50 protein-coding genes, 3 tRNA genes, 2 riboswitches and 1 other annotated feature (1 of these 56 cut by a window edge) are annotated in these 52,960 nt (G+C 48.8%); of the genes, 14 read left to right on the forward strand and 39 right to left on the reverse strand.

From position 1 onward, the window contains the following. A protein-coding gene (locus tag ACZ481_RS25410; protein ID WP_464768124.1) for an ATP-binding protein crosses the window boundary here: on the reverse strand, nucleotides 1-1,087 show its 5' end (the start). It extends 1,406 nt beyond the left edge of the window; only the first 1,087 of its 2,493 coding nucleotides appear in the window; its start codon is at nucleotides 1,085-1,087; its stop codon lies beyond the left edge, outside the window. 516 nt (nucleotides 1,088-1,603) lie between these two features. Between ACZ481_RS25410 and ACZ481_RS25415 the strand changes: the two genes are divergently transcribed. Next, the gene (locus tag ACZ481_RS25415) at nucleotides 1,604-2,065 is read left to right on the forward strand and encodes a CBO0543 family protein (RefSeq protein ID WP_464768125.1); all 462 of its coding nucleotides are present in this window, start codon (nucleotides 1,604-1,606) and stop codon (nucleotides 2,063-2,065) included. 47 nt (nucleotides 2,066-2,112) lie between these two features. On the opposite strand, the gene ACZ481_RS25420 is transcribed toward ACZ481_RS25415, so the two are convergent. The 6 genes from ACZ481_RS25420 to ACZ481_RS25445 form a co-directional block, all read right to left on the reverse strand. Next, entirely contained in the window at nucleotides 2,113-2,289 is a 177-nt protein-coding gene (locus tag ACZ481_RS25420; RefSeq protein ID WP_464768126.1) for an aspartyl-phosphate phosphatase Spo0E family protein, read from the reverse strand. Nucleotides 2,290-2,488: 199 nt separating this feature from the next. Then, nucleotides 2,489-2,564, reverse strand: a tRNA-Met gene (locus ACZ481_RS25425). A gap of 219 nt (nucleotides 2,565-2,783) precedes the next feature. Beyond that, nucleotides 2,784-2,873: transfer RNA gene (locus ACZ481_RS25430), tRNA-Ser, on the reverse strand. Between the two features lie 6 nt (nucleotides 2,874-2,879). Continuing rightward, nucleotides 2,880-3,329: a tRNA adenosine(34) deaminase TadA gene (gene tadA / locus ACZ481_RS25435; protein ID WP_464768127.1), complete on the reverse strand. Its 450-nt coding sequence runs from the start codon at nucleotides 3,327-3,329 to the stop codon at nucleotides 2,880-2,882. Between the two features lie 144 nt (nucleotides 3,330-3,473). Then, nucleotides 3,474-3,875: a fluoride efflux transporter CrcB gene (gene crcB / locus ACZ481_RS25440; protein WP_464768128.1), complete on the reverse strand. Its 402-nt coding sequence runs from the start codon at nucleotides 3,873-3,875 to the stop codon at nucleotides 3,474-3,476. Between the two features lie 143 nt (nucleotides 3,876-4,018). Next, nucleotides 4,019-4,082, reverse strand: a riboswitch (Fluoride riboswitch). A 64-nt stretch (nucleotides 4,083-4,146) separates the two neighbouring features. Further along, a complete protein-coding gene (locus ACZ481_RS25445) occupies nucleotides 4,147-4,590 on the reverse strand; it encodes a YaiI/YqxD family protein (RefSeq protein ID WP_464768129.1) in 444 nt (147 codons plus the stop codon). Nucleotides 4,591-4,818: 228 nt separating this feature from the next. Between ACZ481_RS25445 and ACZ481_RS25450 the strand changes: the two genes are divergently transcribed. Further along, nucleotides 4,819-5,439 (forward strand): GntR family transcriptional regulator, encoded by a 621-nt coding sequence (locus ACZ481_RS25450; protein WP_464768130.1) that lies wholly within the window; start codon nucleotides 4,819-4,821, stop codon nucleotides 5,437-5,439. A gap of 48 nt (nucleotides 5,440-5,487) precedes the next feature. Here ACZ481_RS25450 and dapB read toward each other — a convergent pair whose 3' ends face one another. The 4 genes from dapB to ACZ481_RS25470 all read right to left on the reverse strand — a co-directional run bounded on the left by dapB (nucleotide 5,488) and on the right by ACZ481_RS25470 (nucleotide 9,053). Continuing rightward, on the reverse strand, nucleotides 5,488-6,306 hold the full coding sequence (dapB, locus tag ACZ481_RS25455) for a 4-hydroxy-tetrahydrodipicolinate reductase (RefSeq protein ID WP_464768131.1): 819 nt from the start codon (nucleotides 6,304-6,306) through the stop codon (nucleotides 5,488-5,490). 343 nt (nucleotides 6,307-6,649) lie between these two features. Continuing rightward, complete coding sequence (locus ACZ481_RS25460) at nucleotides 6,650-7,363, reverse strand: 2-phosphosulfolactate phosphatase (protein WP_464768132.1); 714 nt, start codon at nucleotides 7,361-7,363, stop codon at nucleotides 6,650-6,652. Then, nucleotides 7,360-8,277 carry an EamA family transporter gene (locus ACZ481_RS25465; protein WP_464768133.1) on the reverse strand — a complete coding sequence of 306 codons (918 nt, stop codon included), beginning with the start codon at nucleotides 8,275-8,277 and terminating at the stop codon, nucleotides 7,360-7,362. Before ACZ481_RS25465 ends, ACZ481_RS25460 begins: the two co-directional genes overlap by 4 nt. A gap of 77 nt (nucleotides 8,278-8,354) precedes the next feature. Continuing rightward, nucleotides 8,355-9,053: a 4Fe-4S binding protein gene (locus ACZ481_RS25470; protein ID WP_464768134.1), complete on the reverse strand. Its 699-nt coding sequence runs from the start codon at nucleotides 9,051-9,053 to the stop codon at nucleotides 8,355-8,357. 158 nt (nucleotides 9,054-9,211) lie between these two features. Here ACZ481_RS25470 and ACZ481_RS25475 point away from each other — a divergent pair, with 158 nt between their 5' ends. Further along, entirely contained in the window at nucleotides 9,212-10,114 is a 903-nt protein-coding gene (locus ACZ481_RS25475) for a LysR family transcriptional regulator (RefSeq protein WP_464768135.1), read from the forward strand. Nucleotides 10,115-10,186: 72 nt separating this feature from the next. Here ACZ481_RS25475 and ACZ481_RS25480 read toward each other — a convergent pair whose 3' ends face one another. The 7 genes from ACZ481_RS25480 to ACZ481_RS25510 form a co-directional block, all read right to left on the reverse strand. Then, nucleotides 10,187-10,492, reverse strand: a complete 306-nt coding sequence (locus ACZ481_RS25480) for a cation transporter (RefSeq protein WP_464768136.1) — start codon at nucleotides 10,490-10,492, stop codon at nucleotides 10,187-10,189. 133 nt (nucleotides 10,493-10,625) lie between these two features. After that, complete coding sequence (locus ACZ481_RS25485) at nucleotides 10,626-11,072, reverse strand: GNAT family N-acetyltransferase (RefSeq protein ID WP_464768137.1); 447 nt, start codon at nucleotides 11,070-11,072, stop codon at nucleotides 10,626-10,628. Between the two features lie 21 nt (nucleotides 11,073-11,093). Then, nucleotides 11,094-12,098 (reverse strand): nucleoid-associated protein, encoded by a 1,005-nt coding sequence (locus ACZ481_RS25490; protein WP_464768138.1) that lies wholly within the window; start codon nucleotides 12,096-12,098, stop codon nucleotides 11,094-11,096. Between the two features lie 301 nt (nucleotides 12,099-12,399). After that, nucleotides 12,400-13,374 (reverse strand): N-acetylmuramoyl-L-alanine amidase, encoded by a 975-nt coding sequence (locus ACZ481_RS25495; RefSeq protein ID WP_464768139.1) that lies wholly within the window; start codon nucleotides 13,372-13,374, stop codon nucleotides 12,400-12,402. A 218-nt stretch (nucleotides 13,375-13,592) separates the two neighbouring features. Beyond that, nucleotides 13,593-14,717: a DUF362 domain-containing protein gene (locus tag ACZ481_RS25500; protein ID WP_464768140.1), complete on the reverse strand. Its 1,125-nt coding sequence runs from the start codon at nucleotides 14,715-14,717 to the stop codon at nucleotides 13,593-13,595. A gap of 32 nt (nucleotides 14,718-14,749) precedes the next feature. Beyond that, nucleotides 14,750-15,148 carry a MerR family transcriptional regulator gene (locus ACZ481_RS25505; protein ID WP_464768141.1) on the reverse strand — a complete coding sequence of 133 codons (399 nt, stop codon included), beginning with the start codon at nucleotides 15,146-15,148 and terminating at the stop codon, nucleotides 14,750-14,752. Nucleotides 15,149-15,369: 221 nt separating this feature from the next. Then, entirely contained in the window at nucleotides 15,370-16,533 is a 1,164-nt protein-coding gene (locus ACZ481_RS25510) for an ABC transporter substrate-binding protein (protein ID WP_464768142.1), read from the reverse strand. Between the two features lie 429 nt (nucleotides 16,534-16,962). Between ACZ481_RS25510 and ACZ481_RS25515 the strand changes: the two genes are divergently transcribed. The 3 genes from ACZ481_RS25515 to ACZ481_RS25525 are packed head-to-tail and all read left to right on the forward strand — an operon-like array spanning nucleotide 16,963 to nucleotide 21,061. Next, the gene (locus tag ACZ481_RS25515) at nucleotides 16,963-19,164 is read left to right on the forward strand and encodes a TonB-dependent receptor (RefSeq protein WP_464768143.1); all 2,202 of its coding nucleotides are present in this window, start codon (nucleotides 16,963-16,965) and stop codon (nucleotides 19,162-19,164) included. A 14-nt stretch (nucleotides 19,165-19,178) separates the two neighbouring features. Then, entirely contained in the window at nucleotides 19,179-19,505 is a 327-nt protein-coding gene (locus ACZ481_RS25520) for a hypothetical protein (RefSeq protein WP_464768144.1), read from the forward strand. Nucleotides 19,506-19,516: 11 nt separating this feature from the next. Beyond that, the gene (locus tag ACZ481_RS25525) at nucleotides 19,517-21,061 is read left to right on the forward strand and encodes a PepSY-associated TM helix domain-containing protein (protein ID WP_464768145.1); all 1,545 of its coding nucleotides are present in this window, start codon (nucleotides 19,517-19,519) and stop codon (nucleotides 21,059-21,061) included. Between the two features lie 128 nt (nucleotides 21,062-21,189). Here the strand turns inward: ACZ481_RS25525 and ACZ481_RS25530 are convergent, their stop codons facing one another. Together ACZ481_RS25530 and ACZ481_RS25535 are read right to left on the reverse strand one after the other, a co-directional pair. After that, nucleotides 21,190-22,053: a fumarylacetoacetate hydrolase family protein gene (locus ACZ481_RS25530; RefSeq protein ID WP_464768146.1), complete on the reverse strand. Its 864-nt coding sequence runs from the start codon at nucleotides 22,051-22,053 to the stop codon at nucleotides 21,190-21,192. 23 nt (nucleotides 22,054-22,076) lie between these two features. Beyond that, nucleotides 22,077-22,703 carry a LysE family translocator gene (locus tag ACZ481_RS25535; protein WP_464768147.1) on the reverse strand — a complete coding sequence of 209 codons (627 nt, stop codon included), beginning with the start codon at nucleotides 22,701-22,703 and terminating at the stop codon, nucleotides 22,077-22,079. A gap of 356 nt (nucleotides 22,704-23,059) precedes the next feature. Between ACZ481_RS25535 and ACZ481_RS25540 the strand changes: the two genes are divergently transcribed. Continuing rightward, on the forward strand, nucleotides 23,060-24,031 hold the full coding sequence (locus tag ACZ481_RS25540; protein ID WP_464768148.1) for a sensor domain-containing diguanylate cyclase: 972 nt from the start codon (nucleotides 23,060-23,062) through the stop codon (nucleotides 24,029-24,031). A gap of 207 nt (nucleotides 24,032-24,238) precedes the next feature. On the opposite strand, the gene ACZ481_RS25545 is transcribed toward ACZ481_RS25540, so the two are convergent. The 6 genes from ACZ481_RS25545 to ACZ481_RS25570 form a co-directional block, all read right to left on the reverse strand. Further along, nucleotides 24,239-24,430 carry a hypothetical protein gene (locus tag ACZ481_RS25545; RefSeq protein WP_464768149.1) on the reverse strand — a complete coding sequence of 64 codons (192 nt, stop codon included), beginning with the start codon at nucleotides 24,428-24,430 and terminating at the stop codon, nucleotides 24,239-24,241. A gap of 13 nt (nucleotides 24,431-24,443) precedes the next feature. Further along, nucleotides 24,444-24,719, reverse strand: a complete 276-nt coding sequence (locus ACZ481_RS25550; RefSeq protein WP_144352269.1) for a metal-sensing transcriptional repressor — start codon at nucleotides 24,717-24,719, stop codon at nucleotides 24,444-24,446. Nucleotides 24,720-24,801: 82 nt separating this feature from the next. Then, nucleotides 24,802-24,987, reverse strand: a complete 186-nt coding sequence (locus tag ACZ481_RS25555; RefSeq protein WP_464768150.1) for a uracil-DNA glycosylase — start codon at nucleotides 24,985-24,987, stop codon at nucleotides 24,802-24,804. A 22-nt stretch (nucleotides 24,988-25,009) separates the two neighbouring features. Further along, nucleotides 25,010-25,660 (reverse strand): nitroreductase family protein, encoded by a 651-nt coding sequence (locus ACZ481_RS25560; RefSeq protein ID WP_464768151.1) that lies wholly within the window; start codon nucleotides 25,658-25,660, stop codon nucleotides 25,010-25,012. 70 nt (nucleotides 25,661-25,730) lie between these two features. Further along, nucleotides 25,731-26,156 carry a MarR family winged helix-turn-helix transcriptional regulator gene (locus tag ACZ481_RS25565; protein ID WP_464768152.1) on the reverse strand — a complete coding sequence of 142 codons (426 nt, stop codon included), beginning with the start codon at nucleotides 26,154-26,156 and terminating at the stop codon, nucleotides 25,731-25,733. Nucleotides 26,157-26,306: 150 nt separating this feature from the next. Further along, entirely contained in the window at nucleotides 26,307-27,221 is a 915-nt protein-coding gene (locus ACZ481_RS25570) for a branched-chain amino acid transaminase (protein ID WP_464768153.1), read from the reverse strand. 327 nt (nucleotides 27,222-27,548) lie between these two features. On the opposite strand from ACZ481_RS25570, the gene ACZ481_RS25575 reads away from it, so the two are divergent. Continuing rightward, on the forward strand, nucleotides 27,549-28,346 hold the full coding sequence (locus ACZ481_RS25575; protein ID WP_464768154.1) for a TrmB family transcriptional regulator: 798 nt from the start codon (nucleotides 27,549-27,551) through the stop codon (nucleotides 28,344-28,346). Nucleotides 28,347-28,357: 11 nt separating this feature from the next. Continuing rightward, nucleotides 28,358-29,269, forward strand: a complete 912-nt coding sequence (locus ACZ481_RS25580; protein ID WP_464768155.1) for a malate dehydrogenase — start codon at nucleotides 28,358-28,360, stop codon at nucleotides 29,267-29,269. A gap of 69 nt (nucleotides 29,270-29,338) precedes the next feature. Here ACZ481_RS25580 and ACZ481_RS25585 read toward each other — a convergent pair whose 3' ends face one another. Then, nucleotides 29,339-30,790 carry an IS1182 family transposase gene (locus tag ACZ481_RS25585; RefSeq protein WP_464768156.1) on the reverse strand — a complete coding sequence of 484 codons (1,452 nt, stop codon included), beginning with the start codon at nucleotides 30,788-30,790 and terminating at the stop codon, nucleotides 29,339-29,341. Between the two features lie 302 nt (nucleotides 30,791-31,092). Here ACZ481_RS25585 and ACZ481_RS25590 point away from each other — a divergent pair, with 302 nt between their 5' ends. Genes ACZ481_RS25590 through ACZ481_RS25600 form a run of 3 tightly spaced genes read left to right on the forward strand, consistent with a single transcriptional unit; the run spans nucleotide 31,093 to nucleotide 36,023 of the window. After that, entirely contained in the window at nucleotides 31,093-31,722 is a 630-nt protein-coding gene (locus tag ACZ481_RS25590) for a TetR/AcrR family transcriptional regulator (RefSeq protein ID WP_464768157.1), read from the forward strand. Nucleotides 31,723-31,736: 14 nt separating this feature from the next. Beyond that, complete coding sequence (locus ACZ481_RS25595) at nucleotides 31,737-32,876, forward strand: efflux RND transporter periplasmic adaptor subunit (protein WP_464768158.1); 1,140 nt, start codon at nucleotides 31,737-31,739, stop codon at nucleotides 32,874-32,876. Between the two features lie 12 nt (nucleotides 32,877-32,888). Next, entirely contained in the window at nucleotides 32,889-36,023 is a 3,135-nt protein-coding gene (locus ACZ481_RS25600) for an efflux RND transporter permease subunit (protein WP_464768159.1), read from the forward strand. A gap of 55 nt (nucleotides 36,024-36,078) precedes the next feature. On the opposite strand, the gene ribB is transcribed toward ACZ481_RS25600, so the two are convergent. The 9 genes from ribB to ACZ481_RS25645 form a co-directional block, all read right to left on the reverse strand. After that, nucleotides 36,079-36,735, reverse strand: a complete 657-nt coding sequence (gene ribB / locus ACZ481_RS25605) for a 3,4-dihydroxy-2-butanone-4-phosphate synthase (protein WP_464768160.1) — start codon at nucleotides 36,733-36,735, stop codon at nucleotides 36,079-36,081. Between the two features lie 84 nt (nucleotides 36,736-36,819). Continuing rightward, nucleotides 36,820-36,963, reverse strand: a riboswitch (FMN riboswitch). Between the two features lie 61 nt (nucleotides 36,964-37,024). Next, complete coding sequence (locus ACZ481_RS25610) at nucleotides 37,025-40,090, reverse strand: efflux RND transporter permease subunit (RefSeq protein ID WP_464768161.1); 3,066 nt, start codon at nucleotides 40,088-40,090, stop codon at nucleotides 37,025-37,027. After that, entirely contained in the window at nucleotides 40,083-41,153 is a 1,071-nt protein-coding gene (locus ACZ481_RS25615) for an efflux RND transporter periplasmic adaptor subunit (protein WP_464768162.1), read from the reverse strand. Before ACZ481_RS25615 ends, ACZ481_RS25610 begins: the two co-directional genes overlap by 8 nt. A gap of 36 nt (nucleotides 41,154-41,189) precedes the next feature. Next, nucleotides 41,190-41,765: a TetR/AcrR family transcriptional regulator gene (locus ACZ481_RS25620; protein ID WP_464768163.1), complete on the reverse strand. Its 576-nt coding sequence runs from the start codon at nucleotides 41,763-41,765 to the stop codon at nucleotides 41,190-41,192. Between the two features lie 138 nt (nucleotides 41,766-41,903). Further along, entirely contained in the window at nucleotides 41,904-42,839 is a 936-nt protein-coding gene (locus ACZ481_RS25625) for a DMT family transporter (protein WP_464768164.1), read from the reverse strand. 77 nt (nucleotides 42,840-42,916) lie between these two features. Further along, the gene (locus ACZ481_RS25630; protein WP_464768165.1) at nucleotides 42,917-44,098 is read right to left on the reverse strand and encodes an aminotransferase-like domain-containing protein; all 1,182 of its coding nucleotides are present in this window, start codon (nucleotides 44,096-44,098) and stop codon (nucleotides 42,917-42,919) included. Between the two features lie 275 nt (nucleotides 44,099-44,373). Beyond that, entirely contained in the window at nucleotides 44,374-45,513 is a 1,140-nt protein-coding gene (locus ACZ481_RS25635; RefSeq protein WP_464768166.1) for a DNA alkylation repair protein, read from the reverse strand. Nucleotides 45,514-45,557: 44 nt separating this feature from the next. After that, complete coding sequence (locus ACZ481_RS25640) at nucleotides 45,558-46,742, reverse strand: M24 family metallopeptidase (RefSeq protein WP_464768167.1); 1,185 nt, start codon at nucleotides 46,740-46,742, stop codon at nucleotides 45,558-45,560. Between the two features lie 272 nt (nucleotides 46,743-47,014). Further along, nucleotides 47,015-47,236, reverse strand: coding sequence for a hypothetical protein (locus tag ACZ481_RS25645; RefSeq protein ID WP_464768168.1), 222 nt, complete (start codon nucleotides 47,234-47,236; stop codon nucleotides 47,015-47,017). Nucleotides 47,237-47,373: 137 nt separating this feature from the next. Here ACZ481_RS25645 and ACZ481_RS25650 point away from each other — a divergent pair, with 137 nt between their 5' ends. Then, nucleotides 47,374-48,252, forward strand: a complete 879-nt coding sequence (locus ACZ481_RS25650; RefSeq protein WP_464768169.1) for a LysR family transcriptional regulator — start codon at nucleotides 47,374-47,376, stop codon at nucleotides 48,250-48,252. Nucleotides 48,253-48,407: 155 nt separating this feature from the next. After that, nucleotides 48,408-48,640: a binding site (T-box leader), on the forward strand. 59 nt (nucleotides 48,641-48,699) lie between these two features. After that, nucleotides 48,700-49,830 (forward strand): YkvI family membrane protein, encoded by a 1,131-nt coding sequence (locus ACZ481_RS25655; protein WP_464768170.1) that lies wholly within the window; start codon nucleotides 48,700-48,702, stop codon nucleotides 49,828-49,830. 508 nt (nucleotides 49,831-50,338) lie between these two features. Here ACZ481_RS25655 and ACZ481_RS25660 read toward each other — a convergent pair. The 3 genes from ACZ481_RS25660 to ACZ481_RS25670 form a co-directional block, all read right to left on the reverse strand. Then, nucleotides 50,339-50,713: a hypothetical protein gene (locus tag ACZ481_RS25660; protein WP_464768171.1), complete on the reverse strand. Its 375-nt coding sequence runs from the start codon at nucleotides 50,711-50,713 to the stop codon at nucleotides 50,339-50,341. Between the two features lie 108 nt (nucleotides 50,714-50,821). After that, nucleotides 50,822-50,900, reverse strand: a tRNA-Arg gene (locus tag ACZ481_RS25665). Between the two features lie 345 nt (nucleotides 50,901-51,245). After that, nucleotides 51,246-52,550 carry a hemolysin family protein gene (locus tag ACZ481_RS25670; RefSeq protein WP_464768172.1) on the reverse strand — a complete coding sequence of 435 codons (1,305 nt, stop codon included), beginning with the start codon at nucleotides 52,548-52,550 and terminating at the stop codon, nucleotides 51,246-51,248. Nucleotides 52,551-52,960: the final 410 nt, after the last annotated feature.

Consider the following 52,960-nt stretch of genomic DNA (forward strand, 5'->3'; position numbering starts at 1 on the left):
ACTGGCCCAAAGTCCCCTTCCAGGTATGTACAGCCCGAAAAATCGTATTTATTTTTTGGACTGCCTGTTCTTGTCCAGCCAAAAGTTCCGGCAGTTCCTGCCGGCAGAACAGCTCATATTCTTTTATGGCTTTGTTAAATTCCTGGTAGTGTGTTACAGCCCGTACTACCATAGACAAAACATTTTTCTCTTCCTGGATCTTTTTCTCCATTTCCCGGTGCTGAGTAATATCTGTTAAAACCAACAATATTTCCTTACGCTCCGGATCAACAGGGTGATTAATCAGTTTATAATTTATCTGTATATAGCTGTCGGCAAATTGCAGTTCTTCCGGCAGCAGAGAAAAATAATTATCCCGCAGAAATACATTCTCTTCCTGAAAGATCTTCTTAAATAATGCCTCTAAAAAAACCTGCTGCCCTTTATCCTCGGGATACAATAACGCCGGAACTGATGCTGCCTGTATCTCCTGGTTAAAAATCACCACACACTCGGCACTATACTCACCGGCAACTTTTAAATCTTCATCAAAAGAAAGAAAACCCTGGCCCGCATTATCCAATAAATTACGTACTTTTGCCACTGCCTCTGTTAAGGCCAGTGTCCGTCCCCGCAATTCATGCTGCACTACCAGTTGCGCCGCATTTACCTCTTCTAACTCCTTTTTCTGCAATTGGATCTCAGTCTGCGATTGTTCAAGATCACTAACAGCCTGTTTTAGCTCAGACTCATTCACCTTAATGCGGTGAACCATCCAATTCATGTCCCGCATTAAATCAACAAGCTCATTCTCATTGTCTTCTGTGTTGCGCTCTGCCGGAACACTGAGCAGCACATCATAACGGCCTGTTTTTACCTGTTGGCAAAACTCCTTCATTTTTTGTATTTGATTGGAAAAAAACCAATACCGGATAAGTCCCGGCATCATTAGCCCAACAAGCACAGTCACCATCAAGGCTATCGCCATTGTATTTTGAAATTCGCGATTTGTATTTAATCCGGCTTGGTTACCGGCCACAATCATAACGACAATAGGCAACAACCCAAAAAACAGCGAAATCACAAGCAGCCGCGTTTTAATAGTCAATCGCATTCCCACCTTCACCTTGTAGAACGGTAATTCCTGTATTCTTAATTTATATTGATATTGATAATGATTATCATATATTGTATATATTATTACAGACATTAAAATTCCTGTCAATAACTTTTTCCATAACATCCCTTAATTGCTATTTTTATCTTACTAACAGCTAGCAACCGGTTCCCGCAAATTGATTTTAGTAAAGACACATCACGCATTCTTTGCTTGTGCCTTTATAAAGTCATAACGGCCTGTGAGGATACCAAAAGGACTTGGCTTGGGCCAAGTCCTTTTGGTTAGTTGTTCTTATACCCACAGAGTTTATTTAGAAATTCAGTAGACTAAAAACCTTGCAATCAATGCAAAGGCGGGTATTGCTCCGGCATTAATTAGCTGTTAGTGCTGCTGTGAATGCTAAATAAGTCAATTGCCTGAAACGTTAAATACAACTGCTTCGTTCATTAGTAATATATCTATGGAATATATATTGCTATAGGATCTAAAAAAGGGGGGCTACTTTTGATTCTCGCATTTTGGATAGGCCAATTTGTTTTTTCATGGACAATGTGGCTGCTCTTTGCCAAAAAAGGCCGGTGGCATATATACCTTTCCGTATGTATATTTGCCTCCTGGCTTTCACTAGTAGTCGAAGCAATTATGGTTTATTATAATCTTTGGTCTTATTCCGGGCATCCCTTAATCGCATTGTTGGTTAATGGGTTCGGGGTATATATAGTAACCCTTTATCTCTTTACGCAATGGTTGCCAAACGACCATTCTTTTAAAACGTTATTCTGGTATTTCTTTAAATGGACCTTGGCTGCTATTATCTTTGAAATGATTCATGCCTGGCTTGGACACATTACGTATCATAAATGGTGGAACATCGGCTTCTCGTACCTGGCAGACTGGTTTCTTTTCTGGCTGTTTTTCAAGTATCATTTATTCGTATCTACTGAACGGCGCCCTCTAGCCCAGTAAATTATAACAGTTCTTGGTCTTCCTTTTATTCCAATTCAGCTTACCCTTTACTTGCTCTTGTCAATTTTTTCATTTAACATCTTCTGATATTCTATCAATAATACATCAAGCAGTTGACTTGCCCTGACTACCTCCGGATCAGTAAGTGTCTTCCCCAGCGCTATTTCATTCATTTTTGCCCGCAGCTGTTCAATCATTGCCCGGATCTCTATCAACTCCGCCATATTATTCCCCCTTATTTGCCTAAATCTATAATGCCAAATTCAGGGGCAATTATACGATAAGCACACTTTATCAGGTCATGCTAATTCCTGCGCTTGCGGCGGTTCCCCGGACCACCCGTTTCAAGACTGGGGTATAGTGTAGTCGAAAGATGGCTAAAAAATCAAAAACCGTATCCTTAAGGATACGGCAAGATTTTTTTGGTTGCGGGGACAGGACTTGAACCTGTGACCTTCGGGTTATGAGCCCGACGAGCTACCAACTGCTCCACCCCGCGATAATTATTTATCGTTAACTTTTTATTTAAACTATGTAGTTATTATACCACATTTCGCTCGAAATTATTACACCCGGCGGAAACTTTTTTAACATCCTAGCCTCCGGCAGTATACATTCACTACGCTGGACCAAGCGTGGCAGTTCATGCTAGTTCTATTCTTCGCTATTACAAAATGGCTTCCACGAGATTTCGTGGAAGCCATTAAGCCAGTAACTATGGCGGAGAGGGTGGGATTCGAACCCACGGTCCCTTTGACAGGACACTTGATTTCGAGTCAAGCACCATCGACCACTCGGACACCTCTCCGTTATTTTATTTACGCCTTTGGCGGAAAAAGGCTTTCATCAAAGCAGAACACTCATCGGTGCGAACACCGGCAGTTACCTCCAGACGATGATTAAGGGCCGGATTCTGTACAACGTTAAAAAGAGATTCCACGGCTCCGGCCTTATAGTCGGGGCTGCCATAAACCAATCTGTCAATACGGCTCATAACAATAGCACCCGCACACATCGGACACGGTTCTATAGTAACATAAAGAGTAGCTCCCGTCAATCGCCAGCGGTTTAAGGCCTTACAGGCTTCTCTGATGGCGATGACTTCCGCATGGGCCGTAGCATCATGCCAAATCTCGCGCATATTGTGAGCGCTAGCCACAACCTGCCGGTCGACAACCAGCACGGCCCCAATCGGCACCTCGCCCAGATCGTAGGCCTTCCTGGCTTCTGCTAATGCCAGCCCCATATAATAGGTATCATCCATATTTTCTCACCGCCACAGGGACTATCCAAATGCCACTTAGATATTATATCCCGGTCTCGGAAAAAAAGTCAACTCTTTACACACCGGTATATTGTGGATCAGCCTTCATTCTTTGCAGAACCCTGTATAATCCAGCTTTCAGAATTACAGGCTACTCAACAGGAGATATCTTGCAGCCTGCATTCCTGCCCAGGTTGCAAAAAAGCCAATACCACAATTAGCTAAAACATTATACGCCGCCAGCACCGTGTTCCCGTCGTGCAGTAATTTCATTGTCTCATAACTAAATGAGGAGAATGTTGTCAATCCACCCAAAAAACCGGTAGTTACAAACAAGCGCCACTCGGGACTGGCAATAAGCTGTTCCGTCACCAGTACCATAAAAGCACCAATAACCAAACAGCCTGCTATATTGACCAACAAGGTCCCATAGGGGAAACCCGGTCCAAACCGCTCCACTGCCCAACAAGAAACCAAGTATCTTAGCACGGTGCCGATGCCACCGCCAAGCGCCACAACCAACATAGTAAACAGCATTTCATTCATCCCCCGAATTAAAAAATTTGCTAAAACTTACCGTTCTTAGCGGCCATACAGCCATCCCTGCTTTCACCTACAGTTATTGTGTCCTTTAAATCCGACCTTCTTTCTGCCCGCCAGCCATAGAATAAAACAGACTCCTACCAGTTATACTGGTAGGAGTCATCACCGCTTAGCACGGATTTAATGGCGAACTCCATCGCCCATTTATTAACTTATAATAAATTATAGCAGCCTGACGGCACGCAAGTCAACACTAATCTATAAACCATTCTCATTACCCCGGCCTTCCGGCTATAAGCAACTGTTCGATAGCAGCGGCAAAGCGTTGGTCATCCTGTTGCGTTCTTTTTCGGGGACCGCTTGTCCTGCCGCCGCCCCGGCGAAATTTCGCTTTCATTTCCCGCTCTTCCAGCAAAAATTCAATGTTAGCCTTACTAAACACCTTGCCGGCCGGGCTCAGGCAATAGGCAGACTTACCCAGCACCATCGCTGCCAGCCCCCAATCCTGGGTGACAATGATATCGCCTGCTTCTGTCAGATTGATTATTTTTATATCCGCCTCCTGGGACCCACCGCCCACTGTAACATGATAGTCAGATACAATGTTATGATTAAAACTGGCTACTGTCCACACGGGAATACCGTATTTCTGCCCTGCCCGGTTACAGATCTGCAGAACTGGCCTGGGGCAAGCGTCGGCATCGATTAGTATTTTCATAGTAACCTCTTTGGTTTCTTTTTGTACTGCTTTCGACGAAAAAAAATTCTGTTCCTTTAAAATAAATACTAAACAAAGCATGCGACTTACAGCATTGTAAAATAAACTGTAAAGGATCGGTTTACCTTTGTGGGCGTAAAATTGTCCGGCTTCACAACGCCATCTTGTTGACTGCTATGATAACAGTTATAATAATACCAGGAAAATGACAATGGAGGAAAGTTCCTAATGAAATCACCGATGGCCATGTACCGGTCTATTGCCGTAGACCTGGCCCAGCGCATTGTTAATGGGGAATATAGTGTACATGAAAAGATCTCAGGCAGATCCTTACTGGCCAGCCATTATAATGTTTCGCCAGAAACGGTTCGGAAAGCAATCGCCCTCCTGAAGGTTAAAAATGTTGTCAGTGTTTCCCAGGGAAAAGAAGTAACCGTATTATCGGCTGAGAACGCCTACAGCTTTGTCGAACACTACAAAAGCACTGCCTCTGTCGATTCGCTGCATCATGATGTAGAGCAGCTGTTGCAGCAAAAGCGCGAGCTTGACACCCGCCTGGAAAACCTGCTCACTGATATTATTAATTATTCGGATAAACTGCGTAACCTTACCCCCTATAACCCGGTTGAGGTCGAAGTACCGGCAACCTCCCATATCATCGGCCACAAAATTGCCGAAATCAGACTGTGGCAGCACACGGGGGCTACGATTGTTGCCATCCGGCGGGCAGGCAATATTATCATTTCCCCTGGTCCTGATGCCATAATCGAACCGCACGACCGGATTGTGGTTGTCGGCAATCATGAGATCCTGACCAAAACGACCAATTTTGTCAACAGTCCAACGTAAAAAATGAGCCGCCCTGGCAAGGGTAGGCTCATTTTCTCTTCCCTGCCGCTAGGCGTAGCTCCCGGCCAGGGAAACGGCAGCATCACCATGCAACCGTTCTTCTGCGTAACTGGTTTTTCCAAATCCATAGACATCTTTCATTTCATAAAAGCCTTTACGGCCATAGATGAACTGAGCTGCTTTATAGGCCCCTTCGGCATACGCTGTTCGGGAAAAAGCCGTATGTGTAATCTCAATTTGATCATACTTCCCACACGCCAGCACCTTGTGACGCCCGGTAATATCACCCGCCCGGATTGAGTGAACAGGTATCTCGCCGTCCACTTTTTCCAGGCCCCGTTTGATTGCGGCAACAATTTTTTCGGCCGTTCCCGATGGACTGTCTTTTTTATTTCTATGATTCTCATCAATAACCTCAAAATCATAATCGGCTTGCAGAGCCGCCGCAATTTGGGCCATCACCAACAGTACATTGACGCCCCGGGTAATATTGGGGGCAATGACCACGCCGATCTCACTTTTCCGGGCCAATACCTTTACTCTTTTCATATCCATCTGGGTATAACCGGTGACCGCGGTTACCACATTGACTTTGCACCGGACAAGGGTTGACAAATGTTCGCGCAGAAAGGCAGGAGACGAAAAATCGATTATGACATCAGGTTTATACCTGTTTAGTTTTTCGGCAAGGTCTGCGGTCGATTCCACCGCTACCCCCATATAAGGTCTATGTAGCAGTTCGCCTAAGTCTTTACCGGCATCAGGACTGTTTTCCCGGCATAACACCAGTGACAGCACCTGTTCTTTATATAAATATTCAGCAACAATTCTTCCAGTTGTTCCTAAGCCAATTAATGCAATTTTCATCCGAACACCTCCATATTCAACTTACAACCTAATAATATCATTTGGGTTGTAAGTTAGTCAAGCCTATTTTCTTCGGCAAATGTTCATTATCTTGTTATCGGTATATTAAATAATGTAACCCCTGCCGTTTGGCAGGGGTTTGTATATGGTGCTTACGTATGCGCGTTATTCAATTCAATGTTTTCGCAACCCTCATAACTTGGAGGACACCTTGTACATGATTAGTATTGCCGGTTTTTATTCATAGTATACATCTGTCGGAAAATATTTTTTAGCCCTCAATCGGAATGCTATTGCCGGCCTGCTGTCTTCAGCCGGCTACATTCCTGTCAGCTATCCCCGTTCATGTTATTTTTCCGTCTTTATATGCAGGAACTATTGTGAATAAGTCGACCTGCAAACAGTAGTCAATATCCTCCTTGCGTCCCAAAGCCTGCAAACGGCTGCCGTTTCTGCCGGTGGCGCTGCTAGCGGCCAGAGACGCTTTGGCCTGGCCGTACATCAGTAAAGCCCCGCTGGCGGCATCTGTCAACAGGGCGGCCGGCGGCAGCGCTTCCCTGTACAGTATCTCGGTCAGCAAGCCCGCACAAAGAGAATCCTCCAGCGAAAAAAGACCGTCTGTCCCGGCGCAAACAATCAAAACATCCTGTCCGTATTGTTTGGCTGCACGGCAAACCGCGCCGGCATTGACAAAAGCGCCGATTAGAGTCCTGACGGCACCTGCTGTCGCCTTGATCGCCGTTGTCCCGTTGGTTGTGGTCATAATAACCTCTTTTCCCCGCACACTGGTCTCAGAAAAGTCGAATGGGGAATTGCCCAAATCAAACCCTTCTATTTTAATGGACTGACGCTCACCGGCTAGCAGGGCACCTGCCTTTTTCCGGGCCAGCAACAGGGCATCATTAACTGATAATACCGGCATCACACAATTGCACCCGTTGGCCATAGCGGTAACAATACTGGTGGTTGCCCGAAAAACATCCACTACAATACAGGTAGTCCGGGATAAATCAAGCCCCCGGACTTCGGCAGGCAAAAAAGCAACATCAATTCTCATATCTTGTCTCCTTGTCCGCATTCGCTAATTTTTTTATTGCTTGCCAGCCAGCGTCCCCCGAAAACATGGACAATAAGGCCGGCCATAACCAGCAAGGCCCCCAGACCCTGCCCAAGAGTAACCGCTTCTCCCAGAAAAAAAGCAGCGCTGCTTAGTCCCACAACGGGCACCAGCAGGGCTAAGGGCGATACCATGGCGGCCGGGTAGCGGGAAAGCAGCTTGCCCCATAACCCGTAGCCGGCCAAAGTGGCCAACAGCGATAAATAAACGACTGCGCCAAAGCTGGCCCAACTGACGGCGAAGCAGGCAGTCAGCCAGGCATCATAACCCTCTATGATCCAGGATAGTAACAGCAATGGTAAAATCGCCACCGCCCCGGCCCAAACGACTAAAGCCAGCATGGAAGAAGGCGGTATCCCCTGCGTCGCCTGCCGCATAATGACATTGCCAACGCCCCAGCAAGCGGCGGCGGCCAAGGTACAGGCAAAGCCGGCAGCCGTCATTTCCCCTCCCTGTTGCCAACCAATGGTGACCATGCCGCCAGCTGCCAGCGCAAGACCGGCCAGGTGGTTCCAGCCCCAGCGTTCGCCAAGCCAGACAGCCCCCGCCAGCAGCGTAAAAAAAGCCTGGGACTGAAGAACAAGCGAAGCCAGCCCTGCCGGCATACCGACCTTCATGCCGATGAATAAAAAAGAGAACTGACCCACATTAATGGCCAGCCCCAGCGCAATCAACCACCGCCAGTCGACCGGCGGCCTGGGCAGGAAAAAAATAATGGGAAAACAAGCCAGGAGAAAACGCACAGCCCCTAATAACAAGGGTGGTATATCCTGTAAACCAATTTTTATGGCGATAAAATTAAGCCCCCATAGGATAACAACAACCATGCCAATCAAGATATCCCGTTTTTGCATGCTATTACTCCTATAATACACAATAGGTACTGATTTGTCCTAATGTATGCCAAGCTCCTGCAGTACCGGCCGGTCAACTAAGAATAATCCTTAATGCCGCTATGGAGCGGACAGACTTTCCGGCAGAGGTTACAGGCATACACGGCACCGCCGCCTGCAGTATATTTGGCTGCAGTACTGCGGCACTTGTTTTGCTCAATAGTAACGCCGTCCAGCGCTTTCGCCGGGCAAGCCTCTAAGCAGATTCTGCAATTAGGGAGGCAGGTTTGGTAATTGGCCAGGGCATCAGGTTCCAGCTCCAGGTCGGATATAATTGCCCCCAGCCACAGCATATTGCCAAACTGGGCATTAATCAGGAGCGTGTTTTTCCCTATTCTACCTAAACCGGCCCGCACTGCCGCATGTTTTAACGACAATATCCCTTGCCCGTGCTGGCGGTCATCATCCCAGTAATCATATGGATCGGCTGATGGAACAGGAACCGCGCAGCCGCCTAGTTCCTCCAGCTCGGCAGCAACCTGAACTGTAATTGCGTCAATTTTATCTGCCAGTTTATTACGGACAAAGGTATACGCAGCCGGCGATGAGCTTAACAGCGTACTTACCGGGAATTGCCCGGCCACAACAATCACACTCTGGCAATCTTTAATAATATCGTTCGGGTGAAAACCGGCAGGCGCATCGGCAAAGCGTTCTACAGAGGCTATCTGGCATAAATCGGCGCCCAACTCCCGGACTCGTCCCTTGACTTGTTCGGCTGTCATTGTTCTTAGCATTGTCTTTGCCCTCCGGCTCAAGCTTATTTGGGTATTACCAAAGCTTTAGCAGCTTTGTGTAGACCGTTATTAAAAATTATATTATCATAGAGTTATCAATAGGTAAAATTGATAATACCGATAAGCTGTTTCATAAAATCTGATGGGTGGAATATGAGATGGAGCTGCGCGAGTTAAAAACTTTTGTTACAACAGCTAAATTATTAAGTTTTACTAAGGCGGCCAAAGACCTCGGCTATGCCCAGTCAACGATCACCAATCAAATCCAGGCACTTGAGCAGGATTTAGGCACAAAGTTATTTGAGAGATTGGGAAAACAAATAAAACTGACCCCGGATGGCGAGTATTTATATACCTATGCCGATCAAATCCTCAAACTGGCCGACGAAGCCAAAGACCTGATTTCCAATTCACTGACCCCTCGCGGCTCACTGACAATTGGCACAGCAGAATCTCTTTGTACGTACCGATTATCCGAGGTTTTCCACTCATTCCGCTCACTGTATCCCAAGGTAGAGCTTACTATTCGGTTTGATATTTGTTGCGACTATCGGACACATCTGCGTAAAAACACAATTGACCTGGCATTCCTGCCTGACATAACCTGTACCGAAAGCGATCTTGTTAACCATGTTCTGTTTGATGTGCCTATGGCGGTTATTGCGGCTCCCAATCATCCTTTAGCCAAAATGCAGCAAATTCTGCCGGAGCACATGAATGAACAGGCGCTCATCCTGACAGAGCCCGGGTGTAGTTACCGCCGCTTGTTTGAAAGCATATTGACGCAAGCGGGAGCAAAACCGGCGTCGGTATTAGGGGTGAGCAGCAACGAGGTTATCAAGCAGTTTGTTGCCGACGGCTGGGGCATCGGCTTTTTACCCTATGCCACTGTCAGACAGGAGATGGCTGCTAACCGCTTACTCGCGTTACCCTGGCAGGGACCGGCTTTTGCGATTAGAGCCCAATTACTGTACCATAAGGAAAAATGGCTATCACCCGCGCTGCGTGAATTCATTAAAATAACACTAGAGTTACTAAAAAATACTGCCGGCGCCAAATAACTTATTCCGGCTATACATAATAAAAAGCACCAAGATTTCTGCTAATACAAAAACCTTGGCGCAACCGGTCACTTAGCCGGGCCACAAATCAACCGTATAACCTTCTTCACTAATTGCAGCCATTATATCCCGCAAAGTAATGCAGTTCGGATCAAAGGCCACTTGTAGTGTTTGGTTTGCCAGATCAGCCACTGCTGAATCCACACCGTACAAGGTAATAATTTTTGCTTCTACAGCCTTTTTAGCTTGTTCACACGTCATGCCCTCAACAGTTAAGGTAAAATTAATTTTAGAGTTATCGATCTTGTACCTTGTCCCCATAATAATTCCCCCATAACATTGTTGTAGTTTCCCGCTGTTCATTACAATTATTTCCATGCTTATTATACTACAAAATGTTCGCCGCTGCCATACTTGGGCGATTACGGTTACCGGGTATCTGTTTTGCCGGCAACAAACCACAAACCACAGACAAAAACCTGCCGTTGTGATTTGCAAAGTTCGGCATAAACTATAAATATTTTTTAAACCCTTGGACAATATCTTTTGGATAGCCCATAGCTTCATAAAAGCTATGAGCCTCTTGACGGCGGACATGAGACAACAGCATGATACAATAGCAGTTTTGCTCGCGGGCCCATGCTTCCAGATATTCCATGAGTTTTTTTCCTACTCCCTGCCGCCGGCTCTGCGGGCTGACAATCATATTTTCTAGTACCATAAAAGGCCGGCATTCGCCGACTGTGTCGCTGCAGACAATCCCCATAGCCGAACCAAGCAATCTTTGCTGCTCATCTTTGGCACCAATGAAAATATAGCTGGCATCAGCCTGAATCTTGGCAAACACCCTTGCTAATTTCGCCCGGTTGGTTTCAGCGCCAAAAAGTTCCTCCCCCAACAAGGCAAATTGTTCTAAATCAGCCAGTTCAATAGCGGTTATCGTGATGATTGTCTTCAACGCTCCTTTACCGCAACCGTATTATTTATTAATAATACTGCCAATGTTTTTTAAGGCAATCGACAGTGTGCCATCCGCGTGATTGATAAACTCAATAAACTCCTTGTTTTGAAAATAGTCTGCAGGAAAGGTGATCTCAATCCCGGTATCGGTTTTAATTTTATGATTCTTTCCCTTCTGCAGGGCCAGGGTTCGGTCCAGCTTTACCGTTTCGGGGATACCGGCGCTTTTTACCTCTTTAATGTATTCCGCCTGCATTAAGGGTGAAGAGCGAAATACTTCTTTGCCCAACTCGACCGGATTAAGATACTCGGATATCTCAGTGTTTTCGACAATAAAATTTTTTGTTCTAGATACAGCCTCAACACTGCTTTGGCCATGGTTCTCGGCCACCATTCTGGTAATTGCACTGACTAATTTAATGGTCTCTTTGGCCGAGATAAGCGAACTGCATTGCAGAATACGCTCAGCAAAAATATAGCAGTCTTCCCCATTGCTATTGCGCTTTTTATCAATAAATCGAATCGCCAGCGAGTCTGCCTCGATCAGCGCATACTCATCCAGCTTCTGCGTCAGGCCGGGCAATATTGCATAATGGTTAATAATTTCGTTCCTAATTTTCTCCTCCTGCTGCGTAACCTGATGAATGAAGCCAATCCTGTTATTACACTTTAAAAGCGCAATAACGCGATTACTGTCTATCTCACAGTCACAAATAATCAGGTCGGTAGAATCTGCTTCCTCGGACTGAGCAATGGCTGTATACATTAAATCCGCTATATATACGGAAAAATCGGTAAAGTCTGCCCGGCCCTCAATATACGCTGCCAATTGCTGTTTAAAATTGCTGTCAGGCTGAAAAGTGCCGGCCTTGGCATTGGGGTCAGTAAAAGATTTTTCAACATGTTTTGATAAAAATGTGGTCACACTACTGCTTTTTAGGTCCAGTTCCTGCTCGGAAAAGACAGTAATGCCAGAACTAAAATCCAGGATATGGAGAATTGCATGCTTAACTGTTATTAACACAGACATCTTCCTTTGCTATTTCTGCAGTTAGGGGTAGCTATCGTTCCTATTGAGTTGAGTTTCTCCATGGGTAAGCCATTTCCTTTAATATGGGCAGACAAAACTTGCAAAAAGCTAAACGGCCGGTTGATGAACCAGCCGTTTAGCTTTTGGTTAAAAAACCCCGCCAGGCTGTTGAATGCCCGGCGGTACTAACAGCTATGTTTTAGCGATGGAACACTGATTATAATACCTAGTTAAGCAAAAAACTGATTTAGGCCGGGGTCTGACTGAATAACGGCCTAGTGTCAGAATACTAGCTTCAGCCAACACCGTTTTGCTGATACCAGATGCCTTTCCCTCTCAGGATATTGCCGCCGCTCCCCGGTTTGTCCCCTGCTTTCAACACCCACAGGTCCCAGCGTTCCACACTATTTTGCGGACCGTATTTCCCTTGCGGATATCCGTTTTCCGCGTAGCCGGGGTTACACCCATCCATATTGTCGGCAGCCTCTGCATGAGTCATAAAATGCTGTATATCAATCGGTATGCTAAGGGCATTGCTTAACACCGCGATCAACTGGGCCATGGCCTCAACCTGCAGCGCAGTCGGCGGCTCCGGGCCTAGATCATAACTGGAATAGGCGTTGTAAGCACAAGCGGCTGCAATACCGATTGCACCGGTATTGCGAAAATACGTATGGCTCTTTTTCTCACTTAAATCGTTGGTGCTTACAAACACAGAGCCATCTTTACCAATATTAAAATGGTAATCACTAAAAAACTGGTCATAGTGTCCCGCCGTCCAATGCAAATATACCTTGACCGGCCAGCCATACCCCTGGGCAGCCTGCTGCAGGGCCGCTTTAGCCTTAAGGGCCATTTGTTTGATCTCCGCCAAAGTCACTTGCTGCATAAGCCTTTCGTCCTGCCGCTCACTGTTTTCCGCCTGCTGCTCCTGGTCCTCATGTAAATCGGGCGTGCCGGCTTTTTTTTGCATCTCCCGGATAGCGGCGACCTCGGTATCAATTACCCAGCCGATCAGTGCTGTCGGCACCAAAATCCCCCGCCACCCCAGAATTGCATTGACCTGCCCGATGGCGGCTGCCCGTTTTTCACTATTGGCCATGGTGTCAGCAAACTTATCAAGTTGAAATATAACACCGCGAATCAACTCGCGTAAATGTCCGTCCGGCAGTTTGGCAAAAAGAACAAATAATGCCATCGCCAGAATATTGGCCCCAATCAGTATACCGGCGAGATATCCCAGTATCTGGAGTTCATTGGAACTTATCAATGTTAACGACCTCCTTTATTGTAATATATTTATGCAGTATCCTTTCTGACACATAATCCGTCCGGCAGCCTGAATTTTTTTCAGTTACGGCAACGATCCCCAGCCTGCCAGCAAAGGGAAAAATAAAAATCCATAGACCAAAGTCTATGGATTCCTATTTGTAAAACTACCGGCAAGAACCGGCCTTAAAACCAGGGTTACTAATATAATAGTAACGATTAAACTTCAATAAGCTCGTAGGCCTTTCGCCCGAGCCCGATCTGCTCAGCATAATCAACACACACCTGCCAGTCTGTTTCCGGATGGGTAGCTTTAAAATGATCATGGGCAACGGCTTTTGAATTCTTGTTTTTTAGCTGCTCCGCCAAATAGCTGCCGCCAATCATTGGGGCCTGGTTTGACATATCGGCACAGGCCATATCCAGCGCCACCGGATCAAAGGAGGCAAACATGCCGATATCCGGTATAATCGGCAGGTCATTTTCTGCATGGCAGTCACAAAAAGGAGCTACATCTATCACCATGCTGATATGGAAATGCGGCCTGCCGTTCAATACAGCCCAGGTATATTCAGCAATTTTTTTATTAAGAACATCATTAGACTCATCCCAGGCCGCAACAATGGCGTTAAAGGGGCAAACCCCGATACAGCGGCCACAGCCGACACACTGTGTATGGTCAATTGCCGCCTTGCCGCCGGCGACGGTTATGGCCTTATGAGCACAGTTTTTTGCACAGGCCCCGCACCCTACACACACCTTAGTCCGTACAGCCGGTTTCCCGTCACTGTGCATCTCCATTTTCCCTGCCCGCGAGCCGCAGCCCATACCGATGTTTTTCAGCGCGCCGCCAAACCCGGTAAGCTCATGCCCTTTAAAGTGGGTCAGGCTGATTACTATATCGGCATCCATGACCGCCCGCCCAATTTTGGCTTCTTTTATATACTGGCCACAGGGTACCGGCACATAAGCCTCATCTGTGCCTTTCAGACCGTCGCCGATAATAATCTGGCAGCCTGTGGTGAATGGGTTATAGCCATTCTCATAGGCGGCATCCAAATGCTCAAGGGCATCTTTCCGCCTGCCAACATATAACGTATTGCAGTCGGTAAGAAATACCTTGCCGCCTAAATCTTTTATCAGATCAGCAATCACTTTAGCGTAATTGGGCCTGAGGTAAGCAAGGTTGCCCGGCTCACCAAAATGAATTTTAATGGCGGCAAATTTACCTTTAAAATCAATCTGTTCAATCCCCGCCTGCTTTACCAGCCGCTCCAGCTTCTGCAGCAGATTCAGTTTGGCAGTTGCCCGCAAATTCGTGAAATAAACCTTTGATTTCTCCATGTCACAGCCTCCTCTAATAATAGAAGTAAAAATCAGCCTTTATGAGCTGGATTGCAAACATCGCCGCCGGCTCCTGCCGCCAGCTTTTCGTAACAGCCCAGTTTTTTATTAATCTTTGCCAGGCAGCCATTCATCTGTTCAATCCTTTGTTCCACAGCCAGTTTATGGCGTACTATCATTTGCCTGCGGGTTTCCATAGTACTCTCGCCCGCTACACAAAGGTCCACATAGCATTTGATCTCGCCGACAGACATGCCTGTATCCCGCAGGCAGCGGATCAACAGAACCCATTCCAGGTCATTGTCGTCAAATACCCTGTTGCCGCTATGATCGCGTTTAACAAACGGCAGTAAACCCGCCTTTTCATAATAGCGAAGAGTATAGGCGGTCAGATTAAGCTTTGCGGCTACCTCCTTAATTGCATATCCCATAAGTCAACCTCCCGCAGTATTCAGCTAAGCATGTTAAGCCAGGCCGGAAGCACAATAACCATGCCTGCATTTTATCATACACCTTAGAGTATACTCTATGTCAATAGTCACAGATGCAAAAACACCGCTAAAAACCTTCCGCTTCCCGGCTGCAGCCGGAAAACAAACCCGTAAAGCAATAAAGGTCCGCAGACAATAAGCGTCTGCGGACCTTTATTGCTTTACGGCCTTATTGTCTCTTTATAAACCTGCTTGCCTTCTTTCATTTCGATAATAACCACCCCTCTGACCGCATCATGGGTATCGTTTAGATCCATGTCACCGCTTACACTCCTGAAATTCCGGGTTGCGGCCAGGGCCTCGCTAATCTTCGCGGCATCCGTGCTATTGGCCCGTTTAATACCGTCAATCAGCAAATAGGCAGCATCATAGCCCATTGCCGCCATAGAATCCGGCATTTGACCATATTCCTGCTTGTAAGCCTCAACAAAGGCATTAGAAGCGGGATTTTTATCTTCTACTGAATAAAAATTCGTAAAGTATGTATTATTTAACGCGCTGGCGCCGCCGATCTCAACAAGGCGGGGAGAATCCCAGGCGTCGCCGCCAAGAACAGGTATAGTAATGCCTAATTCCCGGGCTTGTTTTACAATCTTGCCCACATCTTCATAATACCCGGGAATGTATAATAAATCCGGATTTTGCGCCTTAATCTTGGTCAGCACCGACTTAAAGTCCTGGTCTTTTTGGAGATAGGCCTCTTCGGCAACAATTTGACCGCTTCCCTGCGTAAAGGCAGTTTTGAATACACGGGCCAGGCCTTTGCTATAGTCACTGGAATTATCAATCATAATCGCCGCATTTTTCGCGTTGAAATTCTGTAAGGCAAAATTAGCCCCCACGGTTCCTTGGAAAGAATCTATAAAACAGGCACGGAAGGTATACTTCTTTACTTGGCCGGTTTTTTCGTCGACAGTAACCTTAGGGTTAACGGTAGCAGCAGCTACAAATGGGATCTTATTGTCTTCCGAAACCGTTGAGCCGGCAATACCGCAGGAACTGACAGTAAACCCGGTTACGGCAACTACCCTGTCCTGAGTGATTACTTTCGTCATCGCATTGGCCGATTCAGAGGGCTCCCCTTTATTGTCAGCACTGACAATTTGAATCTGCTTTCCCAGCACCCCGCCACTGGCATTTATTTCTTTAAAGGCCAGCTTGGCGCCGCTGGCAGCCGAGGTGCCGTAGGTTGCGGTGTTACCTGTAAGTTCATAGATCATGCCAATTTTAATATCCTTGCCGGCATTATCTCCGCACCCTGCAATGAAACCGGCAATACCTATCAATACAAGGACCAGACACCCCACCTTAAGCAATCTTCTCATCCTAGTCATCCTCCTTAAAAAAAATCAGGAAAAAATACTAAATTCGGCCTGGCAGTGAAACACCTCCCCCTATTGATGCTGCTGACTAATACAACCTTCTTATTGGCATAAATTTTATTATAATTCAGTGTGTTTAGCAAGGACTTTTTATTGGCCAGCCGCCAATGAATCGCCGGTTCCGGACCAGGTTTAGCAAGGAGCTCCCGGTGCCTGCCCGCTACTGCCGCCGGTGCGCTGACATCCGGATAATCTTTGCGGTTGGGAAATAGTCCAGGAACATTTGGAAATATATCCATTTACTCCGGCTCCAGCTCTTGCTATCCTATTGGATAAGCACTGAGATTGATCCTCATTTACATTGCCTGCAATTATAATTACTTACCACCAAAAAAGCACCAGCCTAAGACGTATGCAAAGGAGTCAAAAAGAATGAAGAAAAAAACCTCTCGCACCAGAAAGAGCCTGCTCTACGCCCTGATCGGCAGCAGCCTCTTTTGGCAGGTCCCGGTAACCTATGCCGAAGAGGCGCCGGATCCTGTCCCGGCTGAACAAACCGCCCAGAGTGCGGCTGCCGCCGGTCCGCGTGTATTTACCCTGGATGGAATCGAAGTTACTGCCAGCCGCGAAACCCTCCCGCCCCCCTACGCCGGCGGTCAGGTAGCCCGCGGCGGCAACCTGGGTATACTGGGCAACAAGGATTTCATGGACACGCCGTTTAATCTAACCAGTTTTACCGCTCAGACCATTGAAGACTGGCATGCCCGCACATTGTATGATGTGTTGCGCAATGATCCGTCTGTCCGCTATGAAACCCCCGATGGTCACATACGGGAGAACTTCAAAATCCGCGGTTTCGTAATTACTGCGGAAGAAGTATCTTTCAACGGCCTGTACGGCATGGCGCCGCAAAGCCATACACCGCTGGAGTTTGTGGAACGGGTTGAAGTGCTCAAAGGTCCCAGCGCCCTGTTAAACGGTATGTCTCCCGATGGCGGGGTGGGCGGTTCTGTCAACCTGGTGCCAAAACGGGCCGGGGATGAACCCTTGACACAGTTAACGACCGATTATACCTCCGACTCCCAGTTAGGCGGGCATATCGATATTGGCCGCCGGTTTGGCCAAAATAACGAATTTGGCGTACGTTTCAACGGCGTTTATCGTGACGGCGATACGGGGTTGGACGATGCATCAAAAAAACAAACGCTGGCTTCCTTGGGCCTGGATTACCGGGGGGAGCGCTGGCGGGCCTCACTGGATGCCTACAAGAGCAAAGAAAGATATGAAAACGGACAGCCCTCCTCCTATAGCTTTGCCGCCGGCGTTGTAAGCGCGCCTGATCCCAAAACAAATTTGATGCGTGGAATCTGGGGGGAAATTGAAAACGAAGGCCTTCTATTTAAGAACGAATATGATTTTAACGACAACCTGTCGGTCTATGCCGGTATCGGCAAACAAAAATACAGCTTTGCCGGCAATCTTACAGGCAATCACGGCCTTAGGCTTGACGCCCAAGGCAACGTCACTGTACAGCCGCCGTTTCAGCGGGGATATAGTGATATCATCTCCTCCGAAATAGGCGTACGGAGTAAAATTCAGACAGGTACTGTCCAACATCAGCTGGTACTAAGCGCCAATGCGCTGGATATTGAATACGGCACCCATTTCAAGCGGAATACAACCAGCTCCAATATTTATAACCCGGTTACACCGGTTTGGGCGGATGATCCCGGCGCACCACCTAAAACGAAAGAAACCGAACTTTCCAGTATTGCCCTGACCGATACCCTGTCCTTTCTTCAGGATAAGGTGCAGCTCACTGTGGGCGCCCGTCACCAAAACGTGCATATCAAATCCTGGAATGCCACAACCGGCCTCTTGACCGCTAAATATGATGAAAGCGCAACCACACCGGTAGCGGCGCTGATTGTCAAGCCCTGGGATGCTCCCGTATCATTGTATGCCAATTATATTGAAGGTCTGACTGCCGGTTCAGAAGTAACAGATACCAATGCGTTAAACTACGGGGAAGTCTTCAAGCCGTATAAAAGCAAACAATACGAATTTGGCGTAAAATGGGATCGCGGAAATTTTGCCAATACCCTCAGCTTTTACCAGATTGAAAAACCAAGTTTGATTAACATTCCCCAAGGAACTGACTTTATTGTGAGTGATGACGGGGAACAGCGCAGCCGCGGCATTGAATTAAGTACGTTCGGTGCACTTAATGATAAGGTGCGCTTGCTGGGCGGTGTTGCCTATGTCCGTGGTGAACATACAAAATCAGAAAATGGCCTGTATGACGGTAAGACCCCTTACGGCGTTCCCAAATATCAGATCAATCTGGGGGTAGAATGGGACACTCCCTGGAATCCTGATTTAACGTTAAGCACACGGGCCGTTTTTACCAGTTCACAATATATCGATTCGGCCAACACCATGGAAATACCCAGTTGGATACGCTATGATGTCGGGGCGCGCTACAAAACCGTGATTGATAAAACGCCGGTCACCTTCCGGGCCACTGTAGAAAACGTATTTGACAAAAATTACTGGAGCGGGTCCTTCAGCAACGGCATGGTCACCCTGGGCGGCCCCCGCACCTTTAAGCTGTCGGCGACAATGCAGTTGTAAGCGGGGTAGCAGTAATGAATATTACCATCGGTAATTCCGTCCGCCGGCTGCACGAACTGCTGGCCGGCACCGACCCGGTAACCCAAACCGTTTTGCGCATTCTGGCCGCCGTTTTCGGCGGCTATGCGCTCAATGCCAGCGTTCTGACGGCCCTGGCGCTGCTGCTGCCCTGGCCCAAAGTCGACATATTGTTTTTTACCGCCTTTTTCCCCCCTCTCATCTATACGGCCGCGCTGCTTTGGGTGTTCGCCGCCCCCACCGCTCAGCGCGCCTGGCGGAATTTGCTGAATATTATCCTGCTGTGCGGACTGCTGGCGCTGGTTGCCGCCTGGACAAACTAGAGGAGAAATTCATGAATCAGTCTACATTCACCCGAACTTTCAAACAGGCGATGAGCGAGCTGCATACCTGGGGCGGCTTAGTGTTCGGCTGGCTGCTCTTCGCCATTTTTTTCACCGGTACCCTGGCGGTATTCGCCCCGGAAATCACCCACTGGATGCAGCCTGCCGTCAGGCCTGCCCAGACTGAGCCGGCCCAGGCAATCGCCTCAGCCGATAAAAAGCTCCGTCAACTCGCGCCCAAGGCCGATCTCTGGATGATCTCCATGCCGCAGGAACGCTCGCCCGGCCTGGAGATCATCTGGAAAAAAGGCCTGGCAACCCTAGAAAAACAGGTTGACCCGCAAACCGGAACACTCATCAAATCGCCCGAGACCGAAGGCGGTCACTTCCTGGCCCATTTTCACTTTCAGCTGCACAGCGGCAAAAGCGGTTTATGGCTGGTCAGCTTCGCCTCGGTCGTTATGCTGGCCGCACTGGTATCAGGCATTGCCATCCGGCTGCAGGTCTTTACAGATTTTTTCCGGCTGCGCTGGCGAAAAAACTGGCTGAGCGCGCATACACTGACCGGTGTGCTCACCCTGCCTTTCGTCGTTCTCATTACCTATACCGGGCTGACGGTTACTTTATTTATGGTGCAGCCTGCCATTCCCCACGTGTTGTACGGCAGTGCCTGGAAAGGTCCCGCAGCCGTAGCGGCCAATAACTATGAACGGCCCGGCGCCAGTCTTCCGGCTGAATTAGTGCCGCTTTCCCGGCTCCTGCCACAGGCCGAGGCGGAACTGGGAAAAGGCAAGATTTCCTTCGTCCGGGTCAGTAATCCCGGTGACCGGCAGGCGGTTGTCACTTTTTTCCGGACGGTTGACGACACCATTGTCGCCATGAGCGGCCGGGCTGCTTTCGACGGGGTTACCGGCGAATTGCTTGGCAGCCAGACGACCTGGAATAAATATGTAAAATTTTATCGGACACTGGTTGGCCTGCACATCGCCAGGTTCGGCGGGTATCCCGTAGCCTGGCTGTATTTTGCTGCCGGCCTGATCAGTTGTGCAATGATTGCCGCCGGCCTGATCTTTTTTACCGTCAAACGCCGCAACCGCTATGCCCGGAGCAGTACGGCGGCGCAAATGATGTACAGGGCCATTGAAGCGTTGAACACAACGGCAGTTACCGGCATTATCATCGCCTGCGGCGCTTATTTGTGGGCCAACCGGCTGCTGCCGCCCACGCTCAGCGGCCGGGCCGACGCCGAGATTACTGTGTTTTTCGGCCTATGGCTGCTCATGCTGTTCCATGCCTTGCTGCGCCCGCCGCTGCGGGCCTGGGCCGAGCAACTGGGTATTGCCGCCGGGCTTTGTATTGGACTGCCTGTTGTTAACGCCCTTACCACCAAGGTCGGATTGTTGCCGGCCATCGCCCGCAAGGACTGGATGACTGCTGGAGTTGATCTGACAGCCGTTTTTCTGGGCCTAATGCTGGCAATCACCGCCTGGCAGGTCGCCTTAAAACATCAGCAGGCAGAACAACGCCGGTCTGGTTCTATTAGCATCAATAGTTGACTGCCGGCCTTTTTCTCAATCAGGCTGCAAACCCATTGAACTATGCCTAAAAGCCACAGGGAGTCTACCCATAGATTCCCTGTGGCTTTTATTTGCCTATAAACAGCACATTTTTATGTATGACTGCACTATTTTAATGTATTTTGCAACGTACCAATGTTTTCAATGGTGACAGCAACCGTATCGCCGGCAGCCAGCCATTGCTGCTGTGCCGGCGGGTAACCCAGAATCACGCCGCCCGGCGTGCCGGAAAAAATAATGTCACCCGGCTTGAGGGTCATATAGTCTGAGCAGTAGCTGACGATGGCCGCGCAGTCGAAGATCATATCCCGCGTATTGCCTGACTGGCGGACAACGCCGTTAACACTGCAGGAAATAGCAAGATTATGCGGGTCTATCTCATCAGCCGTCACCAGCCAGGGTCCGATAGGCGCGAACTGATCACAAGTCTTACCCAACAGCCACTGGCCTGTCCGGAATTGAAGGTCTCTGGCGCTTAAGTCGTTGCCCACGGTATAACCAAACACATAGGCAAGAGCCTCTGCCGGCGGAATATGGGACGCTTCCCGGCCAATGACAATGACTAATTCTGCCTCATAATCAAACTGCACCGCATTGGGAGGCAAAGCAATCACCTCGTTATGGGCAGCGAGTGCATTATTAAATTTGCTGAACAGGATGGGCTCGGCCGGCACCTCAATATCACATTCGTCCCGGTGACTGACATAATTTAAGCCAACACAAATAATCTTTTCCGGTTTCGCTACACAGGGAGCAAAGGACAGCCCGGCCTCAGGCAGAACCTCCCCCGCTGTTTCCGCCAACGCCGCTAGTTGCGGCCAGGCTGCCTCGCCGGCAGCTATAACCTGCTCCATGGTGACAGGCGCCCGGGCACCGCAAGCCTCGGCCCTTGCTTTGACATCGATAATACCACCTTCACTTTTGAGGCCCAGGCGAACCTCCTCGCCAAGCCGGAAATTAACAAATCGCATACAGGCTCATCTCCTTTTTTTCGTCAACGCTCCGTTGTCAGCAATTTTACTCCCAAAAGCAAATAAATGCCCCCGCAGATTTTATTGAGCCAATTGGCCGCACTGTTATTTTGCCGGAGAAAAGCAGTGGCGCGGGCAGAGCAAAAGGCCAGCAGCAGGCACCACAGGGTACCGGTAACTAAAAAGCTTATCCCTAAAAAGATAAACGGCACAATGCCGTAACTATTGCGGGGATCAATAAACTGGGGCAGAAAAGAGATAAAAAAAATCGCTACCTTCGGATTAAGCACATTGGTCAATAACCCCTGCCAGTAAATATCCCTGCCGGTCATTTCCTTGCTCTGCAGGCCAAGCAAAGGGTTTTGTCTGGCCCGCAACGTAGTGATGCCCAGCCAACCGAGATAGAGGGCACCGGCAGTTTTAACAACAGTAAAGGCCAGGGCCGATTGGGCCAGAATAACGGACAGCCCCAGTGCGGCCAGCACGGTATGAACGGCGCAGCCGGTACTGATGCCCAGGACCGAATAAATTCCCGCCCGGCGGCCCTGGGCTATACTGCGGCTTAAAATATACATAGTATCCGACCCGGGTGTAATATTGAGGATAATACTGGCAATAAGAAACATTTCATAGTGAACAATGCCATACATTGCATGCTTCCCCCTTCCCACTAGTATTTCCTCTTCTTAAAAAACGAGGGAATAGTTTGCGTAGATTTTTCGCAATGCAAGGCGGAGGAACCGCGCATATCGGACATGTGTAAGGTGACGATAACGCAGCAGTGCGGGAAAAGATGCGCCAACAATCCTTGGTTTTAGGGAGAGGAAGTGTTAGGTGCCAACTACACTTATCTTATGCCGTCAGCTGGCTGTAGCCAATCACAAATAATTAGTAGTTCCTATCTATCTTATATAAAATTTTAATTTATAGCGAGTCAATATTAAGCAGGAATTATTTGCATATTATGAGAATTTATCAGGAAAGATCGACTGAGGGGGGCCCGATTATGAACGATCATGTAAGAGCCTTGCTAAGCGTTGTCCTTGATTATCTGGAAGAAGGTATCTGCTTCACTGACGCAAACAAACAAATCATCTATTGGAACGCCGGGGCCCGGAAGCTTGCCGGTTACCAGACGGAGGAAACTGTGCGGAAAACCTGTCGCCAGATTCTGGCTCACCGAGATACCAATGGTGACAAACTCTGCGACAAAGCGTGTCCCCTCACCGCGGCCCTGCAGCAGGAAGACCCGCTTCAGGAAAAAGACCTGTTGATTACTCACAAAGAAGGGCACTATATTGCCACCACAGTCCGGCTCTTTCCCGTCTATAATAAAGACCGGCAGCCAGCAGGCTTTATCGAAATATTCGCCGCTAAAGCCCACCAGCGGTTTGGGCCGGATAAGGTAAAAGCCTTAACCAAAGCGGCCTATATCGACTCTCTTTCCGAATTATATAATAAACAATATATTGAAAATCGCCTCCAGACAATGCTGGGCGAAATCCCCGGCAAGAGGGAGTCCTTTGGTATCATCTATATAAACATTACCGGCTTCCGGGCTATTAATGAGCGCTACGGGGTTTCCATGGCCGACAAAATTTTAAAGATTGTTGCCAATACGCTGTCTGCCGGCATTAGCTACCCCAATCTGATCGGCCGGTGGCACGGAGCCAGTTTTATTGCCATTGCCGACACCTCTAAACGCAGCCTGCTGCTGCTGCTTGCCGACAAGCTTAAGCTGTCTGTTGCAGAATCACCGCTCTTCCTTAATGGGGAAACAATCCGGATTTCGGTCACGGTTGGCTGTGCAGTCTCCCAGACCTACGATTCGCTGGACTATCTTATTGAACGGGCAACCAAAGCTGCCCTCGCGGATCAAGGCAATGCCGCCGCCACCAGTACCCTGCCGGTTACTGCAGCGGCCCCGGTGGAGAAGCAGCGCAACAAGTCCGGTTTTTATTCAAAATCCCCGAGCTGACAATAAAAGATTGGCTAGGGCTGCCGCCACCGGCAGCCTTTTTTCCATAGAGCCTCCTTCCCCGCCTAGTCACAAATTACTATAATATTTCTATCAGACCGTAAAATATCCTTTCCGCGCCGGTAAAAAAAGCCGCTGTTTGCTTATTGGCAACCCAATAGGCAAACAGCGGCTTTTCATATGCCCGGCCGGATAACCGCCAGCCGTTTATCTGTTTTCGTCCCGCCGCCTCCAATCACGCAGCTTTACCATCACTTTGGCAAGGGACTTCCAAACAAGGGGAACAAAAGCAACCGCCAGAGGCACATAATTGACGACAGACCGGAAAACAGTGCCGGAATGAGCGAAAGTAACCGACGGAATACACAATAAGACTGCCACCAGCACCAACGCTTTCATAAGCATCCCTCCATCAGCGAATATAATGGTTAAGCGCCGCCTGCAGCTTACCCATGAACTCCTCATGTTCGCCTTCATTGACGGCGTGAACCAGACAATGCTCCAGATGATCCTTCAGGATAAGCTTGGCTGTATTATCAAGCGCCTTGCGGATAGCGGCAATCTGCAGCAAAACCTCGGGACAGTCACGGCCTTCGGCCACCATTTGCTTGACGGCCCGGGTATGGCCCTCTATGCGGGCCAGCCTGTTTACTACCTGCTTCTGATGTGTGTGTACATGGCTATCCACATTAACACCTCCCTTCTTATTTTATCCCCCCCAGGGGGATAAAGTCAAGATATTAACAAACAAAAATTGGAAAACCAGCTCATTACGGCCGGTTTTCCAATTTTTGTTTCTCCGCATAGCCCAGACATTGCTGCCCGGACGACTCTCTGACAACTGCATTGGGTGCTTTAAAGCTTTTAAACCCCATAGCCTTGCACCCATAGGGAAAATTCTTATCCCAGGTAATATAATAATGCTGGCAATTTGTACATTTCGGGTTCTCTTGCATCTGCCGCCACCTCGACCTGCAACTAGCCGCGAATTTGGAAGACAGCGTCTTCCGGCTTACGGGGACTTACAGCCGACTCCCGGGCGGGGTAGCCCAAAATGATTGCGGCCGTAATAATATCTGTGTCACTTAACCCAAAATAGCTTTTTATCTCACTATACCTAACACTATCAACCCCGGAAAGCTCATTGTCAATTTCTCCGACAATACAGGCTCCCAGCCCTTGATTCACTGCCTCCAGAATCATGAAGCCATAGGCAATCCCCATATTTTCAAAGGTTCTTGCCATTAACGAAGACGTTGTGTTAGCCAGTGCCTGGGCAATTTGGTTATTTAAAAAGGTTTTATCAATCTCTTCATTGGCCATCGCAACACCGGTGTTCGCAAGCAACTCCCGCAAACGGTCCCGCTGATGCTCCCGCTCCCAGGAGCCCAGTGTACCCACGCAAAGAATGACCGCAGGCGCCTTCTTTATAAGAGCGCCCATGGAAAACCCGGCCGCCAGTTTATCTTTATCAACCGTTTCGGTCAGAGCAATAAACCGCCAGGGCTGGATATTTTTCCAGGACGGCGCCCGGCGCCCGGCCTGCATAACCTGGACGAGCTTTTCGTTCTCTACCGGTTGGGGCAAAAATTTTCTCACGCTTTTCCATTCTGCAATTGGTGATAACATGCCAGTTTCCTCCTATACTCTCCATTGCAATATTATGTATACAAAATATATAAGCTATATAAAATTATCCCTAGAGCCTGGCGAAAATATTCAGCAGCACTTTACGGAAAACGGTGATTTCCTCCTCAGTACATTCTGTCAGCATAAAGCTGCAAATGCGGTCCATAATCCCAGTGATCCGATTCTCCAGCTCCCGCGCCGCTTCTGTCAGACAGATAAGGAAAGACCGGCGGTCCTCCTGCTGCCCTGTCCGCAATACCAAACCGGCCTTTTCCAGGCGGTCGATGATACCGGTCAGGGTAGAATTGTCCAAATAGCATTTTTTGCCCAGCTCGGTGATTGAGATGCCGTCACCTTTATACAAAGTATAGATAACAGCCATTTGCCCGGGAGTAATATTTAGCTTTTCCTTATCCAGCAGTCTTCTGGTATAGTTATAGTGTTTTTGCTCCGCCTTAGCCAGCAACAAACAGGTACTATCAAAAATTTGCAGCATACTATCTAATCCTTTTACAAAATACTTGCATACAAAATATATTAAATACTATATCACAACTAATGGCCTGGTGCAAGTCTGGATGCTTGGCAAAAATACTGCAAGCAGGCATACAAAATGGCCCAGCCCCAGCTCCGGCCGGAGGTGCAATTAATAGACAGGCATACAAAAATCCGAGTATTTCTTCAACCGGGAAGTCGCAACCTGGAAAAAAAGCTCTTTAAGCTTACGGCATACCGGCCCCTGATGGCCGGTGCCGATCCTGCGGTCATCCACCTCGACAACGGCGACAACCTCCATTGCGGTGCCGCTGAAGAAAACCTCGTCAGCGGCATAGAGCTCAGTCCTGGTAATACTCCTCTCAATGACCTCAATCCCCAGCTCTTCCCTTGCCAAAATCATTACCGTATCTCTGGTTATGCCCTCGAGAATATTATCTGATGGCGGCGGGGTTATCAGTTTTCCCTTACGGACCATAAAAACATTCTCACCCGGTCCTTCACACACATGACCATTACGGGTTAAAAACAGGGCCTCATCATAGCCCCGCCGCACTACCTCCAGCGACGCCAGACCTGAGTTGAGATAAGCGGCTGTCGGTTTGGTACGGGGCGGCAGCATATTATCGCCTAACCGTTCCCAGGAGGTAAAGGCGGCCCGCAGCTCCTCCTTGCCAACAAAGCTGCCCAGCGGCTGACAGTAAATTACAATTCGGTTATCGTCATCCAGCAAGGTCGGGAATATCTGATCAGAGCCTTTAAAAGCAAGGGGGCGGATGTAGACAGTGCTGCGAAAGTTATGTTTTTTAAGCAGGTCCACCGTGGCCTGACATAGTTCATCTACCGTATAAGGAATATTAATATATAATGTTTTACAGGATTGCAGCAGCCGCTCATAGTGTTCCCGCATACGAAAGGCGTACAGCTGCTTCTCGGTCTCAGCCCAATATGCCCTAATCCCTTCAAAGCAGCCTAAGCCGTAATTAAACCCTTTGCACCGAATGCTGATATGTACCTCACTCTCGGGAACAATCTTGCCATCATAAAAAACATACCGATTTTCCACCAACAGTACCCTCCTCAGAAGTAAGCTAAAAAAAATAGTGGTCGCCCAGAAGCGGACAGGCAGTCTCTTATCTATAAAAAAATCATTCGTCGCCCGCAGATGTTGTCACTCTTTACATAATACTGCCTTTCTCCCCTGTACGCTTGTTCTTAAATATACTAAGAATCCCCCTGCCAGTCAAGTTTCATTTACAGGGGAGTCTGCTTCGGCCCGGAACGCTGCAGCTATACCTTGCAGATAAAAATTGTTTCTATACACTGATAGTCAGTGTATATTGAAGTCTATATACTACCATAGTAGTATATAGACAAGAAGGGCAGGGCTGCTATGAAGGTTTTAAAAAAGCTTGAAGCACTCGGATTTACCGCTTATGAAGCCAAGGCCTATTACGCACTATTGCGGCGCTTTCCGGCTAATGGCTACGAAATCAGCAAGTTAGCGCAGATTCCCCCGTCCAAAATCTATGAGGTTTTAACTAAATTAAAGCATCGCGGGGCCGTACTCGACAGCCAAAGCGACCCTGTTCTTTATTACCCTGTCCAGCCACAAATCTTATTTGCCCGCCTCCAGGCAGACACGGAAAAAAGTATCCGGTCCGTATTGGCCGACTTACAGGCTATTCCGCCCCTGGACGCTTTTGACCTCACCTGGAATCTCCAGGGAACCGACAGTATCAACACGAAAATGAGCGAGTTGATCGGCCAGGCCCGCGCGGAGATATTCGCCTCGCTCTGGCCCGAACAGCTGGCCCAGCTTAATCCGGCCTTCAGCGCCGCCGTAAACCGCGGTGTTTATGTTGTTGTCGCAATATTTGGCGCGGCCGAGGTTGCCGCCAGCCAGGTGATCAACCTGGAAGATTGCAGTCACAATGTACACCAGCGGGTAGGCGCCAAGCTCTGTACGGTTATCGCCGATGACACCGAAACGGTTATCGGTAAGTTAACGGCCGACAGCAATAACTCCACTGGGGTCTGGACAAAAACCCCTTCCCTCGTATTAGTCACCAAAGAATATGTGCGGCATGACATTATGGTTAACATTCTGGTCAACCATATCGGGCAGGAACAGTATGCCAAACTTTGTCAATCTTATAATATTTTACAGCAGCTGCAATTAAAAACATAACAGACAGGAGCATGACAATGAAAATTTCGTTTATTGGCGCTGGCAAAGTAGGGGTTGCGGTAGCTTATACGACAGCCGTAAAAGGACTGGCGCAGGAGATCGTCCTGACAGATGTCGCCAGCGACAAAGCCCAGGGAGAAGCCCTTGATATTCTGCAGGGACAGGCCTTTTGCCCCCAGGCCGACATTAAACACGGCCTGATTGAAGATACAAGCAATTCCGATATTGTCGTCATCAGCGCCGGTATTCCCCGTAAGGCCGATGAGCCGCGGGTGATGCTGCTGTCCCGCAATGCCGGACTAATTGCCGATATTACCAAAAAAGTGGTTGCCCTTAGTCCGAATTGCATCATACTAATGATTACCAATCCCCTGGATGTGATGACCCAGCTTGCCTATCAGTCCTCCGGCCTGCCGGCCGGACGTGTGATCGGCATGGGAACAGTGCTGGACACGGCTCGCTACCGCTCGTATCTCGCCCGGCACTTCAAGATCGATGCCCGCGATCTTGACGCCTATGTGGTGGGCGAACACGGGGAAACCATGGTGCCATTGGTGTCAAATATAAGCAGCAAAGGAATTCCCCTGGTTAATCTGCCCAATTATGACGCTGCCGCCGTCATGCGGATCGCCAATGAGGTCCGGGCCGCCTCGGGCCGGGTTATTGCCCTGAAAGGCGGCACAGTCTTTGCTCCCGCTATGTCGGCCTATGCCATTCTGGAAGCAATCGCCCAGGACAGCCGCCAGATTTTGCCTGTCTCCACCTTTAACAGCAACTATGGAACCGCAGTCAGCCTGCCGACTGTAATCAGCCGCCAGGGAGCCGGCCCAACGCTGGTGCTCCCCATGTCCCAGGCCGAGGAAGCGGCTTTGGCGCATTCGGTCGCAAACATTAAAACCTATTTAAAAGAAATAAACGGCTGACAACAGGCAAACGTATTGATTACAGGCTATGTGCTGCACATAGCCTCAGACCGTAGACAAAAAGGCACTTTACGCAAAGCGTAAGGTGCCTTTTGTCAATGAGTGGAAGCAAGGAGATAAAAAAGCAAGTTTTCCGAGCCAAAAATCGGCAAACAAAGGAGCTAATAGCCCCGTTCTCCGTTTCCAGGTGGCTAGCTTCTTTAAATTCATGCAGGCAAAAATAAGGGTTACCTGCATCTTTACTTTTTGCAGACCCCGCAATTGTGTATATCTCATTGCATGTTTTTCCTTTGCATCCGCAAATACCCGCTCAATCGTTTGACTTCTCAGTTTATAGATATCTCGATAGACTGGCATATGCCGATAGTCTTCGGCTATTTCTATGTAGTTCTCCCATACATGGCGTGTGACGAGTTTTTGGTGTAACTGGCTTTGGGTACATTGCGATAAATACCGACAGTCTTTACAGTACTTGGGATCACTTTTAAATTCCTGGTATCCCTCCCGGTTCGTTGTACTGTATGACAGTACCTGATTGCCAGGACACACTATGCAATCATAATATTCATCATACACATATTCGTATTTCTTAAAGAATCCTTCTTTCGTCATTGGCCGCTTATACGGCACGGCCGGAATCCTTTCACTATCTATTACCTGCTTCATGATCCACGGCGTTTTATATCCTGCATCTACAGCCACTACTTTGATCTCTGGAAATTGACCGATTAGCTTGTCATACACTCTATCAAACAGGGTGCTGTCGTGACTATTTCCGGCCCCAACCTCAAAGTCCAGAATGAAGTTATGCCGGTCACAGGCTGTGTTAGTCACATAGGCAAAGCACTTGTCATGCTCTCCTTTGTGGAATAGCCCACTTTCCGGATCGGTGCAGCTTTGCTTGCTTGCTTTCATTTCCGGAGGCTCATCGTCATCCTTTTTCAGGGGCTTTTTCCCATGATTTTGCCGGTCTTTGTTGATTTCTTCCTCTAATTGCTGCTGATACTGCTTGGCCTGGTTTTCTACCATTTCACTCCGGGCTTTCTTTTTGTTTGCACTGGCTTTGATATGCGTTGCATCCATAAACACGGCACTCGCATCGACAAAACCACTATCAACGGCTTCTTGTAAGATACGGGCAAATATCCGCTCAAACACATCCGTATCTTTAAATCGTCTCGTATAGTTCTTGCCAAAGGTCGAGAAGTGGGGGATCGGTTCTGTCATATCGTAGCCGATAAACCACCGATAGGCCATATTCACTTCTATTTCTTTGATCGTCTGACGCATACTTCGGATTCCAAACAGGTGTTGTATAAATACTATTTTAAACAGGCTTACCGGGTCGATTCCCGGTTTTCCCCACTCTATCTCGCTATATAATCCTTTTACTTCTTCGTAGATAAAACTAAAATCAATGGCTCTATCTATATCCCGTAACATATGCTGCTCGGGCACTAAATCTTCCAAACATACAAACTTGATTTGCCTTTGGCTGTCTCGATTCTTTTTTACATACATAATAAAATCACTCCCTTCTTCATTTTACCATAATGTTGGGAGTGATTCTGCTTTTGTCTACAGGCTGAGGCTATGTGCTGCACATAGCCTCTTTTTATTGCCTCACTGCCGTTAGCAGCAGTAAAAAAAGCTGCCGCGAACCACCGCGGGGCAACACAGACAAGCAACGATGTAAAAAACTGGCTTATTAAATTCGTATTAATAATATCAAATATGCTAGACAGGAATCACTTGTTTGACATATAATTAAATTCATATTTAAAATGTGGTTTTTAAACAAAAACAGAAAATTACGAAAGAAGGTGAAGACAGCGAAAGTCGAAATATGTACCGATAAACCAACCGTTAATAAAATTATTGAAGCGGCCATCCCCTTATTCGCATCAAAAGGCATGGCTTCTGTTTCGGTTAAAGAGTTAGCGGATGCTGCCGGCGTAAATATTGCCCTCATTTCCTATTATTTCGGCGGCAAGGAAAACTTGTATGCCTATGTGTTGGAAAAGCAGCTATCGACATTGGGCGACGCAATTGATGTTATCAGTCAGGAAAATATCCCCGCTGTACAAAAGATACGGCGCTTTGCGGACATCCTGGTCGTCATTCACAAAAAAAATCCCTACATAGACCGACTTTTTTATACGGAAATTTTTAATCCCACCAAATACTTTAACACCATTGTAAAGACCGGCGCCAAGCGGATGCACTTTTTCCTGAGCAATTGTATTAAAGATGCGGTGGCAAGTGGTGAGTTCCGGGCTGATATTGACCCGCAATTAGCGGCTATGTCATTGCTCAGGATATTGAATTTGTCATTAACAACCCATTCCCTTTGCCAAGAGATTCTTCCGGACAGAGAAGACCTTGCACAGCAATATATGGCCCAGGCGGTAGAAATCTATTTAACCGGGGTCACGAATAATGTACAAATATGAAAAGGCGAGGAGAAATGACGGTGAACAGAAAAAACATCATATGGCTGACAATCTTACTTTTGCTATTGACCACAGGCTGCAGCAAACAGCAAGCTGCCCGTCCACCGCAGGAGGTTGGGGTTAAGGCGATGCAGGTCCTGCAGCAGGACACACCTGTTACATACGAGTTTGTTGGTGAAATCGTAGCGAAAGACGAAATTCAGATCAAATCCCAGGTCTCCGGCAATATTGCCCGTAAATTAGTGAAAGGCGGCGATACGGTCCAGGCCGGGCAGCCTTTATTTGAGATTGACCGACGCAATTATGCGGCAGCAGTAGCCGACGCCCAGGCGCAGGTGGCTCAAGCCCAGGCCTCGCTTAGCAACATCCGCCGTGATGTTGTGCGTTATCAAAATCTCGCTGACCAGGGCGGCATTGCGGCGCAGGTGCTAGACACCACCGAAGCCCAGGCTGAACAGGCCCAGGCCCAGGCCAATGCCTATCTGGCGAAACTGGCGCAGGCCCAGAATGATTTGGCAGATACATTAATTGTATCACCGGTGGACGGCCGGATCGGCGTAGGCGAATTAAGCGCCGGCATGTATGCCCAGGCCGGCAGCACCGTAATCGCGACCGTTTCCTCAGTCGACCCCGTACAGGTACGGTTTAGCATGAGCGAAAATGAATATCTGAAGTTTTCCCGCCTTGGCAATACGCCTGATTCCTGGGGCCAGAATCTGACTCTGATCCTCAGCGATGGCAGTAAATACCCGCTTACCGGGCATTTGGAGCAGGTTGACCGGGGCTTGAGCAGCCAGACCGGCACCCTGGCGATGAAAGCCTCCTTCAGCAACCCACAGCAATTACTGGTACCCGGCATGTTTGCCCGGATTGTGGCCGTCGGTGAAACCAGGCCAGGGGCTCTGCTGATTCCCCAGCGGGCGGTGCAGGAATTGCTGGGTAAAACCTTTGTCACCGTCGTCGGCGCCAATAATGAAGCCGTAACAAAGCCGATAAAGCTGGGGCCTAAAATAGATAATCTGCAAATTGTGGAAGAAGGCCTTACGGCCCAGGATGTTGTAGTGGTGGAAGGCTTTGCCAAAGCCCAACCAGGATCCATTCTCAAAGTTACAATGATCGGACTTCATGACCTGACAATTCCGGTCATGAAGTAAGGGGGCGGGTTCATGGCACAATTTTTTATCAACCGACCGATCTTTGCGATCGTTATAGCAATCCTTATTACCCTGGCCGGCGGTATTGCCGCCTTTAACCTGCCGATTGCCCAGTATCCGCAGATAACGCCGCCTCAGGTCAGCATCAGCACCGTATATACCGGCGCCAATGCCGATGTAGTGGAAAAAACCGTCGCCCAGGTCATCGAACAGCAGGTAAACGGCGTGGAGGGCGCGGTGGCGATGAGCTCAACCAGTGCCGATTCCGGCCGCTATTCCCTCAATGTTAAATTTGAGCTGGGGCAAAACCCGGATATGGTGACAATGTACACCCAGAACCGTGTGGCCCAGGCTAATGCCGGCCTGCCGCAGGATGTACAGCTTATGGGCGTAACCACCCGTAAGGTTTCCCCCGACACGGCTCTGTATTTTAGTCTTATCTCCCCTGACAACACCTATGACAGTGTATTTCTCAAAAACTACGGCAGCATTAACATTATTGACGATATTCGCCGGGTCCAAGGGGTCGGCGATGTCGGTGAATATGGCGCCGACTTCGGTATGCGTATCTGGCTCAAACCCGATAAACTGGCCCAGCTGGGGGTCACGGCCGCCGATGTTGCCAGTGCCATTAAAGAGCAAAATGTACAGGCCCCTGCCGGTACTATCGGCCAGCTGCCGTCGATGGCCCAGCAGGAGTTCCAGTATACGGCCAGTATTCAGGGCCGCCTTGTCACGGAAGAAGACTTTAAAAAGGTAATCATCCGCTCGCAAAGCGACGGCTCGGCCATTTATCTGGGCGATGTCGCCACAGTGGAGTTAAGTGCCAAGGATAATACCTTTAAAAGCAGCTTCAACGGGAGCGATTCGGTTGTTTTTGCTGTGCAGCTGACAACAGAAGCCAATGCCCTGGAGACAATCGCCGGGGTGCGGCAGGTTATTGAGGATGCCGCCAAACGGTTTCCACCGGGGGTGGAGTACCGCATCCTTACCGATAATACCAAGTATATCAGGGAGTCGTTAGAAAAGGTTTTCCATACCTTCCTGGAAGCCCTGGCCCTGGTCCTTGTCATCGTTTATCTGTTCCTGCAAAACTGGCGGGCCACGTTAATCCCCATGCTGGCCGTGCCGGTTTCCCTGATCGGAACCTTCGGCGCTTTTGTATTCCTGGGGTTCTCTATCAACACGCTGACCCTGTTTGCCATGGTGCTTGCCATTGGCCTGGTGGTGGATGATGCCATTATTGTGGTCGAGGCAGTTGAGCACCATATGCGTAAATCCGGCCTCAGCCCGAAAGAGGCTACTGTCCGGGCTATGCAGGAGGTTTCCGGCCCGGTTGTCGCTATCGCCTTCGTGCTCGCCTCTGTTTTTATTCCGGTTGCCTTTTTCGGCGGCACCACCGGTGTTTTGTATAAGCAGTTTGCGCTGACAATTGCGGTATCCATGGCGCTGTCGGCGATTGTGGCCCTGTCGCTGACCCCGGCGTTATGCAGCCTGCTGCTGCAGCCGCACACCGGCGAGAAGCGCACCGGCGTTATGGGCAAATTCTTTGATCGGTTTAACCTGTGGTTTGACCACATTACCGAGAAATATTCCAACGGTGTCCGCCATTCCATCCGCCGGGCCGGCTTATGGGGTGTAGGGCTGGCAGTTATCGTCATTCTGTGTGTCGGTATGCTGCGAGTAATTCCTTCGACCTTCGTTCCCAACGAAGACCAGGGCTTCATGCTATCGGTCGTCAGCCTGCCTGAAGCCGCCAACATGAACCGCACCCGGGCCATTGCCACGCAGGTCGGCGAAATTTACCGTTCGCTGCCAGGCGTGGAGAATACCATGGAGGTAGCCGGCTTTGATATTCTCGCCGGCGGCCAGAAGTCGAACGGCGCCATGGTTATTGCCGGCCTGGAGCCCTGGTCGGAGCGAACTGAACCCCATACCCAGCTTAATGCAATTCTGGGTCAGGCCATGGGCAAAGTAAGCGCAATACCGGAAGCCACCGTTTTTGCCTTTAATCCGCCTGCCTTGCCGGGAATCGGCGCCGTCGGCGGCCTCACCTTTATGATCCAGGACCGGGGCGGCTCTACGCTGGAGGAGATAAACAATGTATCCCAGCAATTTATTGCCGCCGCCAGAAAACGGCCCGAGCTGGGCATGGCTCAATCAAGCTTCCGCGCCGATACCCCCTCTTACCGGTATGATGTAGACCGGGAAAAGGCCAAAGCCCTGGGAGTTCCCGTCCAGGATATTTTCACCACCCTCCAGACCTTCCTGGGTGGTGTTCAGGTCAATGACTTTAACCGTTTTGGCCGGACCTACAAGGTTATGTTGCAGGCTGAGCCCGAATTCCGCGCCGATGTGGACGCGACCCGCTTCTTCTATGTGCGCAGCTCTGCCGGTACGATGGTCCCGCTCAATACACTGGTCACCCCGGTTGCCACCAGCGGTCAGACCCTGATCAAACGCTTTAACGGTTACCCGGCAATGCAGATTAACGCCACCACAGCAGCCGGTTACAGCTCCGGCCAGGCCATGCAGGCCCTGGAGGAGGTGGCGGCTGAGGTGTTACCCTCAACCTTCACCTATGAATGGGCTGATTTAAGCCGGGAGGAAAAGCTGTCCAGCGGTCAAACACCTGTTATTTTCGGCTTTGCGCTGCTCTTCGTGTTCTTGTGCCTGGCAGCGTTGTATGAAAGCTGGAATATCCCCTTTGCCGTATTGCTGTCAGTGCCCACAGGCATTTTAGGTTCCGTGCTGTTCCAATATGCCCGCGGCCTGGAAAACAGCGTCTACATGCAGATCGGCCTGGTCATGCTGATCGGCCTGGCGGCCAAAAATGCAATTCTGATCGTAGAATACGCCAAAGTCAGAACCGACAAGGGCATGGAGCCTGTGCAAGCGGCCATAGAGGCTTCCAAACTCAGACTGCGGCCAATTCTAATGACCTCGTTCGCCTTTATCCTGGGCTGCATTCCGCTGGCCCTGTCAACAGGCGCCGGTGCCGCCGCCCGCACGGCCCTGGGAACAACGGTCGTGGGTGGCATGATCATGGCCACCGGCCTGGGAATCTTCCTGGTTCCTGTATTATTTGTTGTGATTGAATACGGGACTGCTAAATACAAGAATTTTAGACAAAAACGCAGCGTCTAGTATGATGAATTAGCAAAGATCCGTAGACAGGAAAACTGTCTACGGATCTTTTTCTTTATCTTTGCTCTTTAGAGGCCAAGGCCTGCCGGTACTGGACAATATCTGCCACAGTGACTACCGGCATGTTATTCTTTTCGGCAAACGCTACTATTTCCGGCAGGCGGGCCATCGTCCCATCCGGATTGGTAAGTTCACATAAGACACCATATGGCTTCAGGCCGGCCAGCCGCATGAGGTCAACATTAGCCTCCGTATGGCCTGGGCGTTCCAGGACACCGCCGGGGCGCGCTCTTAATGGAAATACGTGCCCAGGGCGCCGCAGATGATCCGGACAGGCCTGTTCGGCGATCGCCGCCTGCACTGTCGTAACCCGGTCGGCCGCAGAAACCCCTGTAGTAACGCCGCTTGCAGCCTCAATGGATATAGTAAACGCCGTTTGAAAGTGGCTGGTATTATTCTCCACCATCAGCGGCAGAGCCAATTCTTCCGCCTTTTCTGCCGGCAGGCACAGGCAGACAATCCCGCTGCCGTCGCGGATAAGCATTGCCATCTGCTGCGGAGTCAATGACTCCGCAGCAAAAAATATATCGCCCTCGTTTTCCCGCTGTTCATCATCAGTAACCAGAATACCCTGCCCTGCGCGCAATGACTTAAGTGCCTGTTCCACCCGGGCACCAGAATTGCCAAACCGGGCTAATAACTGCTGATTCAAAGTAGTCGCCTCCTATATTTAGTCGACTCACCCGAATCAGGGCGTTGGGGACAGCTAGCACTGCTGTCAGTAACCAGCTAACTGTCTCATCCTCTTTCATCCGGACTATACCGTCGGCTCTGGCTTCTCACCAGATCTGCTGACCTCCTGCAAGCAGGAGCGCTCGCGGGCTCCCCAGTTGCCTGGGATACCGCCGGTGGGGACTTGCACCCCGCCCTGAGAATAAGTCTGACTATAGAATACTACTTTCACCGGGATTGTCAAGCCCGGAAAAATGCCGGCAAGCGTCTTAATCAGCCTGGTTTGCTTTTACTTCCGGCTTTACCTTAAACCACACGGCATACATGGTCGGCAGAACAAGCAGGGTCATCACGGTTGCGCCCAGCAAGCCGCCGCTGATGGCCACCGCCATCGGCCCCCAGAACGTGCTGGGAACCAGGGGCAGCATGCCAAGGATTGCCGCCGCCGCCGTAAGCATAATGGGGCGGAGTCTCAGTACGGCGGAGTTGATGATGGCCTCCCACGGCGCCTCGCCGGCTTTGATATGCTGTTCAATCTGATCAATCAGAATGACCGAGTTCCGGATAATCATCCCGCTAAGGGCTAAAATCCCGAGTTCAGCCACAAAACCCATCGGCCGGCCTGTTAGCAGCATGGTCAGGCTGACCCCGATGATGCCAAGCGGAGCGGTCAGAAGAGTCAGGATCATCAAAGATATATTCTGCAATTGCAGCATAAGCAGGATAACAATAGCCACAATCATAATCGGCACCGTTTTCAGCAAGAAGTCAATCGAGGTCTGGCTTTTTTCAAACGAACCGCCAATCTCAATACTATAGCCGGCAGGCAGGCCGGCGCGGACTGATTTTAGACTTTCATACACTTCCTTGGTGGCATCATTACCGGTTACACCGGGGCTTACCTCTGCTTGCACCGTAATCGTCGGCTTCAGGTTATGACGCCAGATTACCCCTTCTTCCGCAGCGTAGCTTATTTGGGCAATTTGCTCTAAAGGCACAAATTTGCCGTTGCCGATGTGTACCGGCAGGTCTTTGATACTGCCTAAATCCTTGCGGTTCTGCGCATCTAAACGGAACACAATGCCAACCGTCTTATCCTGCTCATAATACTCGGCAATGGCGGCGCCGGACAGCTGGCTCTGTAAATCCTGAGCCAACCCCTGGCTATTGAGACCAAGCGTTCTGGCCTTGTCCTGGTCAACCGCTAAATGCATAACTTTGCTTTTTTCATTCCAGTCAAAGTTAATCTTTGTAAGGTTGGGATTCGCAGCCATCGTCTCACTGACCTGTTTTGCAATTGCCCGGACTTGCTCGTGGTCATAGCCGCTAACCCGCAGCATAACCGGGTATTCTGAGGGAGGACCGGTTTGAATCAGCTTAACATGGCCCCGCACATTAGCAAAGTTTTCGTCAAACAACTTATCAATTTTCATCTGCAGCGCCTCACGGGCCTGGAGGTTTTTGGCAACAATAATAAACTGGGCATAGTTGTTCGTGGGCAGCTTGGGCTCTATAGTAAGAATAAAGCGGGGTGCGCCTTTGCCGACATAATAGCTGTAACTCTCAATGTCCGGGTCACCGGCGAGGCTGTCAGCCAGTTTTTGGGCTTCCTGCCCGGTTGCGGCCAGCGAGGCTCCTTCCGGCAACGTCATCTCCACAATTAGCTCCGGCCGGACTGAAGGCGGGAAAAACTCCTGTTTGACAAACTGTAATAAAAAGATCGAGCCAGCAAAACAAACCGCCGTTATGACAAGCACCAGCTGCTTGTGCTTCAGGCACCAAACAAGGGTCTGCCGGAACAGCCGGTAAAACCTTGTATCGTATATATCACGGCCCGGCCCGGCGGTATGTTTGGGTTTGATCAGCTTATACCCCAGCAGCGGCGTTACCATAACAGATACAACCCAGGAAATTACCAGGGCAATGGTGATAACCGGGAATAAACTGCTGGTAAATTCGGCCGCCGCCCCCTGCGAAAAACCGATGGGTATAAAGCCGGCACAAGTGATAAGGGTGCCTGTGAGCATCGGAAAAGCAGTAGCGGTATAGGCGTAGCAAGCCGCCTCAAAGCGCCCCCACCCCTGCTCCAGCTTTACGGTCATCATCTCAATAGCGATGATGGCATCATCCACTAATAAGCCCAGAGCCATGATTAAGGCCCCCAGCGATACCTTGTGCAAATCTATCCCCTGGATCTCCATACCCACAAAGATCCCGGCAATAACCAGAGGGATACATAAGGCAACCACGACGCCTGACCGGACCCCAAGGCTGAGAAAGCTGACTGCCAGTACAATGACGACAGCTTCCCCCAAAGATTTGATAAATTCATTGATGGATTCTTTGACCACTTGGGGTTGATTGGATACCTGGCTGATTTCCATGCCGAGCGGCAAATCCTTTTTTATTACCGCTATAGTCTTCTCCAGCTCGGTCCCCAGGGTAAGGATGTTCCCCCCACTGTCCATGGAAAGGGCAATACCGATTGCCGGTTGTCCGTTGACATACATTTTCGGTTCCATGGGTTCGGCGTAACTACGCTCAATCCTGGCAATATCGCCAAGGCGAAAGGTCCGCTCATTAACACGAATCGGCAGGTTGCGCAGGCCGTCAATATTTTCAAACAGCCCTGACACCCGCAGGTATATATTGTCCGAGGCCGTCTCCACCATCCCCGAGGCTGCCATCGCACTTTGCGCTTTTACGGCCGCAATAATCAGACTGGGGTCTATTCCCAGCCCGGCCAGCTTGCTGCTTTCCATTTCAATATAAATTTTTTCCGGCTGCACGCCGATGAGTTCAACCTTTTTAACACTGTTTACCCCCAGGAGTGTCCTGCGGATCAGCTCGGCCTCTTCCCGCATATCCTCGTAACTGTATTCTGCCGCGGTAAGGGCATAAATACTGCCGAATACGTCATCAAACCGGTCATTGAAGGCAGGTCCCACTACCCCCTGCGGCAGTGTGCCTTTGATATCATTGACCATATTGCGCACTTCCAGCCAGGTGGGCCGCACATCCGCTTCTTTAACCGAATCTTTTAATATCACATAGATTACGGCCTGCCCCGGACGCGAATAGCTTTTTAAATAATCCAGGCCGGGGGTATCCTGCAGCTTTTTCTCAATTTTGTCGGTTACCTGCTCCTCCACCTCGCGGGCATTGGCCCCTGGCCAGGCAACCGACACAACCATCTGGCGGATGACAAAGTCGGGGTCTTCCATCCGTCCTAGTTTCTGGTAGGAAAAAATGCCGGCCACAAAAACCAAAAAAACAAAGAAGTACACAAGCTGCTTGTGCTTAAGAGACCATTCTGTCAGATTCAGCTTACTCATAGCGCACCTTTTGACCTTCCCGCAGCTTCTGGACGCCGGCGGTAACAATTAGATCCCCGTCCTGAAGCCCGTCCAGCACTTGAATCCTGCCGTCACCGAAGGCGCCGGCCTTTATGGGGCGCAAGCTGACTATGCCGTCTTTTATAATCCACACATGGGGTGTATCACCAGTTTGATAGACTGCCGCAAGGGGAATATAAACGGCCTGCTGGCCAGTGGGGCCGACCACCGTTACATTGGCGGTCATCCCCAGATTGATGCCGTCAGGCGGGCTGGGCAAACTAATCCTGGCTCTATACGTTCTGGCCACTTTGTCAGCCACTGGCGAAATCTCTCTGACTTGCCCCTCGGTGGTAACGCCGGGCAGGGCCCAAAAACTGACCTGCACCTGCCTGCTGGTTCGCATTTCGTCAATACGGTTTTCCGGGACATTGATTTCTATCTCCCGTTCACCATTCTGTACCAGGGTAACGACTGGCTGGCCGGCATTCACAACCTGCCCGGCCTCAGCAGCAACATTAGCGATAACACCGGCCCTATCGGCCACCAGGGTACTGTAGCCCAGCTGGTTAGCCCCTTGCGTATACTGGGCGGTTGCCTGACGAACAGCAGCCAGGGCAACATCATAGGCATTCTGGTATTGATCCAGCTGCATACGGCTGGCCGCGCCCTGCTCATAGAGACTGCGATAGCGTTCAAGATTCGTCCTGGCCAGACTCAGCTGAGACTGAGCGGAAGCAACCTGTGCCGAGCTCATGTTGACCGTCTGTTCTATATCCTTGGCATCAATCTCCATAAGCACGTCCCCGGACTGAACCGTACTGCCAAGCTCAACGTGCCTTTTGATAATCTTCCCGCTGACCTGAAACGACAGCTGCGTCTCATACCGGCCGCGCACTTCACCGGCATAGTTTGCTGCCTGGCCGGCAGCATCCAGCCTAACAAGCTGCGAGCGGACAAAGGGCGCCTCTTCCCTAACGGTCTCTGCTTTCGTGCAGCCAGTCAGGCTAACCGACGCCAGCAGCACAAATAGTACAGTTAAATTGGCAATAGACTTATGCATAACAGGCCCTCCTTCAACATTCATTGACAAATCAGTCTATTTCTTTACCAGCGCGTTAACTATAAAATCAATGAGCACCTCCGTATAGTGCTGCTCATTTTCCTCCTGGCGCAGCGGCCCCGTGCGGGCATAACTGAAGGCCTGGAACAGTTTAAAGCCGGCATAGGCAACAATTCTTTCGTCAACTTCACGGAACCTGCCCTGCTGCTTTCCTTCCCGAATAATCCCGGCAATCATTGTGATAATCTCTTCATCAATCATTTCATGATACTTCCTGTTGATAAACGCCAGGAACAATTCATCATCTTTAAGGATTCTGGTGATAAAATGATCCTGGTTAAAGTGCGCTATTGCCCTGCGGGTCAGCTGGATTAAACGCTCAAGCGGGTCAGACATATCTCCCATTTGGGCAAACAGAAGCTCTATCGTTTTATGGCACTCACGCAGCAACAGACAGCGGAACATATCTTCTTTATCGGTAAAATGCTCGTATATGGTCTTCTTGGAAATCTTACAGTCCTTGCTTATCTCATCCATCGTGGTCTTCTTGAAACCAAAGCGCTCCATGCGCTCTTTGGCCTTATCGAGAATAAGATTTTTTATGTCCTCCATTAACTTCCCCCTGTTCTTAGGGACCGGCACGCTTGGCCTGTGTCATTTTTTCCCTAACTCATAAACTATTATAGTATTTTAGTTTCCAAAAATCAATAGGTGCCTGCTTTCCCAAAGAAGTTTTCACTCCGGCCCTTTTTACAGCGAACTCCTCCTTGGCACGCCCTGCCGGTGTTCGTGGCCGTCCGCAGCTTCCCCCTGGGCATTATTGCTGCACTGCACGGAGACTACGGCTGTGATGACCAGAAAAATGCCAATCAGTTGCCAGGAGGTCAGAGCCTCGCCGAAAAACAATATCCCCACCAGAGTGGCAACTATCGGCTCCAGGGTTGCGGCGATCGCCGCCCGGCCGGCTTCGACATAAGTCAAGGCCGTTGTGTAGCACCAATAGGCAAGAATGGTGGAAAAAAAACTGAAGCCAGCGCAGTAAGCAACCACCGGCCACTGAAAAAACAAAGTGCGCGCTGCCCACAGCTCACTTACCGGCACCATGGCGGCAACAGCAAACCAAAAAGTGTAAACCGTTACCGTCATCGCACTATAATACTGCAGGGCGTATTTACTGAAGATGCTGTACAGCGCGTAGCCAAAGCCGGCGCCGAGGCCGGCAGCCAGACCGGAAAAGGGAATCGTCCCTTCCGCGCCAGGCACAATTCCCACGACAAGGGCGCAGCCACAGAAGGTTGCGGCAAGGGTCGCAATTTTGCCTTTAGTCAATCTTTCGCCAAACAGCAGCCTGGATAATACCAGCACAAAAGCCGGTGCCGTATACAGCAGGATGGCAGCAACCGCCACCGAGGTCTCCCGGATGGCAGTAAAATAGCTCCAATTGAAAAAAGCAATACTCAATACACCGGTACCAAGAAAATACTTTGCATGTTTCAGCCGGATTCTCAGCAGGCTGCGATCTTTAATAGCAACATATACAGTTAAAATAATAGCACTGATGCCCACCCGCATCGCCACAATCTGGGGTGTAGAAAAACCGTATTCTGCCAGACCTGTTACAAAAATTGAGATAATGCCCCATAATGTGGCGGCAACCAGTATTAACCCGTACGCCCATGGCTTCATGCTTATTCCTGCTTCCTTAGTTATATCGGTTATATTGCAACTGTTATTCTGATCGGCCCCAGGCAAAAACGCGACCTTCAATACTCCTTTATTACCATAGCCAGACGTCTAATTCCTTCCCGGATGCGCTCGTCCGGCATATTGGAATAATTCAGTCTAAACATGTTTTCCACCTGTCTATTGGGGAAAAAAGAATTGCCGGGGACAAACGCTACATTGTGCCGGAGGCAGCGTTTCAACAACTCGACCGCCTTTATCCGCTCCGGCAGCTCCACCCAGGTGAATAACCCCCCCTGAGGCCGGTTAAAGCGTATTTCTGCGCCGAAGTATTCTTCCATGGCATTGAGCATAGCATCTCTCCGCTGTTTATAAACCTTGATTATACTCTGTATATGGTTTTCAAAATTGTATACCTCCATATACAGGGATATTTCTCTTTGGCTGAGGGAGGAAGTGTGCAAATCAGCCCCTTGTTTAAGCAGAACATATTTTTCAATAAACCTGCTGTCGGCAGCTATCCAGCCAATTCTAAGACCTGGACAAAAGGTCTTGGAAAAGGTGCTTACAAATATAACCAGACCTGTACTGTCAAAGGCTTTAATCGCCGGCAGCAGATCACCTTCATACCGCAATTCACCATAAGGATTATCTTCAATTACGGGTACTTCATACTTGCCTATAACCTCGATAAACTGCCGGCGCCGCTCTAATGACCAGGTTCTGCCGGTAGGGTTCTGAAAATCGGGAATAATATAAATAAGCTTTATATTAGCAACCGTTTGCAAAATTTTTTCCAGCTCCGCAATAATCATGCCGTTATTGTCGGTAGGCACCTCCAGAAAATTCGGCTCATAAGCTGCAAATGCGCTGATAGCCGCTAAATAAGTAGGGCTTTCACATAAAACAACATCACCGGCATTCAAAAACAGCTTGCCCGAAAAATCGAGCGCTTGCTGCGAGCCGCTGGTTATTAAAACATTTTCCGGCTGAACAACGGTTTTGAACCGGCTGTTCATCCTGGCGGCAATTTGCCTGCGTAATGGTTCAAAGCCTTCAGTGGTTGAGTATTGCAGGGCCTGACTCCCTGATTCTTGAAGCACTCTGACAGCAATATGCTTCATTTCTTCCACCGGAAACAGCTCCGGTGCCGGCAGGCCGCCGGCAAAAGAGATGACCTCCGGCCGCTGGGTAATCTTCAGTATCTCACGAATCTCCGATTTTTTCAACAGTTCTGTTCTCTGGGCAAAAGTTACAGCCACAATACCCCTCCTATGTTCAAACGTCCGTTGTCACTGTCCATAAAATAATTTCCTTATATCATACACCCTTCCCAAGGCAATCGTAAATATCCACTGGAGCTCTATTTTCGGGAAATTGGATACTTTATACAAAAACCAAAAGTCAGGTTAGCTTAATTTTTTATCATAACAAAAAAACCGCAGCTATTTATCTGCGGCTTCCCTATTGGTAATCTGCCTGCTTTTCCCCTCAGCAGTATTTCCGCCAACCTTAGCAACCCCGATTATTATCAGCGTTAGCACCCGGTCTCATCTTTCCTTTTCTTGTCCGCCACAAGGGTAACCGCTGAATAGGCAACTTCCCGGCCGTTAACCAGCAGGGCAATCCGGTGCCGGCCCGGATAGTGACGACGAGTGGTCAGATCCGCCCAGTTGTGAATACGAACCCCGCACAGGTGCGTTCCTCCTGCCACGGTTTTATCAGACAGTAAAAACAGTTTGCGCGCCGTATGCCCCCTGGCCTTTACGAAATCAATCCCGTACTCGATACGGATATGCACCGGCTCGCCGGTCCGGACAGCAAGCTCATACCGCAGTTCGCAGCTCCCGCCGGCCGGCAGCAGTGCCGGCATTGCGGCTAAGGAGGCACTAGAGATAAGCGCTGCCGCCCCTGCCGGTTCGGCATAACCGAAGAGAGCCAGAGCCTCCGGCTCGGCTTGGCGTATCAAGGTGCGGCAGCCATGCCGCACAATCCAGTCTGTGTGCGGGTGCACGCCCTGCCAGCGACGGGCCGTTGCCAGCACAACCGCCGGATGATCTTTGGCAATGTCGTTTAGGTTGTTGGCAACACTTTTACGCACATACGGCGACGGGTCTGTTTTCAGTAGTTCCAGTACCTGCAAAACCAAAGTGGGATCATGTTTGAACATAGAAAGCGCCTCGCCCCACGGCAAGCGGGGGCGGCAGCCCTCACTTGCCAGCCGCCGGACATGTTCATTCGGATCTGTTGCCCACTTTGCCATTTGCTCCATCATCCGTACAGGCTCGCGCAGCAGAAACGGTCTGACCGCAAACTCAGCCGATGACTTCACTGTAAATCTGGCCAGCGCTGCCATAGACAGCTCCCAGTGTTCCTCAGCCTGGCCATACACAGCCACAAAATCCGGGAAGAACAAATAGGGAAAGCCGCTGCAGCTTTCGTCGATGGCATATAAGATATGCAGCGCCTCTTGGTAGTCACCGGGCAAATACCGCCCCAGGGTCTGAGTGATTCTGCGCATACGGGCTTTTAGCGCCAGCTGTTCCCACTCCGCTTGCTTGCCAATTGCATCAGTGATAAAACCCCAGGCGTTAAAACCAGGATAAGCCCCCTGCACCTTTGCACTGAATTGCTGCAAAAACTCTTGATTATAGACCGCTTTTAAAGGTTCGGCCACTTCGTTCCCTCCTGGTTGCCGGCGTTTGCAGCCCTAAGCGGCGCTTACTTGATGTAGGTAATGCCATTGGGTGTGAGGCTCAGTTGTACAGGCCCGTTTTCCGTCATTACAAAGCTGCTTTCCGTCCCGATTGCCCCTTCGGGAAACACAAACTTTGGCTCCAGCGCAAAAGTCATGCCTGGCATGACCGGAGCAGTCAGGCCCTTGGCCAGTATCGGCCATTCATCAAGCTCCAGGCCGATGCCGTGACCAATAAACTTGACCTGGTCCTCCCGGTAACCCATAAAATAGTCTTTGTAGCCCAGTTCGGCGGCAATAGTAACAGCCAGCAAATACGGCTCCTCGGCCGGTATCCCCGGCTTCATGGCTTTAATTATTTCCGCTTCAATGAATAAGGCGTCTTCATAGGCCTTAACCAGCCGGGGAGTAAGCTCGCCGATACAAAATATCCTGGTCTGGTCGCCTGTATAACCTTGCAGTACACAAGTATAATCAATATAAATGACCTCATTGCGCTGGATCGGTTTCCAGCCTGCCCCCTGCGGCTGGGACGGACTAACCCCTACGCCTCCTACGGGCCCGTCAAAGAAACTGGGGAATGCGCCACTGTTGCCAGTACAGAAATTGCCAAAAAACAACTCCTGATTAAACGCCCTCATTTTACAGCAATTCGAGTAGCCCCGTTTACGCATTTCCGCTTCAAATAAGGCCGCGGCTTCAATCTCGGTCATGCCTTCGCGCAAAAAGGCCGGAACTGCCGAAAAAGCCTTGTCAATTACCTTTAGGGAGTCACGGATAAGCTCAATTTCATAGGGCGATTTAATGGCACGGATTTCTTTGATCAACGGCGACACATCACTGAATACGACATTGGGAAACATTTTTTTATAAATATGATACAGATTGACCGGCAAGACGTCCAAGGTCAGGCCGAGTTTAACAGGATTAGCAAACTGGTCATTGATGATGCCCGCAATTTCTTTGGGGCTCTTAATAGGGACAATATTTTTTAATGGTGACTCGCTGCGAGCCCGCTGCAAGCTTTTTTTTACCATAAGCAGCGGCTCGTTCCTGGCCGGCACATACAGTATCGCATTTTGCACAGTACCGGTAAAGTAAAACATATCACTGTTCAGCACAATCAGGGCCCCATCAAGCTCCTGCCTGCGCAAAGCCGCCTGGAACCGATCTATTCTGGGCATAATCTCTGATCCCGGGGTAAAATTCATCGCCATTTCCTCCCATCGAGTCTATTCCTGTTAGTCTCAATCTGCGTTTTACAGTTAAGCTCCTCCCGTTGCCGCTGGCGCAGACGAGGTATTGCCAGTGCGCTGTATCGATTATAGCTTTTACTTTAATTTACATTTTAATTGTATCGATTTTGCCGGCAGCAGTCAATCTCAGGCTTCCGGCTTATAAAAATACTGCTGGTAATTGTGTCTAAATTTTTTCATAAAAAAACCCGTAAACTTCAGTTCACGGGTCGATAGCCTAGGCTTGCTCAGCAGGATGGTTGACGCAGATATCTGATCAAACCTGCCAGCTTGCCACAGTTTAAGGAATCATAAATAGTCATATCATAAGTGTCAACGCCGCTTAATATAGCCTGCGCCGCCCTCATAGCCTGCAAATGTTTTCTACCTATAAAGCCGGAATTGCCCCGCAATTCCCAGGTGACAGCCGGAGTACCGACCGCCATGCTTGTAATAGCCTTGTTCCGCATAGTCTTTCACCTCAATTTATATTCATGAATCAAAATCATTTTCCTGTTTGATAATAGTATATCTCAGCTATATATAAATTTAAAATATATAATTTTTATGTTAATATAGTTATATATTATACAAAGGAGGGTCACTCATGGAATTACGGCAATTAGAGTATTTCCAAATGGTTTGTCGTTTAAATAGCATATCGAAGGCGGCCGAAGAATTGCATGTCGCTCAGCCCTCTATTTCAATTGCCATTCAAAAATTAGAGGAAGAACTTGGTATCCAGCTGTTTTATAGGACACACCGGCAAATCACGCTAACCGCCGAGGGCTTAGTCTTCTTACAGCGGGTTAATACGATCCTCACCCATGTCAGCGATTCCATCAACGAGATAAACGACCTCAAAGCCTTTCCCAAAGGGTCAATCAAAATCGGCATTCCCCCCATGATCGGGATTTTTCTCTTTCCGCAAATATTTGCCAAGTTTCGCCAGGAATACCCCCACATCGAACTCTCAGCCGTGGAAGGCGGCTCGTTAACTATTCACAACTTGGTAGAACAAGGCCGGATTGATATTGGCATAATAACGCAATCCCACTTATCCCCCGCTTTAGAAATACTGCCAATTGCCACAGGTCAGATCCATGTCTGCCTGCCGCACCACCATCCGCTCAGCACCCTGTCAAGTATCCCCTTTAACAAGCTGCGCGATCAGCCCTTCATTTTACTTAAAGAAGATACTTACAATCGCCAGGTTGTGCTGGAGGAATGTCAAAAACATCTCTTCGTACCTCAGGTTGTTTTTTCATCCAGCCAGGTTGAGACCATTATCAGTTTAGTTGAACTGGAAATCGGTATCTCCTTTCTCTTTGATGCCATTGCCCAAAAATATGCTACTATTTACAGCTGCCCTTTATCTGAGGCAATTCATTTTCAGATTGTGCTGGCCTGGAATAGAAGCCGATATTTAACAAGCTCGGCCAAGGCCTTTATTAATTTCATGACCGGCATGCAACACCATCAATAGTTATGCAGCCACAAAAAAAAGCCCTGTTGACTCGTCTACAGCCGTTTTATTTCCGGAAACAGTTACAATTTTATATTGACAAATACCATTATTCGTGCAACAATGTAACAAAGTTATCCGTCTGCAGGCGTATACTAGCAAATAATTTACATTGATTAAAAATGATGATTGGGCAATATGCAAACATAATCTTGCTTTCAGAGAGCCGGTGGCTGGTGAAAATCGGTGCAGATATTTGCGAAACTCACCCAGGAATTCTTTGGCTGAAACAAAGGGCAACCCTTATTAGGCTACAGCGTTTATCTGCGTTAAAGATATCAGCCGATATACGCATTGGTTGAGTAATGAGCCTAAGTTAGGGTGGTACCGCGATAACCTCGCCCCTATTGACGTTAAATGTCAATAGGGGCTTTTGCATTTAATAAACTTCAGAAAAGAGGGCGCTATATGGGAAACCAACAAGTTAGTTCTGCCGGGACAGCTTTTGCTATGGCGGCGGTCTGGTTTGCAACACATAGTGGGGGTGGCTTTGCCACCGGCAACCAGGAAGTAAATTTTTTTGTGAAATATGGCTGGTATTCGGTCTTTCTGCCACTAGTGGCGATGGTACTGCTGGGCTGGGGGCACAGAAATGCGCTGGTCCTGGCCAAAGATTATAAAACCTATGATTATAAGAGTTTTGGAGATGCCCTGTTCCATCCTTATGAGAAATACTTCTCCCTCGTCTTTGAGTTTGGTTTTATCATGCTGATCGCCTGTGGTGTAAGTACCGCCATCGCCGGTTCCGGCGCCCTGCTAAACAGCTCGCTGGGGGTTCCCTATGGAGTGGGGATAGTGGCTGTAGGCTTTATTTTACTGTTATTGACTATCTTTGGCAGTGAACTAATCATTAAAGTCTTAAATCTAAAAACTTATTTTTTGATTGTTACCTTACTGATACTTTGTGTATTGGGCATTCAAATGGGAGCCTTTAATTTTCAGCAGGTTTTAACGGCTAAGGAAACCTTTGGCACCAGCTTTGGTGATGCGGTTTGGTACATGCTGATTTATATCGGCTTTCAGGCGTTTACTGTTTTGCCTATTATCTCTGTTTCCCACCATATAAAGACAACAAAAGAATGCAATATGTTTATGCTCTTTGGCAGCCTCTTAAACGGGATCTTCCTGGCGGTTGTCTGTATTATGTTATTAGGGTTTAGCCCGGAAATTCTTGACCAGACCCTGCCGGTGTACTTTGTCACCGTGCAGCTTGGTTTACCCTGGCTAAAAATATTATATAGTGTCATATTATTTGTCGCCTTGCTGGGTACAGGCATATCCCTGGTATTTTCCACAGTGGCCCGTTTCGAACCGGTTCTGGTTGGAAAGGGAATTTTGAACAGTTTGCGGGCCCGCCGGATAGCAATTTCCTTTATTACCATAGCAATTTGTACAGGAATTTCAGTATTCGGTTTAACCAATATTGTGGTCAAAGGCTATGGTTCAGTGGGTTATATCGGTCTGTTTTTTGTGCTGCTGCCGGAAATTATCGTTGGCACGATAAAAATCCGTAAAAATGCCAAACTCCGCCAAGAATAATGATTGCGGGCGGGCAGTATCAACAGGGGTCCTATTTGTTTGACCCAAAACAAAAAGTCGTCTACCAGGCGGTAGACGACCCTACACGAGCCAAAACATAAGCGGGCGGTAACCTCACAAATTGGCTGTGCCTCATGATAAAACGGGTGATTTACATGTTAGCAAATGGAGTTGCAGTCATCTTCAAAGCAGAATAATAGTAAAATAATAATGATAATGATGATAAACCAACTACCACCACCGCGGCCACCGAATCCTCCCCATCCCATAGAAAAGACCTCCTTTTATTTTTTGTGTAGCGAAGTGATGTACGTTATATCCTATGATCTCCACCCCGGATCTGTTACTGTGATAATAAGCCAATCCGCAAAAAGGCCAAGCAGAAAAGGACATAAAGAAAACACGGCTTGCGCCGAGCCTTAGCGAAAGCCGATGTTGCCCTTATCCAGGGAAAGTTAGACTTTCTATCAGGATAAAAAAAGCCCCCGCAAGCGGGGCTAAATGAATATTAGCGGTGACGGAACATTTTCGTTATCTCATATACGGCTCTCTTATGCCGCTGGATCTCGCGTTTTTGCCGCTCATGCCAGGCCTTTCTGCTCTCAAAGGGGCGGCGCTTCATTTCATGTTCATGCCGTTCGTTTTCCCGGCGCAGCCGTTCATTATGCTCCCGCCGCCGCTCCCTTTCATACCGCTCCCTTTCGTGCCGGTCCCGCTCATACCGGTCCCGGTGGCGGTCGTGCCGATCATGGCGGGCAAGCTGTACAATACGCTGCGAATCATCATTATATACTGCGGAAGCCTCGGCTACGGTTGCAAACAAACCAAATTGCATGATCCCAGCCAGGGAATAAACAATCGTTTTCTTAACCAGGATATTCATAAATTGTCCCTCCTCTAATTGCTACTTCAAGCATAATGTGGAAGTGTGACAAAAGTATGACAAAATACAAAAAGCCTCCGGGCAAATGCCGGAAGGCTTTATTTTTTCTGGTGCGCCCGGGAGGACTCGAACCACCGGCTGACGCGGTTTAGGAAACCACCGCTCTATCCACCTGAGCTACGGGCGCATGTTGTTATGATTTGTACTTGAGCCATGTTTCTACTTGCTTATAATACTCTATTTGACCTAAAAAATCAACTTTTCACCTACCAAGGAAATACGAAAGAAAGGCAAAATGGCCTTTAAAAAATCAGGACAAATCGGCATAATCGCAGGTTGGCAGAATAGTATCTCTTGAGTAACGATAATTAGTATAGCATTTTGAATATCAAGTGTCAATTGTCAGGTAGTGGAAGGTTAGCGAATATTAAAAAAGATGTCACAACCGAGCTTCCGGTACCGCTGTTTAGAAAAGCCTGCCTGGTTTTCCTCAGACAGGCTTTTCCCACAGCAGCCGGCCCGGGGCCAAGGGTTAGGCCAAACCCTCCGGATCGCGGTTCATCTTTTTAACAAGCACTCTGGTTACGCGCATATGATCAACCTCAGTAATAGTAAACTCGTATTCTTGGTGTTCAATTTTGCTGTTTGCTTTTGGGGGCAATTCTATATGCAGGCTGATCCAGCCACCAAATGTATCCACTTCTTCTGTTGCCAGCCGCAATGCAAAGAATTCATTGAATTCATCCAATAATACGCGGGCGTCTACCGAGTATGTGTTATCGTCCTCTATTTCAATCCAAGGACGCTCTTCATCAAACTCATCCTGAATTTCACCGACAATTTCCTCCAGGATGTCTTCGACGGTGACCAAACCGGCCGTGCCGCCATACTCATCAACTACAATCGCCATTTGCGTCCTGTTTTTTTGCAATACTTTCAATAAATCACTGATATGCATGGTTTCAGGGATTGCCGTTACTTCCCGCAGCATGTCCCGCAACTCAGGTTTTTCCCCTTTGGCAATTGCTTTTAATATATCCTTGATATGAACAAAACCAACAATATTATCCTTATCATCATCACACACGGGATAACGTGTCAGTTCCTCTGTCAGCGCTTTATCCAGATTTTCCTCAAAAGTATCCTGTATATCCAAACACACCATATCAGTACGGGGAACCATGATTTCCCGGGCATTTGTTTCAGCAAAATCAAAAATATTATCAACAAAAGTAAGTTCCGTCTTATTAATAAACCCCTGCTTATGGCTTTCTTCCATTAAGATGCGGATTTCCTCTTCCGTATGGGCAGCTTCATGCTCATTGACAACCTGAATACCGGCCATACGGAGAATCCAATTCGAGATCGTATTTAAAATCCATATGAACGGATACATTAGCTTATAAAAGCCAATCAATGGCACTGATGTCCATAATGTGACCCGGTCTGCCTGTTGTATAGCCAAAGACTTAGGGGCCAATTCGCCGAGGATAATGTGTAAGGCAGTAATGATGGAAAAGGCAATGACGAAAGAAACCGTGTGGACAACCTGGCTGGAAAACCCCCATTCCAGCATAATGGGTTCAAATATTGCGGCAACAGCCGGTTCCCCGATCCAGCCCAGGCCAAGTGAGGCCAGGGTAATTCCCAACTGGCAGGCCGATAAATACGCATCAAGATGATCGACAATTTTTTTGGCAAACTTGGCACGGGTGTTCCCTTCCTGTAACAGGGTTTCAATCCGGGTGCTCCGTACCTTAACCATGGCAAATTCAGCGGCAACAAAGAAACCATTTAATAACACAAGCAACATTACCAGAAGTAAATTTAACAGCATAGACGCAGGGTCCAATAACTCCCTATCTCTCGCTTGGTAGAGAGAATAGGCTCACCTCCATATAATTTTAATATTTGTTCTTAGAATCCGGTCCCTAATGCAAAAGAGGTTGACGGCTGCGCAACCTCTCTTTTACTGACTATTAAATTAGGAAGCCCGGAATGATTTATGGGTTACATCATATGATTTTCATATTGATATACATTATATTGGTTCCAGCTATAAATCACAACAGCGCTGTACGGTCAAATTAACCCAAACTAAGCCGCTTAGGCATAAAAAATCATACTGAAGTACTTGGGTATTATTAAAGGTATCTCCCATAGGCTTATACTAGCCTTTTCATTGTATTTCCCAAAATGAAAACCCTACGCCAGGCGGGAATGCACAAAACCAGGCACCCTTACTGA

The sequence above is a fragment of the Sporomusa intestinalis genome (assembly GCF_055383785.1).

Coding starts and splice junctions, on each gene's coding strand:
- ACZ481_RS25420 (WP_464768126.1), bottom strand. CDS start 2,289: ATGGCGGAGTTGATAGAGATCCGGGCAATGATTGAACAGCTGCGGGCA.
- tadA (WP_464768127.1), bottom strand. CDS start 3,329: ATGGATGATACCTATTATATGGGGCTGGCATTAGCAGAAGCCAGGAAG.
- crcB (WP_464768128.1), bottom strand. CDS start 3,875: ATGAATGAAATGCTGTTTACTATGTTGGTTGTGGCGCTTGGCGGTGGC.
- ACZ481_RS25445 (WP_464768129.1), bottom strand. CDS start 4,590: ATGAAAATACTAATCGATGCCGACGCTTGCCCCAGGCCAGTTCTGCAG.
- ACZ481_RS25450 (WP_464768130.1), top strand. CDS start 4,819: ATGAAATCACCGATGGCCATGTACCGGTCTATTGCCGTAGACCTGGCC.
- dapB (WP_464768131.1), bottom strand. CDS start 6,306: ATGAAAATTGCATTAATTGGCTTAGGAACAACTGGAAGAATTGTTGCT.
- ACZ481_RS25460 (WP_464768132.1), bottom strand. CDS start 7,363: ATGAGAATTGATGTTGCTTTTTTGCCTGCCGAAGTCCGGGGGCTTGAT.
- ACZ481_RS25465 (WP_464768133.1), bottom strand. CDS start 8,277: ATGCAAAAACGGGATATCTTGATTGGCATGGTTGTTGTTATCCTATGG.
- ACZ481_RS25470 (WP_464768134.1), bottom strand. CDS start 9,053: ATGCTAAGAACAATGACAGCCGAACAAGTCAAGGGACGAGTCCGGGAG.
- ACZ481_RS25475 (WP_464768135.1), top strand. CDS start 9,212: ATGGAGCTGCGCGAGTTAAAAACTTTTGTTACAACAGCTAAATTATTA.
- ACZ481_RS25480 (WP_464768136.1), bottom strand. CDS start 10,492: ATGGAAATAATTGTAATGAACAGCGGGAAACTACAACAATGTTATGGG.
- ACZ481_RS25500 (WP_464768140.1), bottom strand. CDS start 14,717: ATGGAGAAATCAAAGGTTTATTTCACGAATTTGCGGGCAACTGCCAAA.
- ACZ481_RS25505 (WP_464768141.1), bottom strand. CDS start 15,148: ATGGGATATGCAATTAAGGAGGTAGCCGCAAAGCTTAATCTGACCGCC.
- ACZ481_RS25510 (WP_464768142.1), bottom strand. CDS start 16,533: ATGAGAAGATTGCTTAAGGTGGGGTGTCTGGTCCTTGTATTGATAGGT.
- ACZ481_RS25515 (WP_464768143.1), top strand. CDS start 16,963: ATGAAGAAAAAAACCTCTCGCACCAGAAAGAGCCTGCTCTACGCCCTG.
- ACZ481_RS25520 (WP_464768144.1), top strand. CDS start 19,179: ATGAATATTACCATCGGTAATTCCGTCCGCCGGCTGCACGAACTGCTG.
- ACZ481_RS25525 (WP_464768145.1), top strand. CDS start 19,517: ATGAATCAGTCTACATTCACCCGAACTTTCAAACAGGCGATGAGCGAG.
- ACZ481_RS25530 (WP_464768146.1), bottom strand. CDS start 22,053: ATGCGATTTGTTAATTTCCGGCTTGGCGAGGAGGTTCGCCTGGGCCTC.
- ACZ481_RS25535 (WP_464768147.1), bottom strand. CDS start 22,703: ATGTATGGCATTGTTCACTATGAAATGTTTCTTATTGCCAGTATTATC.
- ACZ481_RS25540 (WP_464768148.1), top strand. CDS start 23,060: ATGAACGATCATGTAAGAGCCTTGCTAAGCGTTGTCCTTGATTATCTG.
- ACZ481_RS25545 (WP_464768149.1), bottom strand. CDS start 24,430: ATGAAAGCGTTGGTGCTGGTGGCAGTCTTATTGTGTATTCCGTCGGTT.
- ACZ481_RS25555 (WP_464768150.1), bottom strand. CDS start 24,987: ATGCAAGAGAACCCGAAATGTACAAATTGCCAGCATTATTATATTACC.
- ACZ481_RS25560 (WP_464768151.1), bottom strand. CDS start 25,660: ATGTTATCACCAATTGCAGAATGGAAAAGCGTGAGAAAATTTTTGCCC.
- ACZ481_RS25565 (WP_464768152.1), bottom strand. CDS start 26,156: ATGCTGCAAATTTTTGATAGTACCTGTTTGTTGCTGGCTAAGGCGGAG.
- ACZ481_RS25575 (WP_464768154.1), top strand. CDS start 27,549: ATGAAGGTTTTAAAAAAGCTTGAAGCACTCGGATTTACCGCTTATGAA.
- ACZ481_RS25580 (WP_464768155.1), top strand. CDS start 28,358: ATGACAATGAAAATTTCGTTTATTGGCGCTGGCAAAGTAGGGGTTGCG.
- ACZ481_RS25585 (WP_464768156.1), bottom strand. CDS start 30,790: ATGTATGTAAAAAAGAATCGAGACAGCCAAAGGCAAATCAAGTTTGTA.
- ACZ481_RS25595 (WP_464768158.1), top strand. CDS start 31,737: ATGACGGTGAACAGAAAAAACATCATATGGCTGACAATCTTACTTTTG.
- ACZ481_RS25600 (WP_464768159.1), top strand. CDS start 32,889: ATGGCACAATTTTTTATCAACCGACCGATCTTTGCGATCGTTATAGCA.
- ACZ481_RS25610 (WP_464768161.1), bottom strand. CDS start 40,090: ATGAGTAAGCTGAATCTGACAGAATGGTCTCTTAAGCACAAGCAGCTT.
- ACZ481_RS25615 (WP_464768162.1), bottom strand. CDS start 41,153: ATGCATAAGTCTATTGCCAATTTAACTGTACTATTTGTGCTGCTGGCG.
- ACZ481_RS25620 (WP_464768163.1), bottom strand. CDS start 41,765: ATGGAGGACATAAAAAATCTTATTCTCGATAAGGCCAAAGAGCGCATG.
- ACZ481_RS25625 (WP_464768164.1), bottom strand. CDS start 42,839: ATGAAGCCATGGGCGTACGGGTTAATACTGGTTGCCGCCACATTATGG.
- ACZ481_RS25640 (WP_464768167.1), bottom strand. CDS start 46,742: ATGAATTTTACCCCGGGATCAGAGATTATGCCCAGAATAGATCGGTTC.
- ACZ481_RS25645 (WP_464768168.1), bottom strand. CDS start 47,236: ATGCGGAACAAGGCTATTACAAGCATGGCGGTCGGTACTCCGGCTGTC.
- ACZ481_RS25650 (WP_464768169.1), top strand. CDS start 47,374: ATGGAATTACGGCAATTAGAGTATTTCCAAATGGTTTGTCGTTTAAAT.
- ACZ481_RS25655 (WP_464768170.1), top strand. CDS start 48,700: ATGGGAAACCAACAAGTTAGTTCTGCCGGGACAGCTTTTGCTATGGCG.
- ACZ481_RS25660 (WP_464768171.1), bottom strand. CDS start 50,713: ATGAATATCCTGGTTAAGAAAACGATTGTTTATTCCCTGGCTGGGATC.
- ACZ481_RS25670 (WP_464768172.1), bottom strand. CDS start 52,550: ATGCTGTTAAATTTACTTCTGGTAATGTTGCTTGTGTTATTAAATGGT.